Source organism: Kitasatospora sp. NBC_01246 (genome assembly GCF_036226505.1).
Classification (GTDB): domain Bacteria; phylum Actinomycetota; class Actinomycetes; order Streptomycetales; family Streptomycetaceae; genus Kitasatospora.
Window position 1 is genome coordinate 7,287,501 of sequence record NZ_CP108484.1, and the last position, 57,671, is coordinate 7,345,171.

Annotated in this window: 47 protein-coding genes, 2 rRNA genes and 2 riboswitches (2 of these 51 cut by a window edge); of the genes, 31 read left to right on the plus strand and 18 right to left on the minus strand. The window is 72.8% G+C overall.

The genetic code is table 11. From position 1 onward, the window contains the following. The 13 genes from OG618_RS30920 to OG618_RS30980 all read left to right on the plus strand — a co-directional run. Positions 1-1,986 (plus strand): 23S ribosomal RNA (locus OG618_RS30920); it begins 1,135 nt to the left of the window's first position. A gap of 85 nt (positions 1,987-2,071) precedes the next feature. Beyond that, a 5S ribosomal RNA gene (gene rrf, locus OG618_RS30925) occupies positions 2,072-2,188 on the plus strand. A gap of 98 nt (positions 2,189-2,286) precedes the next feature. After that, positions 2,287-2,907, plus strand: a complete 621-nt coding sequence (locus OG618_RS30930; protein ID WP_329490870.1) for a CDP-alcohol phosphatidyltransferase family protein — start codon at positions 2,287-2,289, stop codon at positions 2,905-2,907. A gap of 124 nt (positions 2,908-3,031) precedes the next feature. Next, entirely contained in the window at positions 3,032-5,527 is a 2,496-nt protein-coding gene (locus OG618_RS30935; RefSeq protein WP_329490871.1) for a mannose-1-phosphate guanyltransferase, read from the plus strand. A gap of 162 nt (positions 5,528-5,689) precedes the next feature. Further along, entirely contained in the window at positions 5,690-6,799 is a 1,110-nt protein-coding gene (locus tag OG618_RS30940; protein WP_329490872.1) for a DUF881 domain-containing protein, read from the plus strand. Further along, positions 6,796-7,128: a small basic family protein gene (locus tag OG618_RS30945; RefSeq protein WP_030062488.1), complete on the plus strand. Its 333-nt coding sequence runs from the start codon at positions 6,796-6,798 to the stop codon at positions 7,126-7,128. The genes OG618_RS30940 and OG618_RS30945 overlap by 4 nt, the downstream gene beginning before the upstream one ends. Before the next feature lie 271 nt (positions 7,129-7,399). Continuing rightward, positions 7,400-8,323 carry a DUF881 domain-containing protein gene (locus tag OG618_RS30950; protein WP_442906964.1) on the plus strand — a complete coding sequence of 308 codons (924 nt, stop codon included), beginning with the start codon at positions 7,400-7,402 and terminating at the stop codon, positions 8,321-8,323. Positions 8,324-8,537: 214 nt separating this feature from the next. Next, complete coding sequence (locus OG618_RS30955) at positions 8,538-9,419, plus strand: FHA domain-containing protein (protein ID WP_380392504.1); 882 nt, start codon at positions 8,538-8,540, stop codon at positions 9,417-9,419. Between the two features lie 104 nt (positions 9,420-9,523). Next, positions 9,524-10,294 (plus strand): transcriptional regulator FtsR, encoded by a 771-nt coding sequence (ftsR, locus tag OG618_RS30960; protein WP_396490418.1) that lies wholly within the window; start codon positions 9,524-9,526, stop codon positions 10,292-10,294. Between the two features lie 74 nt (positions 10,295-10,368). Continuing rightward, entirely contained in the window at positions 10,369-10,845 is a 477-nt protein-coding gene (locus OG618_RS30965; protein ID WP_329490873.1) for a bifunctional nuclease family protein, read from the plus strand. A gap of 265 nt (positions 10,846-11,110) precedes the next feature. Further along, complete coding sequence (locus OG618_RS30970; protein ID WP_329490874.1) at positions 11,111-11,791, plus strand: MerR family transcriptional regulator; 681 nt, start codon at positions 11,111-11,113, stop codon at positions 11,789-11,791. A gap of 125 nt (positions 11,792-11,916) precedes the next feature. After that, a complete protein-coding gene (locus OG618_RS30975) occupies positions 11,917-12,645 on the plus strand; it encodes a SanA/YdcF family protein (protein ID WP_329490875.1) in 729 nt (242 codons plus the stop codon). 52 nt (positions 12,646-12,697) lie between these two features. Further along, on the plus strand, positions 12,698-14,113 hold the full coding sequence (locus OG618_RS30980; RefSeq protein ID WP_329490876.1) for a DNA polymerase IV: 1,416 nt from the start codon (positions 12,698-12,700) through the stop codon (positions 14,111-14,113). 153 nt (positions 14,114-14,266) lie between these two features. On the opposite strand, the gene OG618_RS30985 is transcribed toward OG618_RS30980, so the two are convergent. Continuing rightward, on the minus strand, positions 14,267-15,757 hold the full coding sequence (locus tag OG618_RS30985) for an MFS transporter (RefSeq protein ID WP_329490877.1): 1,491 nt from the start codon (positions 15,755-15,757) through the stop codon (positions 14,267-14,269). Between the two features lie 142 nt (positions 15,758-15,899). After that, the gene (locus OG618_RS30990; RefSeq protein WP_329490878.1) at positions 15,900-17,204 is read right to left on the minus strand and encodes a PRC and DUF2382 domain-containing protein; all 1,305 of its coding nucleotides are present in this window, start codon (positions 17,202-17,204) and stop codon (positions 15,900-15,902) included. 223 nt (positions 17,205-17,427) lie between these two features. Then, positions 17,428-17,531, plus strand: a riboswitch (glycine riboswitch). Between the two features lie 239 nt (positions 17,532-17,770). Here OG618_RS30990 and gcvP point away from each other — a divergent pair. After that, positions 17,771-20,671 carry an aminomethyl-transferring glycine dehydrogenase gene (gcvP, locus tag OG618_RS30995; protein WP_329490879.1) on the plus strand — a complete coding sequence of 967 codons (2,901 nt, stop codon included), beginning with the start codon at positions 17,771-17,773 and terminating at the stop codon, positions 20,669-20,671. A gap of 109 nt (positions 20,672-20,780) precedes the next feature. On the opposite strand, the gene OG618_RS31000 is transcribed toward gcvP, so the two are convergent. Together OG618_RS31000 and OG618_RS31005 are read right to left on the minus strand one after the other, a co-directional pair. After that, positions 20,781-20,972, minus strand: coding sequence for a DUF5999 family protein (locus tag OG618_RS31000; RefSeq protein WP_329490880.1), 192 nt, complete (start codon positions 20,970-20,972; stop codon positions 20,781-20,783). Between the two features lie 351 nt (positions 20,973-21,323). Then, on the minus strand, positions 21,324-21,896 hold the full coding sequence (locus tag OG618_RS31005; protein WP_329490881.1) for a hypothetical protein: 573 nt from the start codon (positions 21,894-21,896) through the stop codon (positions 21,324-21,326). A 368-nt stretch (positions 21,897-22,264) separates the two neighbouring features. Here OG618_RS31005 and OG618_RS31010 point away from each other — a divergent pair, with 368 nt between their 5' ends. Further along, positions 22,265-23,770, plus strand: coding sequence for a glutamate--cysteine ligase (locus OG618_RS31010; protein WP_329490882.1), 1,506 nt, complete (start codon positions 22,265-22,267; stop codon positions 23,768-23,770). Positions 23,771-23,889: 119 nt separating this feature from the next. Next, positions 23,890-24,678, plus strand: a complete 789-nt coding sequence (locus OG618_RS31015; protein WP_329490883.1) for a CPBP family intramembrane glutamic endopeptidase — start codon at positions 23,890-23,892, stop codon at positions 24,676-24,678. Here OG618_RS31015 and OG618_RS31020 read toward each other — a convergent pair. The 6 genes from OG618_RS31020 to OG618_RS31045 all read right to left on the minus strand — a co-directional run bounded on the left by OG618_RS31020 (position 24,656) and on the right by OG618_RS31045 (position 30,344). Beyond that, positions 24,656-25,189: an HAD domain-containing protein gene (locus OG618_RS31020; protein WP_329490884.1), complete on the minus strand. Its 534-nt coding sequence runs from the start codon at positions 25,187-25,189 to the stop codon at positions 24,656-24,658. The genes OG618_RS31015 and OG618_RS31020 overlap by 23 nt on opposite strands. A 102-nt stretch (positions 25,190-25,291) precedes the next feature. Next, entirely contained in the window at positions 25,292-26,566 is a 1,275-nt protein-coding gene (locus OG618_RS31025; protein WP_329490885.1) for an MFS transporter, read from the minus strand. A gap of 127 nt (positions 26,567-26,693) precedes the next feature. Next, positions 26,694-27,395: a dienelactone hydrolase family protein gene (locus tag OG618_RS31030; RefSeq protein ID WP_329490886.1), complete on the minus strand. Its 702-nt coding sequence runs from the start codon at positions 27,393-27,395 to the stop codon at positions 26,694-26,696. A gap of 114 nt (positions 27,396-27,509) precedes the next feature. Then, positions 27,510-28,922 (minus strand): sugar porter family MFS transporter, encoded by a 1,413-nt coding sequence (locus OG618_RS31035; RefSeq protein WP_329490887.1) that lies wholly within the window; start codon positions 28,920-28,922, stop codon positions 27,510-27,512. Positions 28,923-29,047: 125 nt separating this feature from the next. After that, positions 29,048-29,671 carry an FMN-binding negative transcriptional regulator gene (locus OG618_RS31040; protein WP_329490888.1) on the minus strand — a complete coding sequence of 208 codons (624 nt, stop codon included), beginning with the start codon at positions 29,669-29,671 and terminating at the stop codon, positions 29,048-29,050. A gap of 10 nt (positions 29,672-29,681) precedes the next feature. After that, positions 29,682-30,344 (minus strand): pyridoxamine 5'-phosphate oxidase family protein, encoded by a 663-nt coding sequence (locus tag OG618_RS31045; RefSeq protein ID WP_329490889.1) that lies wholly within the window; start codon positions 30,342-30,344, stop codon positions 29,682-29,684. A 34-nt stretch (positions 30,345-30,378) separates the two neighbouring features. Here OG618_RS31045 and OG618_RS31050 point away from each other — a divergent pair, with 34 nt between their 5' ends. Further along, a complete protein-coding gene (locus OG618_RS31050) occupies positions 30,379-31,716 on the plus strand; it encodes an aminotransferase class I/II-fold pyridoxal phosphate-dependent enzyme (protein ID WP_329490890.1) in 1,338 nt (445 codons plus the stop codon). Positions 31,717-31,916: 200 nt separating this feature from the next. After that, positions 31,917-33,113, plus strand: a complete 1,197-nt coding sequence (locus OG618_RS31055; protein ID WP_329490891.1) for a GDSL-type esterase/lipase family protein — start codon at positions 31,917-31,919, stop codon at positions 33,111-33,113. A 66-nt stretch (positions 33,114-33,179) separates the two neighbouring features. Here OG618_RS31055 and OG618_RS31060 read toward each other — a convergent pair whose 3' ends face one another. Then, positions 33,180-34,538, minus strand: coding sequence for an NAD(P)/FAD-dependent oxidoreductase (locus OG618_RS31060; RefSeq protein WP_329490892.1), 1,359 nt, complete (start codon positions 34,536-34,538; stop codon positions 33,180-33,182). A 171-nt stretch (positions 34,539-34,709) separates the two neighbouring features. Here OG618_RS31060 and OG618_RS31065 point away from each other — a divergent pair, with 171 nt between their 5' ends. The 4 genes from OG618_RS31065 (at position 34,710) to purB (ending at position 38,015) form a co-directional block, all read left to right on the plus strand. Then, a complete protein-coding gene (locus OG618_RS31065) occupies positions 34,710-35,465 on the plus strand; it encodes a HipA family kinase (protein WP_329490893.1) in 756 nt (251 codons plus the stop codon). Continuing rightward, positions 35,462-35,875 carry a DUF3037 domain-containing protein gene (locus OG618_RS31070; RefSeq protein WP_329490894.1) on the plus strand — a complete coding sequence of 138 codons (414 nt, stop codon included), beginning with the start codon at positions 35,462-35,464 and terminating at the stop codon, positions 35,873-35,875. The genes OG618_RS31065 and OG618_RS31070 overlap by 4 nt, the downstream gene beginning before the upstream one ends. 122 nt (positions 35,876-35,997) lie before the next feature. Beyond that, positions 35,998-36,453 carry a MarR family winged helix-turn-helix transcriptional regulator gene (locus tag OG618_RS31075; RefSeq protein WP_329490895.1) on the plus strand — a complete coding sequence of 152 codons (456 nt, stop codon included), beginning with the start codon at positions 35,998-36,000 and terminating at the stop codon, positions 36,451-36,453. A 131-nt stretch (positions 36,454-36,584) separates the two neighbouring features. Then, positions 36,585-38,015 (plus strand): adenylosuccinate lyase, encoded by a 1,431-nt coding sequence (gene purB / locus OG618_RS31080; RefSeq protein WP_329490896.1) that lies wholly within the window; start codon positions 36,585-36,587, stop codon positions 38,013-38,015. Positions 38,016-38,022: 7 nt separating this feature from the next. Here the strand turns inward: purB and OG618_RS31085 are convergent, their stop codons facing one another. Continuing rightward, positions 38,023-39,561: an MFS transporter gene (locus tag OG618_RS31085; protein ID WP_329490897.1), complete on the minus strand. Its 1,539-nt coding sequence runs from the start codon at positions 39,559-39,561 to the stop codon at positions 38,023-38,025. Between the two features lie 310 nt (positions 39,562-39,871). Next, positions 39,872-40,032, plus strand: a riboswitch (cyclic di-AMP (ydaO/yuaA leader). 4 nt (positions 40,033-40,036) lie between these two features. On the opposite strand from OG618_RS31085, the gene OG618_RS31090 reads away from it, so the two are divergent. Beyond that, a complete protein-coding gene (locus OG618_RS31090; protein ID WP_329490898.1) occupies positions 40,037-41,071 on the plus strand; it encodes a M23 family metallopeptidase in 1,035 nt (344 codons plus the stop codon). A 375-nt stretch (positions 41,072-41,446) separates the two neighbouring features. On the opposite strand, the gene OG618_RS31095 is transcribed toward OG618_RS31090, so the two are convergent. Beyond that, entirely contained in the window at positions 41,447-42,166 is a 720-nt protein-coding gene (locus OG618_RS31095) for a DUF2470 domain-containing protein (protein WP_329490899.1), read from the minus strand. Between the two features lie 228 nt (positions 42,167-42,394). Here OG618_RS31095 and OG618_RS31100 point away from each other — a divergent pair, with 228 nt between their 5' ends. Further along, complete coding sequence (locus OG618_RS31100) at positions 42,395-43,609, plus strand: MFS transporter (RefSeq protein WP_329490900.1); 1,215 nt, start codon at positions 42,395-42,397, stop codon at positions 43,607-43,609. A 59-nt stretch (positions 43,610-43,668) separates the two neighbouring features. On the opposite strand, the gene OG618_RS31105 is transcribed toward OG618_RS31100, so the two are convergent. The 3 genes from OG618_RS31105 to OG618_RS31115 form a co-directional block, all read right to left on the minus strand. After that, positions 43,669-44,085 carry a RidA family protein gene (locus tag OG618_RS31105; protein ID WP_329490901.1) on the minus strand — a complete coding sequence of 139 codons (417 nt, stop codon included), beginning with the start codon at positions 44,083-44,085 and terminating at the stop codon, positions 43,669-43,671. Between the two features lie 67 nt (positions 44,086-44,152). Next, positions 44,153-44,914 carry an IclR family transcriptional regulator gene (locus tag OG618_RS31110; RefSeq protein WP_329490902.1) on the minus strand — a complete coding sequence of 254 codons (762 nt, stop codon included), beginning with the start codon at positions 44,912-44,914 and terminating at the stop codon, positions 44,153-44,155. Then, positions 44,911-46,008: a sugar kinase gene (locus OG618_RS31115; protein WP_442906891.1), complete on the minus strand. Its 1,098-nt coding sequence runs from the start codon at positions 46,006-46,008 to the stop codon at positions 44,911-44,913. The genes OG618_RS31110 and OG618_RS31115 overlap by 4 nt, the downstream gene beginning before the upstream one ends. A gap of 318 nt (positions 46,009-46,326) precedes the next feature. On the opposite strand from OG618_RS31115, the gene OG618_RS31120 reads away from it, so the two are divergent. From OG618_RS31120 to OG618_RS31140, 5 genes are all read left to right on the plus strand, one after another. After that, positions 46,327-47,628 carry an alanine racemase gene (locus tag OG618_RS31120; protein ID WP_329490904.1) on the plus strand — a complete coding sequence of 434 codons (1,302 nt, stop codon included), beginning with the start codon at positions 46,327-46,329 and terminating at the stop codon, positions 47,626-47,628. Then, positions 47,628-49,250: an N-acyl-D-amino-acid deacylase family protein gene (locus OG618_RS31125; RefSeq protein WP_329490905.1), complete on the plus strand. Its 1,623-nt coding sequence runs from the start codon at positions 47,628-47,630 to the stop codon at positions 49,248-49,250. The genes OG618_RS31120 and OG618_RS31125 overlap by 1 nt, the downstream gene beginning before the upstream one ends. Then, positions 49,247-49,939, plus strand: coding sequence for a bifunctional 4-hydroxy-2-oxoglutarate aldolase/2-dehydro-3-deoxy-phosphogluconate aldolase (locus tag OG618_RS31130; RefSeq protein WP_329490906.1), 693 nt, complete (start codon positions 49,247-49,249; stop codon positions 49,937-49,939). Before OG618_RS31125 ends, OG618_RS31130 begins: the two co-directional genes overlap by 4 nt. Before the next feature lie 134 nt (positions 49,940-50,073). Then, entirely contained in the window at positions 50,074-51,708 is a 1,635-nt protein-coding gene (locus OG618_RS31135; RefSeq protein WP_329490907.1) for an alpha-amylase family glycosyl hydrolase, read from the plus strand. Between the two features lie 123 nt (positions 51,709-51,831). Continuing rightward, positions 51,832-52,884, plus strand: a complete 1,053-nt coding sequence (locus tag OG618_RS31140) for a hypothetical protein (RefSeq protein WP_329490908.1) — start codon at positions 51,832-51,834, stop codon at positions 52,882-52,884. A gap of 127 nt (positions 52,885-53,011) precedes the next feature. Here the strand turns inward: OG618_RS31140 and OG618_RS31145 are convergent, their stop codons facing one another. Together OG618_RS31145 and polX are read right to left on the minus strand one after the other, a co-directional pair. Further along, entirely contained in the window at positions 53,012-53,863 is an 852-nt protein-coding gene (locus tag OG618_RS31145; RefSeq protein ID WP_329490909.1) for a (2Fe-2S)-binding protein, read from the minus strand. A gap of 531 nt (positions 53,864-54,394) precedes the next feature. Continuing rightward, positions 54,395-56,122, minus strand: a complete 1,728-nt coding sequence (polX, locus tag OG618_RS31150) for a DNA polymerase/3'-5' exonuclease PolX (RefSeq protein WP_329490910.1) — start codon at positions 56,120-56,122, stop codon at positions 54,395-54,397. 319 nt (positions 56,123-56,441) lie between these two features. Here polX and OG618_RS31155 point away from each other — a divergent pair, with 319 nt between their 5' ends. Together OG618_RS31155 and OG618_RS31160 are read left to right on the plus strand one after the other, a co-directional pair. After that, positions 56,442-57,212 carry a hypothetical protein gene (locus OG618_RS31155; RefSeq protein WP_329490911.1) on the plus strand — a complete coding sequence of 257 codons (771 nt, stop codon included), beginning with the start codon at positions 56,442-56,444 and terminating at the stop codon, positions 57,210-57,212. Positions 57,213-57,337: 125 nt separating this feature from the next. After that, positions 57,338-57,671 carry the 5' end (the start) of an ArsR/SmtB family transcription factor gene (locus tag OG618_RS31160; protein WP_442906892.1) on the plus strand. It continues 440 nt past the right edge of the window, so 334 of the gene's 774 nt are visible here — the first part of the coding sequence; the start codon lies at positions 57,338-57,340; its stop codon lies off the right edge, out of view.

Below are 57,671 nucleotides of genomic sequence, written 5' to 3' on the forward strand. Positions count from 1 at the left end.
GTGGAGTCGCAGAGACAACCAGGAGGTTGGCTTAGAAGCAGCCACCCTTGAAAGAGTGCGTAATAGCTCACTGGTCAAGTGATTCCGCGCCGACAATGTAGCGGGGCTCAAGCACATCACCGAAGTCGTGTCATTGCAGCATATAGGGCCAACGCCTGCTGTGATGGGTAGGGGAGCGTCGTGTGCCGGGTGAAGCGGCGGTGGAAACCAGTCGTGGACGGTACACGAGTGAGAATGCAGGCATGAGTAGCGATACAAGAGTGAGAAACTCTTGCGCCGATTGACCAAGGGTTCCTGGGTCAAGCTGATCTGCCCAGGGTAAGTCGGGACCTAAGGCGAGGCCGACAGGCGTAGTCGATGGACAACGGGTTGATATTCCCGTACCCGCTTTGAAGCGCCAACGTCGAACCAGGTGATGCTAAAGCCGTGAAGCCGGCCCGGAGTCTTCGGACGAAGGGACGTGGTGGAGCCGCTGATCCAAGTCTGTAGTAGGTGAGCGATGGGGTGACGCAGGAAGGTAGTCCAGCCCGGGCGGTGGTTGTCCCGGGGTAAGGGTGTAGGCCGAGTGATAGGCAAATCCGTCACTCATTAAGGCTGAGACCTGATGCCGAGCCGATTGTGGTGAAGTGGATGATCCTATGCTGTCGAGAAAAGCCTCTAGCGAGTTTCATGGCGGCCCGTACCCCAAACCGACTCAGGTGGTCAGGTAGAGAATACCGAGGCGTTCGGGTGAACTATGGTTAAGGAACTCGGCAAAATGCCCCCGTAACTTCGGGAGAAGGGGGGCCATTCCTGGTGATGAGTCTTGCACTCTGAGCTGGGGGTGGCCGCAGAGACCAGCGAGAAGCGACTGTTTACTAAAAACACAGGTCCGTGCGAAGCCGTAAGGCGATGTATACGGACTGACGCCTGCCCGGTGCTGGAACGTTAAGGGGACCGGTTAGCTTGGATTCGTCCAGGCGAAGCTGAGAACTTAAGCGCCAGTAAACGGCGGTGGTAACTATAACCATCCTAAGGTAGCGAAATTCCTTGTCGGGTAAGTTCCGACCTGCACGAATGGCGTAACGACTTCTCGACTGTCTCAACCATAGGCCCGGTGAAATTGCATTACGAGTAAAGATGCTCGTTTCGCGCAGCAGGACGGAAAGACCCCGGGACCTTTACTATAGCTTGATATTGGTGTTCGGTTCGGCTTGTGTAGGATAGGTGGGAGACTTTGAAGCAGCAACGCCAGTTGTTGTGGAGTCGTCGTTGAAATACCACTCTGGTCGTGCTGGATGTCTAACCTGGGTCCGTGATCCGGATCAGGGACAGTGTCTGGTGGGTAGTTTAACTGGGGCGGTTGCCTCCTAAAGAGTAACGGAGGCGCCCAAAGGTTCCCTCAGCCTGGTTGGCAATCAGGTGTTGAGTGTAAGTGCACAAGGGAGCTTGACTGTGAGACTGACGGGTCGAGCAGGGACGAAAGTCGGGACTAGTGATCCGGCGGTGGCTTGTGGAAGCGCCGTCGCTCAACGGATAAAAGGTACCCCGGGGATAACAGGCTGATCTTCCCCAAGAGTCCATATCGACGGGATGGTTTGGCACCTCGATGTCGGCTCGTCGCATCCTGGGGCTGGAGTAGGTCCCAAGGGTTGGGCTGTTCGCCCATTAAAGCGGTACGCGAGCTGGGTTTAGAACGTCGTGAGACAGTTCGGTCCCTATCCGCTGTGCGCGTAGGAGTGTTGAGAAGGGCTGTCCCTAGTACGAGAGGACCGGGACGGACGAACCTCTGGTGTGCCAGTTGTCCTGCCAAGGGCATGGCTGGTTGGCTACGTTCGGGAGGGATAACCGCTGAAAGCATCTAAGCGGGAAGCCTGCTTCGAGATGAGCACTCCCACCTCCTTGAGAGGGTAAGGCTCCCAGTAGACGACTGGGTTGATAGGCCGGATATGGAAGCCTCGTAAGGGGTGGAGTTGACCGGTACTAATAGGCCGAGGGCTTGTCCTCAGTTGCTCGCGTCCACTGTGTTGTTCTGAAACAACGACCCCCATGACATGGCCTGTCGTGGGTGCGGTTGACAGTTTCATAGTGTTTCGGTGGTCATAGCGTGAGGGAAACGCCCGGTTACATTCCGAACCCGGAAGCTAAGCCTCACAGCGCCGATGGTACTGCAGGGGGGACCCTGTGGGAGAGTAGGACGCCGCCGAACAAATCTTCTAGAGAAGCCCCCGCCGGGGAACCGGACGGGGGCTTCTCTGTTGTAGGGTCAGCATGCAAAAGTCGTCACACGGTACAGGAGGCCCCCGGGTGGAGGTCCAGGAGACGCGGGTCCAGACCGATCGCGTCCTCACCATCCCCAACCTGCTGAGCATGGGCCGGCTGGTCGGTGTTCCGCTCTTCCTCTGGTTGATCCTCTGGCCGGTGTTCGACGGGCCGAACAACGACGGCTGGGCGCTGCTGATCCTGATGCTGAGCGGCATCAGTGACTACCTCGACGGAAAGCTCGCCCGCAGGTGGGGGCAGATCAGCCGGGTCGGCCAGCTGCTCGATCCGCTGGCGGACCGGCTCTACGTCCTCTCCACCCTGCTGGGTCTGACCTGGCGTGAGATCCTGCCGTGGTGGCTCACGGCGATCCTGATCGCGCGTGAGCTCTTTATCGCGAGTCTCCTTCCGATTCTGAACCGGCACGGCTACGGCCCGTTGCAGGTGAGTTTCCTGGGCAAGGCCGCGACATTCAATCTGATGTACGCGTTCCCGCTTCTGTTGCTCGGCACCGGCGACACCTGGATCGCGCGGCCGGCCGAGGCCGTCAGCTGGGCCTTCATCTGGTGGGGGACCACGCTGTACTGGTGGGCCGGCATTCTCTACGCCGTCCAGGCGCGACAGATCATCCGGGCGGGCTCCGCCTCCTCCGCGTCCGCAGTCTGAGACGTGATCTGAGAGAAGTCCCACGCCACCACGGTGCGTCGGACGAAATCTTCCGGGTAGACACCCTCTGGAACGGTTTGATGGACCTGCAGGGTCCACCACCGCGAAGGAGGACGCACCCGTAATGAAAGCCGTTGTAATGGCAGGGGGCGAAGGCACCCGACTCCGCCCGATGACCTCCAGCATGCCCAAGCCGCTGCTACCGGTCGCCAACAGGCCGATCATGGAGCACGTGCTTCGGCTGCTGAAGCGGCATGGCCTCTCCGACACCGTCGTGACCGTACAGTTCCTCGCCTCACTGGTGAAGAACTACTTCGGTGACGGCGAAGAGTTGGGTATGCATCTCACGTATGCGAACGAGGAGACGCCACTCGGCACTGCGGGGAGTGTCAAGAACGCCGAGGACGCCCTGAAGGACGATTCCTTTCTGGTGATCTCCGGTGACGCACTGACCGACTTCAATCTCACCGAATTGATCGAGTACCACCGGAGCAAGGACGCTCTGGTCACCGTCTGTCTCACCCGGGTACCGAACCCTCTGGAGTTCGGCATCACGATCACCGATGACGAGGGCCGGGTCGAGCGCTTCCTGGAGAAGCCGACCTGGGGGCAGGTCTTCTCGGACACGGTCAACACCGGTATCTACGTCATGGAGCCCGAGGTCTTCGACTACGTGGCGGCGGGTGAGTCCGTCGACTGGTCGAGCGATGTGTTCCCGCAGTTGCTGAAGGAGGGCAAGCGGGTTTACGGCTACGTGGCCGAGGGCTACTGGGAGGACGTCGGCACCCACGAGAGCTACGGCAAGGCCCAGGCGGACGTCCTGGAGGGCAAGGTCGACGTCGAGCTCGACGGGTTCGAGATCTCGCCGGGCGTCTGGGTGGCGGAAGGCGCCGAGGTCGACCCCGAGGCGGTGCTCCGCGGTCCGCTCTACATCGGGGACTACGCCAAGGTCGAGGCCGGCGTGGAGATCCGCGAGCACACCGTGCTCGGCAGCAACGTGGTCGTCAAGCGGGGCGCGTTCCTGCACAAGGCGGTGATCCACGACAACGTCTACGTCGGGCCGCAGAGCAACCTGCGGGGCTGCGTGGTCGGCAAGAACACCGATGTGATGCGGGCCGCGCGGATCGAGGACGGGGCGGTGATCGGCGACGAGTGCCTGGTCGGCGAGGAGTCGATCATCGGCGCCAACGTCCGGGTCTACCCGTTCAAGACCATCGAGGCCGGCGCCGTCGTCAACACCTCGGTGATCTGGGAGTCCCGCGGTCAGGAGCACCTCTTCGGGCTGCGCGGCGTGTCGGGCATCCTCAACGTCGAGATCACACCGGAGCTGGCCGTCCGGCTGGCCGGTGCGTACGCGACGACTCTGAAGAAGGGGGCGACCGTCACCATCGCGCGTGACCACTCGCGTGGTGCGCGTGCCCTCAAGCGGGCGATGATCTCGGGGCTGCAGACCAGCGCGATCGACGTCCGCGACCTGGAGAACGTGCCGATGCCGGTGGCCCGGCAGCACACGGCCCGCGGGAGTGCCGGCGGGATCTTCCTGCGGACCACGCCCGGGGTGCCGGACTCGCTGGACATCCTGTTCTTCGACGAGCGCGGAGCCGACCTCTCCCAGGCCGGGCAGCGCAAGCTCGACCGGGTCTACGCCCGCCAGGAGTACCGGCGCGCGTTCCCGGGCGAGATCGGCGACCTGACCTTCCCGTCCAGCGTCTTCGACTCCTACGCCGGCAATCTGCTGCGGGCGGTGGACACCACCGGCGTTCGCGAGGCGGGGCTGAAGGTGGTGGTGGACACGGCGCACGGCAGTGCCGGGCTCGTGCTGCCGAGCATCCTGGGCCGGCTCGGCGTGGAGGCGCTCACCGTCTCCAGCGGGCTGGACGAGGCACGGCCGACCGAGGACGCCGAAGAACGGCGGGCGGGGCTGGCCAGGCTCGGCGAGCTGGTGGCCTCCTCGCGGGCGGCGTTCGGCGTCCGGTTCGACCCGGTCGGCGAGCGGGTGGCCTTCGTGGACGAGCTGGGCCGGGTGATCGACGACGACCGGGCGCTCCTGGTGCTGCTCGACCTGGTCGCGGCCGAGCGCCGGAGCGGGCAGGTGGCGCTGCCCGTGACGACCACCAGGATCGCCGAGCAGGTCGCCGCCTACCACGGCACCCAGGTCGTCTGGACCACGACCACGCCGGACGACCTGGCCAAGGCGGCCTCGGCCGAGGGCACGGTCTTCGGTGGCGACGGGCGCGGCGGTTTCGTCGTTCCCGAGTTCAGCGGTGTGCTGGACGGCGCGGCCGCGTTCGTCCGCCTGGTCGGGCTGGTGGCCCGTACCCAGCTCACGCTCAGCCAGATCGACGCGCGGATCCCGCAGGCGCACATCCGCCGACGGGACATCGCGACGCCGTGGGCGGCCAAGGGCATGGTCATGCGTTCGGTGGTGGAGGCGGCCGGCAACCGGCAGCTCGACACCACGGACGGTGTCCGGGTGGTCGAGGCGGACGGCCGCTGGACACTCGTGCTGCCCGATCCCGCCGAGGCGGTCACCCACCTCTGGGCGGAGGGTCCGGACGACGAGGCGACCGAGGCGCTGCTGGACGAGTGGGCGACGGTGGTCGACGGCGCCGGGCGCTGACGACCGGGCCGCCATGACATGGCCGGGCAGCGGGAGGTGCGGCGAGTGCCGCGCCCCCCACTGCCCGGTTTGTCATGCTCTGTAACGATCCGTCGCTTCTGGTGACTTCGCAGGTCAGGGGGTGTGCACGGACCCCTCCGCGGACATGGGACGATGGTCCGCATGCCAGCGACGCCGACGCCGAGTGCCAGTGACGGACGGTACAACCGTCCGGACGCCTCGATGTCCCTGCTGACCGGCGTGATGGACCACAGCCTGGACGAGGGTTACGCCGAGGCGGCCGCGGCGCGGGGCGGTGACCGCGACAGCCGGATACCCGGTACGGCCCGCGGCCTGCTCACGCTGGGTCTCGGGCTGGCCCTGGTCGGGGCGGTGGTGACGGTGGGCGCCGTGAACGCGCACAAGGCCGAGCCGACGCTCGCCAAGGAGCGCGATGCGCTGATCCACCGGATCAACGACAGCAACGGCTCGGCGGAGCGGCTCCAGCAGCAGGTCCAGGAACTGCGGCGGAAGGTCGACACCACCCAGCAGCAGGCACTGTCGCCGGGCGACAGCGACCCGGCCGCGCTGGCCGGTGCGGTGGGTCTGGCCGAGGTGACCGGGCCGGGCGTCAAGCTGGTCCTGGAGGACGCCTCCGGCACGGGCGGCGGAGGGAACGTCGACCCGCGCGCGGGCCAGGGCTTCTCGAACAGCGGACGGCTGCGCGACCGCGATCTGCAACTGGTGGTGAACGGGCTCTGGGAGTCCGGCGCCGAGGCCGTGTCGATCAACGGGCAGCGGCTCACCGCGCTCTCCGCGATCCGCGCCGCCGGTGAGGCCGTCCTGGTCGACAACCGGCCGCTGGTGCCGCCCTACAACGTCCAGGCGTTGGGGGACGGGTCGAAGCTGGTCGCCACCTTCGAGAACAACATGGCGGGTCAGTACCTGCGGCTGCTGCAGGAGAAGTACGGCATCAAGTCGACGATCTCCGCCCAGAAGAAGCTCACGCTGCCCGCCGCCGTGGGCATCACGCTGCGGACCGCCCAGCCGGCCACGCCGGAGCCGTCGCCGTCGGCGAGCCCCTCCGCCCCCGCTGCGGCCTCCCCGAGCCCCACGGCCTCCGACACGGGGTCGCAGAGCCCGTCCGCGGGGCCCTCGCGGCCGGCCACCCCGAGCACCTCGCCCCCGGGGAAGCGCTCGCCGAGCGGCTCCGCCAAGACCACGACAGCCCACTCGCCCACCGCGCCCACGACCGGGGCGCCCCCCGCAGGGACAGGAGCAGCCAGACCGTGATTGCCGTACTGGGTCTTGTGATCGGGGTGGTCGTCGGGCTCTTCGTCCAACCCGAGGTGCCCGATGCCGTCGTGCCGTACCTGCCCATCGCGGTGGTGGCGGCACTGGACGCGGTGTTCGGCGGCGTCCGGGCGATGCTGGACGGCATCTTCAACGACAAGGTGTTCATCGTGTCGTTCCTGTCCAACGTGGTGGTGGCGGCCCTGATCGTCTTCCTCGGGGACCAGCTCGGTGTCGGCTCCCAGCTGTCCACCGGTGTGGTCGTCGTCCTCGGCATCCGCATCTTCTCCAACGCCGCTGCGATCAGGCGCCATGTCTTCCGCGCCTGAGCCCGGCCGGGAGCCGGCGGACGAGAATCGGACCGAGAAGACGACCGAGAAGGCTGTCGACAAGGTGGTCGAGAAGGCGGACGCGCGGGCGGGCGACGGCGCGCGCGAGGGCGGGAGCGGGGAGCGGGGGGCGGCTCCGGCGGCGGAGAACGCGCCGCCCGAGCCCGCCGAACAGGTGAAGCCTGCGCCCGAGGTGCGGCCGGGGGCCCCGGCCCAGGGCGGCGAGGACGCCGTCGCACCGGCGCCCCGGGCGGCGGATGCGCGGCGGCCGTTGGCAGCCGCGCCCGAAGCCGGCACGGAGGCGGACGCCGAGGCCGAGGAGCCGGCGCAGGCCCGCGAGGAGGCGGCGCCTGAGCCCGTCAGCGCCCCGCTGCCCGAGCCGGAGCCGGTCCTGGAGCCCGAGCCCGCTCCCACGCCGGAGCCCGCTCCCGAGGCGGCGACCGAGCCCGGGAAGGCCCCCGACGAGCGCAACGCGGGCCGGCGGCGGATGAAGGCGGCGCTCTGGCCCCCGCGGCTCTCCCGCGGGCAGCTGGTGGTCGCGGTGCTGCTGTTCTCGCTCGGCCTCGCCCTGGCGATCCAGGTCCGCTCCACCAACGACCACCACAGCCAGCTGCGCGGTGCCCGCCAGGAGGACCTCGTCCGGATCCTCGACGAACTGGACGGCCGCCAGCAGCGTCTCCAGCAGGAGAAGGCGGAGTTGGAGCAGTCCCTGGCCACGTTGGAGAACAGCTCCAACCAGGCCAAGGAGGCCCAGGAGCAGACCAGGAAGAAGGTGACGGAGCTCGGCGTGCTCGCCGGGACCGTCAAAGCCACTGGTCCGGGCATCGTACTGACAGTCGATGATCCCCAAGGGCAGGTGAAGGCGGATATGCTGCTGGACACCCTGCAGGAACTCCGAGCGGCGGGGGCGGAGGCGATTCAGATCAACGATGTGCGCGTGGTGGTCAACACCTACTTCACGGACGTGTCCGGCGGCGGTGTGCAGATCGACGGGAAGAAGGTCTCGCAGCCCTACCGGTTCACCGTGGTGGGGAACCCGCAGGACCTCACACCCGCACTGAACATTCCGGGAGGTGTGGTCCGTACTCTTGAGAGTCATCAGGCCCGCGCGACCATCTCCCCGCAGCAGAAGGTGCTCGTCGACGCCCTCCTCGATCTGAAGACGCCGCAGTACGCCAAGCCGGCTCCGAAGTGACGAGGTACCTGCCGAACGGTCCGTCATCTGCCGGTACCCCCCGGTGCGGGGTACCGCCGTCAGGTGGGCGAGACTGGTCCGCACCAGCACAAGCCGGAACATCACACGTCGGAGTACCACTCCAGCAGGCCCGATCCGCGACCGGGCCCGCAGCCTGTCCGAGGTTCTCACCCTGCCCCGCGGGCGGGTCTGTCACACGCAAGGGGATTCGCCCGTGAGTTTCTTCTCGAAGTTGTTCGGTCGTAACAAGGGCCGTGACGCGGCTGCCGTGGAGGCACCCACCGCGCGTCACCGCCGGGCCGACGAAGAGCCCGCCGTGCCGGGCATGCGTCCCGCTCCCGAGGGCGGCCAGTACGCCGAGCGTCCGATGTTCCGGGACGGTGGCGACGCGCAGTACGCGGGCAATCAGGCGGGCTACGGCGCGTCGGTTGACCCCTCCGGCGCCCCGCGCATAGGTTTCCCGTCAGGACCCTCAACCTCTGGTGGAGGGTTTGCCCCGGACCCGTACGCCGGGCACAACCCGTCGGGTGTGCCGCGCCAGGAGGCTGTGAACATGGCTGGCCCCACTCCGTGCCCCAGGTGCGGCAACCAGAACCCGGCCGCGGCCCGCTTCTGTTCCAACTGCGGTACGGCGCTGCGCGGGGGCGCGCTGCCCGAGGGGCCGGCGGAGACCACGTCGACCATCTCGATCTCGGGCCTGGAGTCCTACGACCCCAACACCACCACCGGCACCGGTACGCCGGCCCTGTCGGCGGAGGTGCTGTCGGCGATCGACGCGCTGCCGCCGGGCTCGGCGCTGCTGATCGTCCAGCGCGGTCCGAACTCGGGCAGCCGGTTCCTGCTGGACTCGGACAAGACCACGGCCGGGCGTCACCCGCAGGGCGACATCTTCCTGGACGACGTGACCGTCTCGCGCAAGCACGTGGAGTTCCGCCGGACGCCGGGAGGCGGCTTCACCGTCGCCGACGTCGGCAGCCTGAACGGGACGTACGTCAACCGTGAGCGGATCGACGAGGTGCCGCTGAACAACGGCGACGAGGTGCAGATCGGGAAGTACCGGCTGGTGTTCTTCGCCAGTCACCACCGGGGGTACTGAAACCAACGTCGGCAGGAGCCCGAGTGAGCGCGAACCCTCCTTCATCTCTCGGGGCGGCCAACCCCGCGTCGTCCGGTCCGCTGCCGGACCAGGGCGCGCGGGGGGTGGTCGCGGCCCCCAGGCAGCCGGTCCGTCCGGACCGGCCCGCCGGGGGCGGCCGACGGCGCGGCGGCGACGAACTGCTGAGCATCGGCGCGGTGCTGACCTTCCTGCGGGACGACTTCCCCGAGGTCACCATCTCGAAGATCAGGTTCCTGGAGGCCGAGGGCCTGGTCGAGCCCCAGCGCACGCCGTCGGGCTACCGCAAGTTCAGCCCGGCCGACGTCGAGCGGCTGGCCTACGTGCTGCGGATGCAGCGTGACCACTACCTGCCGCTGCGGGTGATCCGCGAACACCTGGACGCTATCGAGCGCGGCGAGGCCCCACCGGCGTTGCCCGCTGCGGAGGCCCGCCCCGGGCCGATGGAGGAGGCGGACCGCGAGCTGGTGGCGGCCGCCGAGGCCGCGGTCGGGGTCCGGCTGGGCCGGGCCGAGCTGCTGGCCGCCGCCGAGGCCGGTGAGGGCGAGCTGGTGGAGTGGGAGTCCTACGGGCTGGTCGCGGCCGGATCGGACGGCGGCTACGACGGCGAGGCGCTGCAGGTGGCCCGGCTGGTCGCGGAACTGGGCCGGTACGGACTGGAGCCGCGCCACCTGCGGGCCATGAAGGCCGCCGCCGACCGTGAGATCGCCCTGGTGGAGCAGGTGGTGGCGCCTCTGCGCCGGCACCGCAACCCGCAGACCCGGGCGCACGCCGAGGCCACGGCGCGGGAGCTGGCGACCCTCTCCGTCCGGCTGCACGCCGCCATGGTGCAGGCCGGTCTGCGGGCCCGCTCGTGACGCGCCGACCCCGCTGACCAGCGCTGTCGGCTCTGCGCTTTCATATCCGGGGCGAGGGCCATAGGGTTGCGTGTGTGAATGAGCTCGACGTCGTGGGTGTCCGGGTGGAGATGCCTTCCAACCAGCCGATCGTGCTGCTTCGGGAGGTCGGGGGCGATCGGTACCTGCCGATCTGGATCGGTCCCGGCGAGGCGACCGCGATCGCCTTCGCCCAGCAGGGCATGACGCCGGTGCGTCCGCTGACGCACGACCTCTTCAAGGACGTCCTGGAGGCGCTCGGCCAGCAGCTCACCGAGGTGCGGATCACCGACCTGCGCGAGGGCGTGTTCTACGCCGAGCTGGTCTTCACGGGCGGGGTCGAGGTCAGTGCCCGGCCGTCCGACGCGATAGCCCTCGCCCTGCGGACCGGTACGCCGATCTACGGGAGCGAGGAGGTGCTCGCCGAGGCGGGCATCGCGATCCCGGACGAGCAGGAGGACGAGGTCGAGAAGTTCCGCGAGTTCCTCGACCAGGTCTCTCCCGAGGACTTCGGCGGCGGCACGCCGCAGTAGTCCGCCGTGGTACGGACCCGGCGCGGAGCGTCGGTAGGGCAGGCCGTGGCCGTCCTGCCGAATTCGTTCGTCCGTTTTGCCAAATAGTGTCCACCTACCCACACTAGGGGCACGAAAAACCACTCTCCTGAGTGACGCTGTTTGTCCTGCCCGGCGTGGCGATCGTTGACGGGTCATAGGGGACTGCCTACCGTCAGGAGTGGCTGCCCGGGTGCCTGTCGCCCGCAGTCTGGGTTGCCCGCAGGACGAGTGGACGGAGGTAGGCATGACCGGCACCGGCGATGAAGCGGCCGTGGGAGGCCTGTGCACCGTGCACATGCCGCGCGCCGCCCGCAGCGTGGCTGAACTGCCCCGGACGGACCTGCCCCGGGTGGGCCGGTTCCCGGCCGTCCAGCCGGGCCAGCCGGCCATCGAGCGGCTCGCGCCCGCCTCCGAGCGGCCGGCCCCCACCTCCGAGCTGATCGGCTACCGCGGCCCGACGGCCTGTGCGGCGGCCGGGATCACCTACCGCCAGCTGGACTACTGGGCCAGGACGGGGCTGCTGGAACCCAGCGTCCGCTCGGTCTATCCGGCGAGCAGCCAGCGGCTCTACAGCTTCCGCGACATCCTGCTGCTGAAGATCGTCAAGCGGCTGCTGGACGCGGGTGTGTCCCTGCAGAACATCCGGGTGGCGGTCGCCCATCTGCAGTCCGCCGAGGCCGGCGACCTGACCGGGCTGACGCTGATGAGTGACGGCGCGACCGTGTACGAATGCACCACACCGCAGCAGGTGGTCGATCTGCTGAAGGGTGGTCAGGGGGTCTTCGGCATCGCCGTCGGCGCCGTCTGGCAGGAGCTGGAGCTGGCCCTCGGCCGCCTGCACGCGGAGCGGACCGACACCGGCGAGACCGTGGTCGGCCACGACCCGGGGGACGAGCTGGCGCAGCGCCGCAACCGGGCGGTCTGAGCCGCGGGAGCAGGGGGCCGCGTGGTCACGGCGCCGCAGAATCACGAGGCCGTGGGCCCGGACGGGGAACCGTCCGGGCCCACGGCCTCGTCGTGCCCGGTGGATCATCGACCCAGGGAGGGCACGTGCGGTTCGGCTCCGGCATACCCGGCCTGCTGCGGCGACGGGCGCGGCGGCTCGGCGTCCGGCTGCGGCAGCGGCGCACCCAGCGCAGGATCTTCCAACTCGTCACCGTGCTCTGCTCGCTGGCCCTGGCACCGAGCGCCTGGCTGTGGGTCTCGGCGGGCGACCGGGTCGGCACCGTGCGGGCCGCGCCGAACGCGCCGGTGGCGGTGGTGTTCGGCGCCGGGCTCTTCGAGGGCAGGCCGTCGCCGTACCTGGCGCACCGGCTGGACGCGGCGGTCGACCTGTACCGGGAGCGGAAGGTCCAGGCGATCCTGGTCACCGGTGACAACGGGCGGGCCGGTTACGACGAGACGGACGCGATGCGGCAGTACCTGATCGAGCACGGGGTGCCGCAGGTGCGGGTGGTGGGCGACTACGCGGGCTTCGACACCTGGGACTCCTGCACCCGGGCACACCGGGTGTTCGGGGTGGACCGGGCGGTCCTGGTCAGCCAGGACTTCCACGTCCGGCGGGCGCTGGCGCTCTGTGAGGCGGCGGGCATCGACGCGTACGCGGTCGGGGTGCCGGAGCTGCACGACGCCACCTGGCTGTACGGCGGGCTGCGGGAGATCCCGGGGGCGGGCAAGGCGCTGCTGAACGCCTGGCTGCGGCCGGACCCGTTCTTCCTCGGGCCCCGGGAGGAGGGCATCCCGAAGGCGCTGGCCGACGCGGGGAGCGCGCGGGGCTGAGGCGGCGGCGGGGTTCGGCCGCGCTGTCGGACCCGTGCGGCATGATCGGCGGGTGCGGTCACTGCCGAGCATCATCCACCTCGACATGGACGCCTTCTTCGCGGCGGTGGAGCAGGCGGCCAAGCCGAGCCTGCGCGGGAAGCCGGTGATCGTCGGCGGCCTGGGCGGCCGGGGGGTCGTCTCCACGGCCTCGTACGAGGCGCGGAAGTTCGGGGTGCACTCGGCGATGCCGATGGCGCAGGCGCGCCGGCTCTGCCCGAACGCGGCCTTCCTGTCCGGGCGGTTCGAGGCCTACCGGGCGGTGAGCGAGCTGGTCATGGGTCTGCTGCGGGAGCTGTCGCCCCTGGTGCAGCCGCTCAGCCTGGACGAGGCCTTCGTCGACCTGGAGGCGGGCCCGTACGGCCCGGCGCTGCTGGCGGCGGACCACGGGACGGGGGAGCACCTGGTGACGGCCCTCGCGGAGGACCTCCGGGCGGACATCCACCGGCGCACCGGGCTGACCGCCTCGGTCGGGGCGGCCGGGTCCAAGCTGATGGCCAAGATCGCTTCGGAGCAGGCCAAGCCGGACGGCCTGGTGCTGGTCGAGCCGGGCCAGGAGCGGGTGGTGCTGGGCCCGATGCCGGTGCGGGCGCTGCCGGGCGTCGGCCCGGCCACCGAGCAGGTCCTGCGCCGGGCGGGGCTGAACACGGTGGCCGACCTCGCCGAGGCGGGGGAGTCCGAGCTGGTGCAGCTGCTGGGCAGGGCGCACGGCGCCGGTGTCCACCAGATGTCGCTGGGGCTGGACGACCGGCCGGTGGTGGCCGACCAGGACGCCAAATCGGTGTCGGTGGAGGACACCTTCGAGGTGGACCTCGCCGAACGGGACCGGGTGCTGCGCGAGGTCGACGTCCTGGCCGCGCGGTGCGTGCGGCGGCTGCGCGCCGCCGGACGGTCGGGGCGCACGGTGGTGCTGAAGGTGCGGCGGTTCGACTTCTCCACGCTGACCCGCTCGGAGACCCTGCGCGGTCCGACGGACGACGAGACGGTGATCGTCGAGACGGCCCGCCGGCTGGCCTCCCAGGTGGACATCACCGGCGGCGTCCGGCTGCTCGGGGTCGGGGTCTCGCAGCTGGCGGACTACACCCAGGAGGACCTCTTCGCGCAGGCCGTCCGGGAGGAGGCGGGGGAGCCGGGGGCGGTCGAGGCCGACGCCCGGGAGGACGAGGCCCCGGAGCCCGCGGTGGTCGTGGCGCGGCACTGGATGCCGGGCCAGGACGTGCGGCACGCCGAACTCGGCCCGGGGTGGGTGCAGGGCAGCGGGGTCGGCCGGGTGACGGTGCGGTTCGAGACGCCGTGGAGCGGACCGGGCCGGGTGCGGACCTTCGCGGTGGAGGACCCGGCGTTGGAGCCGGCCCGTCCGCTGCCGCTGCGCGGCGACGAGGACGGGCCGTCGGCCGGGGCGGGCGGCGGTGAACCGGCGGTGGGCTGACCACCCTGGAACGCACGGAGCGGCCCCACCCGGCAGGGGGGCCGGGTGGGGCCGCGTGCACGGCCGGCCCTCGGGCGGTCGCGATGCCCTCGTCGACCGTTCGGGGACCGGTCCCCCGCGCCCTGTCCCTGGGCGCGGGGGGTGGACGCCTCGTCAGGCGTCGGTCTTGACCAGCTCGGGGCTGGGGCTGAGGTCCGCCGCACCCTTGCCACCGGCGACGGTGACGGAGGGCTTGACGCTGCGGATCAGGAAGGGGACGGCGCCGGCGATCGCGCAGACCGCGGCGGCGACCCAGAACGCGTGCTTGTAGGCGTCCAGGGTGGGCAGCGAGACCGGGATCGGCAGCTTCATGGTGTCGCCGGTGAGGATCGCGGCCATCACGGCGGTGCCGATCGCGCCACCGACGGTGCGCAGCACGGCGTTCATGCCGTTGGCGATGCCGCTCTGCTCGACCGGGACGGCGCCGTTGATGTAGGCCGGCATCGCCGAGAAGGCGAGGCCGATGCCGAGACCGAAGATCGCCGAGGCGGTGTAGATGTCGGCCTCGTGGCTGTGGCGGACGGCCAGGTAGGCCATCGCGACGGCGCCGAGGACGCCACCGAGGACCAGCGGCAGGCGCGGGCCGCGACGGGCGATCAGCAGGGCGCCGACCGGGGCGGCGACCATCGAGCCGAGCGCGGACGGCAGCAGCATGACACCGGCGTGCAGTACGGTCGCGGTGAACCCGTAGTGGGTGAGCTTCTCCGGGGTCTGGGCGAAGTTGCTGATCACCATGAACGAGCCGTACATGCCGAAGCCGATCAGCAGGCCGGCCAGGTTGGTGAAGGCGACGGCCGGGCGGGACATCATCTTCATGTCGACCAGCGGGTGCTTGACCTTGACCTCGATGACGCCCCAGATCAGGGCGATCACGGCGGCGACGGCGAACAGGCCGAGCGTCTTGGTGGAGGTCCAGCCCCAGGTGTTGCCCTGGCTGACCGCGACCAGCAGGGCGGAGAGCCAGCCGGCCAGGGTGATCGCGCCGAGCGGGTCGGCGCCGCCCTCCTTGTCGGTCACCGGGTCGCTGGGGACCCGGAAGGCGACCAGGGCGACCGCGAGCAGGCCGAAGAACAGGCCCATCCAGAAGATCGACTTGTAGCTCCAGTGCTCCAGCAGCAGGCCGGTGGCGACCAGGCCGAGGCCGCTGCCGACGCCCATCGAGGCGCTGATGGCGGCGACGCCACCGGTGACCTTCTGCTTCGGCAGCTCGTCGCGGACGATGCTGATGGCCAGCGGCAGCACGCCACCGCCGGCGCCCTGGAGGACGCGGGCGACGACCAGCCAGGTGAAGGAGTGGGTGCTGACGGCGAGCGCCGAGCCCGCGACGAGACCGGCCAGCGAGATCAGCAGCATCGGCTTGCGACCGCGCAGGTCGCCGAAGCGGCCCAGCAGGGGGGTCAGCACGGCGGCCGAGAGCAGGTTGGCCGTCATCAGCCAGGTGATGCTGGAGCCCGAGACGTCGAGCTCCTTGGCCAGCGAGGGCAGGATCGGAACGACCGCGGTCTGCACCACGCTGAACGACAGCATCGCCAGGATGAGGGCCGGCAGGACCCGGGCGCTGCTCTGCTTCTCGGCCGCGGTGGTGGGCTGTGGTGCCTCACTCACGGTTGCTTCCTCCCGTACATAGTGAATGAACTGAAGCAACCATGCCGGGAGATACTTCAGTGTGTCAAATATCGATCGGTGAAGCTTTGGCAAAGTCGAAGGACCCCGGACCGTGGAGGTCCGGGGGCCCTGGGTCGGACCGTCAGGCGAGCGGCCTCAGCGGGGCCGGCCGGGACGGCTCGCCGGCGCCCAAGTGCCCGCCGGAGCCCGCGTGTTCGCCGCCGCCCGGGCGCCCGGCGGCGCCGTCGGGAGTGGCGGACGGGGTGTGGTTGGACGAGGGGCCCGGGGCCGGGGCGGCCGCGGTGTTGTCGTGGACCTCGACGTGCTCGCGCCGCAGCTCGTCCCGGATCACCTCCTCGTCGGTGTAGCGCTCGACGACCAGGCGGACCCGCTCGATCGGCGCCAGGTACTTGCGGACCACCGGCCGCTCCTCGCGCAGCGTGACCTCCTCCACCGCCTCGGCGATGTCCTTGTCGCTCAACGAGGCCCGCTCCGCCTCGCCGACCGGCGTCCGCTCCACCCGGACCCGCTCGCGGACCACCGGCACCCGGCGCTCCACCGCCTCGCTGGTCACGTACTTGCGCAGCTTCGCGGTGCCCACGACATGCCACTCGGTGGTGATGTCCAGCCGTTCCTCACGGCAGGTGATCTCCACCGGAGCGTTCGGCGCGGACGAGGCCGCGCCCGCGCGGTCGGGCGCCGGGGTACCGGAGGTGGCGGCCCGGGGGGCCGCCACCTCGGCGCCGTCGGGGCCGCCCGTGACGAGCGGGGCCGCCGGCGGGCGCTGCTCCGGTGCGACGGGCGCCGACGGGGTGGCGGGCGCGGTGGTGTCGAGGGTCCGCACGTTGGGCTCCGTAGCAGGTTCGGACGGCTTGCCGAGGTCGGCGGCCGGGGGGACGGTGAGGGGCGGGGCCATGCTGTCGGCCGAGTGGAAGGCGAGCGGCTTCGCCGGGGCCGCCGAGGCCGACTGGTCGGCGGGCTTCGCCGCGGCGACGCCCGCCACCGCGGCGGTGCCCGCCGCTGCCGCCGGGGCGGTGCCCGCCGCTGCCGCCGGGGCGGCGGCCGGCACGCTGCCGAAGTCGAGGTCGGCCGGCTCGGAGCCGGAGCCGTCGCCGGCCGACGGCCGGCCGTCCACCTGGGTGTCCAGCCCGTAGTAGCGGTAGAGCTGGAGCTCCTGGGCGGGTGACAGGTGCTGGCCCACGCCGAAGTCCGGTGACTCCTTCACCAGGGACTTGTCGTAGGGCACCCGCAGTTCGTCGCCGGAGAACTCGCTCGTGGTCAGGGGGACGAAGGCGTCCCGGCCGAAGATGCCGGTCCGGACGGCCGCCCATTCGGGCTGCCCGGTGGCGTCGTCCAGGTACACCTCGTCGACCGTGCCGATCTTGTCTCCGTTGCGGTCGACCGCCTTGTGGCCGATGAGGTCCCGGGGGTCGATATCGGTCTGCACTCTTTCCTCCAGTGCGTCGAGCCTGCGGAACGCCCGCAGGCCGGCGGCCGGCCCGCCCGTCCCATCCGCCACTTCACACCAAAAGCCATGAACCGGACCGGCGCGACCGGGGTGCGGCCGGACGGGCCCGGTGCTGCGCCGTCCGGGTCACGGACCGGCTGTTCACCTGCCAGGACGCACCCGTGATCGAGGCGCCTGCCGCTGGTACCCTGGGCGCGACCGCCGAGCCCGCTCGGGAGAGTCCCCGAGAGCGGAAGTCGCTGGTCGGGGCGCCGAAGGAGCAACTCCTCCCCGGAATCTCTCAGGCATCCGTACCGTGTGGGATAGGTCACTCTGGAAAGCAGGGCAGGACTGCCGGCGAGGGAGCCGGCGGCACCACCCTCACCGACGGTGCAAGCCGGCGGGGCGCCACAGCGCCTCGCGCGGGTGAAGCTCTCAGGTCCCGATGACAGAGGGGGAGGCCTGTCGGGTCCGTCCGCCCCAGGCCTGTCCGCTGTCGTCCGCAGCGGCGGTGCCGCCCGGCGTGCGTACCCCCGCCGGTCCGTGACCAGGAGGCCTCGACCACCATGAACGCCCAGCCGAACGCGGGACGCACCACCACCCCCGTGACCCTCACCGAGCTCGAGCAGGCCAGCCCCTTCGAGAACCGCCACATCGGCCCCGACGTCGCCGCGCAGGAGAAGATGCTGGCCCAGGTGGGCTACGGCTCGCTGGACGAGCTCGCCGCCACCGCCGTGCCCGAGGCGATCCGCTCCATCACCGGGCTGGACCTGCCCGCCGGCCGCAGCGAGGCCCAGGTCCTCGCCGAGCTGCGCGAGCTGGCCGGTCGCAACACCGTCCTCCAGCCGATGATCGGCCTGGGCTACTACGGCACCTTCACCCCGCCGGTGATCCTGCGCAACGTCCTGGAGAACCCGGCCTGGTACACCGCGTACACGCCGTACCAGCCGGAGATCTCGCAGGGCCGTCTGGAGGCGCTGCTCAACTTCCAGACCGTGGTCTCCGACCTCACCGGTCTGCCCACCTCCGGCTCCTCGCTGCTGGACGAGGGCACCGCGGCCGCCGAGGCGATGTCCCTGGCCCGCCGTGTCACCAAGGTCAAGGGCGGCGTCTTCCTGGTCGACGTCGAGACCCTGCCGCAGACCGTCGCGGTGATCCGGACCCGCGCCGAGCCGACCGGCGTCGAGGTCGTCGTCGCCGACCTCTCCGCCGGCATCCCGGCCGAGATCGCCGAGCGCGGCGTCTTCGGCGTGCTGCTCCAGTACCCCGGCGCGACCGGTGTGGTCCGCGACCTCGCCCCGGTGATCGAGCAGGCCCACGGCCTCGGTGCGATCGTCGCCGTCGCCGCCGACCTGCTGGCGCTGACCCTGCTGAAGTCCCCGGGCTCGCTCGGCGCCGACATCGCCTGCGGCACCTCGCAGCGCTTCGGCGTGCCGATGGGCTTCGGCGGCCCGCACGCCGGCTACCTCTCGGTGCGCGCCGAGTACGCCCGCTCGCTGCCCGGCCGCCTGGTCGGCGTCTCCGTCGACGCCGACGGCAACCGCGCCTACCGGCTGGCCCTGCAGACCCGCGAGCAGCACATCCGCCGCGAGAAGGCCACCAGCAACATCTGCACCGCCCAGGTGCTGCTGGCCGTGATGGCCTCGATGTACGCCGTGTACCACGGCCCGGACGGCCTGGCCGACATCGCCCGCCGCACCCACCGCTACGCCGCCGCCCTCGCCGAGGGCCTGCGGGCCGGCGGCGTCGAGCTGCTGCACGGCGAGTTCTTCGACACCGTCACCGCGGTCGTCCCCGGCCGCGCCGCCGCGATCGCCGAGGCCGCCCGCGCCCACGGCATCAACGTGTACCAGGACGGCGAGGACCGGATCTCGGTCTCCACCGACGAGACCACCACCCGCGAGCACCTGGCGGGCGTCTGGGCCGCGTTCGGCGTCGAGGGCGTCGAGACCCCGGAGAGCGCCGAGGCGCTGCCGGCCGCTCTGCTGCGCGAGGACGAGTACCTGACCCACCCGGTCTTCCACAGCCACCGCTCGGAGACCGCCATGCTGCGCTACCTGCGCCGCCTGTCGGACCGCGACTACGCGCTGGACCGCGGCATGATCCCGCTGGGCTCCTGCACCATGAAGCTCAACGCGACCACCGAGATGGAGCCGGTGACCTGGCCGGAGTTCGGCCAGCTGCACCCGTTCGCGCCGATCGACCAGGCCCAGGGCTACCTCACCCTGATCCGCCAGCTGGAGCAGCAGCTGGTCGAGGTCACCGGCTACGACGCCGTCTCGATCCAGCCGAACGCCGGCTCGCAGGGCGAGCTGGCCGGTCTGCTGGCCGTCCGCGCCTACCACCACGCCAACGGTGACGTGCAGCGCGACGTCTGCCTGATCCCGTCCTCCGCGCACGGCACCAACGCGGCCTCCGCCGTGATGGCCGGTATGCGCGTGGTCGTGGTCAAGACCCTGGTCGACGGCGACGTGGACGTCGAGGACCTCCGGGCGAAGATCGAGCAGCACCGCGACAACCTCGCGGTGCTGATGGTCACCTACCCGTCCACCCACGGCGTGTACGAGACCCAGATCACCGACATCTGCGCCCTGGTGCACGAGGCCGGCGGCCAGGTCTACGTGGACGGCGCCAACCTGAACGCCCTGGTCGGCCTCGCCAAGCCGGGCAAGTTCGGCGCGGACGTCTCGCACCTGAACCTGCACAAGACCTTCTGCATCCCGCACGGCGGCGGCGGCCCGGGCGTCGGCCCGGTGGCGGTGCGCGCGCACCTGGCGCCGTACCTGCCGAACCACCCGCTGCAGTCCGAGGCGGGCCCGGCCACCGGCGTCGGCCCGATCTCGGCCGCCCCGTGGGGCTCGGCGGCCATCCTGCCGATCTCCTGGGCGTACGTCCGGCTGATGGGCGGGGAGGGCCTCAAGCGGGCCACCCAGGTGGCGGTGCTGAACGCCAACTACATCGCCAAGCGCCTGGCCCCGCACTTCCCGGTGCTCTACACCGGTCCCGGCGGCCTGGTCGCGCACGAGTGCATCATCGACCTGCGCCCGCTCACCAAGGAGACCGGCGTGACGGTGGACGACATCGCCAAGCGCCTGATCGACTACGGGTTCCACGCGCCGACGATGTCCTTCCCGGTGGCCGGCACCCTGATGATCGAGCCGACCGAGTCCGAGGACCTGCACGAGATCGACCGCTTCTGCGACGCGATGATCGAGATCCGGGCCGAGATCGACAAGGTCGGCTCGGGCGCGTGGCCGGCCGAGGACAACCCGCTGCGCAACGCCCCGCACACCGCGGGCGCGCTGGCCGGTGACTGGGCGCACGGCTACTCGCGCCAGGAGGCCGTCTTCCCGGCGGGCGTGAACCCGGCGGACAAGTACTGGCCGCCGGTCAGCCGGATCGACGGCGCGTACGGCGACCGCAACCTGGTCTGCTCCTGCCCGCCGCTGGACGAGTACGGCTCCTGAGCCGACTGACGCGGTACGGCAGGGCCCCGGCGGAGTCTTCTCCGCCGGGGCCCTGCCCGTTGTCCTGCGTCGTCGGTGTCGCTCGGCGGCCGACCCCGCCGTCGGCCGGTCAGGCGGCGTGTGCGACGGGGCGGCGCGGGGCGATCACCCGGCCGTCGGGCAGCAGTTCGCCGGTGTCCTCGAAGACCAGGACGCCGTTGCAGAGCAGGCTCCAGCCCTGCTCCGGGTGGCAGGCCACCGGTACGGCCGCCTCGCGGTCCTCGGACTCCGCCGACGGGCACTCAGGACGGTGCTGGCACATACGCGTACCCTCGCTTCGCTTGGCGATCCTCCCCGTGGTGCGGCGCCGCCGGGTGACCGGCGGGAGCCGCCGCGGTAGTCGGATCCTGTCCGGCGCCGGGCCAGGTGTGGACCGGCGCTCAAGTGGGTAGGACAGGGGGTCCTTCCACGCTGGTTCCCAGTGTCGGCATCCCGGGGCGATCGCGCAGCAATTTCGTGACATGCGCCACAACTACCGGGCAGAGATCACCCGTTCAGGTGGCAGCAGACGTGAATGAGCGCCGGACGGGTCAAGGGGCGGCTGACTCGATTCGGCCATGCCCTATGACCCGTCCGGGTGGGTACGGGTGGCGCGGGGGTGACGGGGGAGCGTTCAGGAGGAGCCGAGCAGCAGTGGCCTGGTGAGCGGGGCGCGGGTGAGGGCGGGCAGCAGGTCCGCCGCCGGGTAGGCGCGGTGCGCGGTGACGCCGAGCGGGGCCGGGGCCAGTGGGATCAGCTGGTCCGCGTCGGGCCCGGAGTCCGGGCTGTGCAGCCAGAGCGCGGTGGCGTACTGGCCCGGAAAGGTGAGCAGCCGGGGCTGCCGTCGGGTCCGCGAGGTCTGGGCGAGCTGCCAGGCCTGGCGCAGTGCCCGGACGGTGGAGTCCAGGTACGGCCCGGCGGTGAAGTGGGAGAAGACGTGGCCCTCGACGCCCTGGACCACCTCGGCCGCGGCCGCCACCTCGGCGCCGTCCTTGATCAGGAACCGCCAGCCCGTCCGCCGGGCGGCGGCGAGCTCGGGACGGGGCCCGTCCAGGACGTGGACCGCGAGCGGATGCGCGGGCAGCAGCGGGCCGGTCGGATGACGCAGCGCGGCGGCGGCGGGCTGGCGCAGCGCGGTCTCCGAGTCGAGCGCGGCGAGGACCGCGCGCAGGGCGCTGGGCGGGGGCTGGGGGGTCTGCAGAGTCATGGCGGGGTCGCCTCTCCGTGCGAGATCGGCGTGCGAGTGCGGCATACCGGCATGGCGCGGTGTGTCGTCGGTGACGGAACCTGGCCGTGTCCGGTTGTGCATGATCGCGGTGCGGGCGCCGCCGCTGCCGTCGACGAGGGTGTTCGGATCGACAGCGGGCCGGCCTTGGGCGCAGTGCGAATTCTATCGAACAGGTGCACAGGGTGACCTGTTTATCACAGGCGGTGGCGCCGGGCAAGTCGACGGATGTGCTGAAAGACCATCAGTTCCCTTGCATTGCAAGCCGGTCGAAGCGATCGGGTATCGATCTTCGGGGTGGGCATGATGCTTGCACGGTCGGTCGGCCGGCCGCTCAGGAGGAGGGGACCATGGGCGAGAAGGTCGTGGCGACGCGCGCGGACCTGTCGGACCGGCAGCTGTACCGGCGCAAGCTCCAGTCCTGCCAGGACGCGCTGGAGCGGATGCTGCGAGAGGACCGCTTCGACCGGCCCCGCGCCGTGATGGGGCTGGAGATCGAGCTCAATCTGGCCGACGAGCAGGGCCTGCCGGTGATGCGCAACGCGCAGGTGCTCAGCGCGATCGGCTCCAGTGACTTCCAGACCGAGCTGGGCCAGTTCAACATCGAGGTCAACATCGCCCCGCACCGGCTCGCCGGCCACGTCTTCGAGGAGCTGCGCGAGGAGATCGACACCGGGCTGCGCTACGCCGACCGGCGGGCCGCCGAGGCCGGCGCGCGGATCGTGATGGTCGGCATCCTGCCGACCCTGGAGCACGATCACACCGGGCTGGACGCGATGTCCCACAACCAGCGGTACAGCCTGCTCAGCGACCAGATCCTGGCCGCCCGGGGGGAGGACATCACGCTGGACATCGAGGGCGTCGAGCACCTCCAGCTGGAGTCGATCACCATGGTCGCCGAGGCCGCCGCGACCTCGTTGCAACTGCACCTCCAGGTCACCCCCGAGCGGTTCTCCTCGGTCTGGAACGCGGCCCAGGCGATCTGCGGCCCGCAACTGGCGCTCGGCGCCAACTCGCCGTTCCTGTTCGGACGGGAGCTGTGGCGGGAGACCAGGCCGGTGCTCTTCCAGCAGGCCTGCGACACCCGTTCGGCCGAACTCAAGGCGCAGGGCGTACGGCCGATCACCTGGTTCGGCGAGCGCTGGGTGGACTCGGCGTCCGACCTGTTCGAGGAGAACCTGCGGTACTTCCCGGCGCTGCTGCCGATCTGCGACGACGAGGACCCGGTGAAGGTGCTGGCCTCCGGCGGCGTGCCGCGGCTGGCCGAGATGCGGCTGCACAACGGCACCATCTACCGGTGGAACCGCCCGGTGTACGACGTCAGTGGCGGCGTGCCGCACCTGCGGGTGGAGAACCGCGCGCTGCCGGCCGGTCCGACCGTCGCCGACACGCTGGCCAACGCGGCCTTCTACTACGGGCTCGTCCGGGTGCTCGCGGAGCAGTCGCGGCCGATCTGGACCAGGCTGCCGTTCGAGCGGGCCGACGAGAACTTCCGGCAGGCCGCCCGGTACGGCGTCGACGCCGTGTTCCAGTGGCCGCGGCAGGGCCGGGCCGGGCGCGGCGGGGGCCTGGCCACCGTCCCCGCGGTCGACCTGGTGCTGAACGAGCTGCTGCCGATGGCCTACCAGGGGCTGGACGAGTGGGGCGTGGAGCCGGCCGACCGGGACCGCTACCTCGGCATCATCGAGCAGCGCTGCCTGCGCCGGGTCAACGGCGCCTCCTGGCAGAGCGCCACCTTCCACCGGCTGCGCGAGCAGTTCGGGATGGACCGCCCGGCCGCGCTCGCCGCGATGACCCGGCGCTACATCGAGTACATGCGGGCCGGCGAGCCCGTGCACACCTGGCCGGTGGGGTAGGGCCCGGCGGCCCCGTGGCGGGGGCACTCCCCGGCCCTGACGGGGAGTGCCCTGTGGAAGGATGACCGCTCCGGCGGTCGGCCGACGGCCGGAGCGACGCCGGACCGCTGGAGCACCCCGTGACCACCGCCCCGACCCAACCGGAGACCGCGCGGCCCACGCGCCGGCTGCTCGGCGTGGAACTGCTGATCGTCCTCGGCCTCTCCCTCGGGGCCAGCGGCGTCGGCGCGCTGATCAGCTTCACGGGCTCGCTGACCGAGACGCTCCAGCTCGGCCAGCAGGTCGCCACCCTGAACTCCTCACGGGCGCCCGGCCGCCCCTGGCTGGACCTCGCCTGGCAGGTCTACTACATCGCGCGCGGGCTGATGCCGGTGGTGCTGGTCGGCTACCTGCTGGTGCGCGAGGGCACCTCGCTGCGGGTGCTCGGGTTCGACCTCGGGCAGAAGCTGCGCGACCTCGGCCGGGGCGCCGCCGTCGCGGCCGCGATCGGCGGCACCGGGCTGGTGCTCTACCTGGGCTCGCAGGCGGCCGGCTACAACCTGACGGTGGCGCCGTCCGGGCTGCCCGACGTCTGGTGGCGGATCCCGGTGCTGGTCGCCTCCGCCTGGCAGAACGCCATCCTGGAGGAGGTCGTCGTTCTCGGCTACCTGCTGCGCCGGCTCGGGCAACTGGGCTGGTCGTGGCCGGCCGCGCTGGTGGCCAGCTCGGTGCTGCGGGGTTCGTACCACCTGTACCAGGGGGTGGGCGGGCTGGTCGGGAACATGGTGATGGGCGCGGTGTTCTGCCTGCTGTACCGGCGCTGGGGGCGGGTGATGCCCCTGGTGGCGGCGCACGCGCTGATCGACACGGTGGCCTTCGTCGGGTACGCGCTGCTGGCCGGCCACGTCAGCTGGCTGCCCACCGGCTGACCGCCGGGCGGACGGCCAGGGGGCGCGGCGGGCGGGCCAGCAGCCGGTCCACGTGCCGGCGCTCCAGGCCCTGGCCCGGGTCGATGGGCAGCAGGAGGCGGTCACGGCGCCAGATGGCGTTGCGGACCAGGCGGGGCGGGATGACGTCGTCCGTCCAGGCGAACGGCCGGCCGGCGGCGTACCGCAGCAGGGGGGCCCACTTGTGTGCGGAGAACAGCTCCATCAGCGGTACCCGCGGGTCGCCGGGCTGCGGGACGTAGCCGGCGAATCGGACCACCGGCAGCCGGGGCAGCCCGATCGCCGGGGCGATGTGGGTGTTGGCCTCCTCCTCCCAGGTGGTGGCCCAGACCAGTTCGTAGGTGTCGGCCAGTTCACGCAGCCACTCGCCGTGCCGGGCGGAGAGCAGGACGCTGTAGCCGAGCAGGGTGTGCGCGTCGAACCCGGCCTCGGGTCTCGGGCAGACGGGGTTGAGCACCCCGTCGACATCCAGGAACAGCAGTGGCTTCGGCACCGGGCGCCCCCCAGGTCAAGACGTCTCTGTCATCCAGGTCGGACGAGTGGCGTACGCCGGTGGTTGCCCGGCGGAGGGCGCGCGCGGGGGGCGCGGGGGCGCTCAGCCGACGGTGGCGGGCTCGACGGGCCGCGCGACGGAGGCCGGAGCGGAGCGCCGGGAGAGCCGGCGGACCTGCGGCTCCAGCAGGACGAGGGCGCTGAGCAGCAGGCAGAGCGCCGCACAGGCCCAGAGCGCGCCGGTCAGGCCCAGCCCGACCGCGGCCGGCCCGGCCAGCGCGGTGCCGACCGGGGCCAGCGAGAGCGAGCCCAGCTGGTCGTAGGCGGAGACCCGGGAGAACATCTCGGCGGGAATCTCCTGCTGCAGGGCGACCATCCAGTTGACGCCGAACACGGTGACCCCGGCGCCGGACAGGAACATCGCCGCGACGAGTACCGGCAGCGGCGCGGCCAGCGCGAGGGCCAGCGCCGGCAGGCCGAAGAGGAAGACGCCCCAGTTGCCGATCAGCAGGATCCGGCGGGGCTGCCAGCGGACCATCAGCAGGCCGGTCACCACCAGGCCGATCCCGTGCGCGGCGAGCGCCAGCCCCCAGTCGCCGGCGCCGCCCAGTCGTTGCTCGGCGACGATCGGCCCGTACACCGCGTCCACGGCGGTGATGCAGGCCATCAGCACGGCGAACTGGAGCACGATCACCCAGAGCCAGCGGCGGGAGGCGAACTCCTGCCAGCCCTCGCGCAGGTCGCGCAGCATGCCGCCGCCGGCCGCGGCGGGGGCGGCCTCGGCCTCCAGGAAGAACCGCAGGGCGGCGGCGACCAGGAAGCAGCCGGCGTCCACCGCGAGCACCCAGCCGGGGCCGACGGCGGCGGTGAGGGCGCCGCCGAGCGCCATGCCGCCGATCTGCGCGGAGTTCAGCGCGAGCCGGAAGACCGAGAACGCCCGGCCGGCGTGCTCCGCGGCCACGCTCTGCATGATCATGCCCTCGGAGGCGGGGGCGTAGAAGGCGTGCCCGGCGCCGCCCGCCGCGGAGAGCAGCATCAGCTGCCAGAGCTGCGCCTGACCGGCCAGGACCAGCGCGGCCAGGACCGCCTGGGAGACGGCGCTGCACAGGTTGGCGACGACCATGACGTGGTGGCGCGGCAGACGGTCGGCGAGGGCGCCGCCGATCATCAGCAGCAGGACGACCGGGACCAGCCGGGCGGCGGTGACGTAGCCGACCTCGGCGGTGGAGCCGCCGCTCGCCATCACCGCGAAGGCGGTGGCGATCGGGGCTCCGGCATTGCCGAGGCCGCTGACCACGGTGGCGGCGGTCTGGATGCGGAAGTTGCGGCCGGCCCAGGGGAAGCGCCGTCGGTGCGGGGGTGGGGGTTGGCTCTGCACCTGGTGACTATGCCGGGGGACGTGACAGCTGTCCACCGTGTTTCGGGCCTTGCGGCGGGGCCCGAGGGGGGCGTGCGGGCCTCACGGCGGGCGGCCGGGGCGCCGCGTGCCTCACCGGCGGGCGCGCTCAGCCGAGGTGGCCCCGGAGGAAGCTGAGGGTGCGCCGCCAGGCCGTCCGGGCCTGGAGCGGGTCGTAGGAGCCGGGGCGGTTCTCGTCGTTCATGAAGGCGTGCCCGGCCGGATAGAAGTGGATCTCGGGCCGGACGTCGGTCGCCTCGCCGATCCGGATCGCCGCCTCGTCGACGGCGGCCATCGGGATCGACCGGTCGTGCTCGGCGTAGTGCCCCAGCACGTGGGCGGTGAGGCCCCGGTAGTCGAAGTCCGGATCGGGTGGCAGCCCGTAGAACGGCACCACGGCGGCCACCCGGTCGCCCTCGGCGGCGGCCAGCAGCAGCGCGAAGCCGCCGCCCATGCAGAACCCGACCACGCCGACCGCGTCGCCGACCACGCCGTCCAGGCCGAGCAGGTACCCGACCGCGCCGCGCAGGTCCACCACCGCCCGCTCGACCGGGAGTTCGCGCTTCAGCCTGGCCGCCTCGGCACTGTCGTGGGCGGTCGCGCCGCCGAACAGGTCGGGGGCGAGGACGGTGAACCCCTCGGCGGCGAAGCGGTCCGCCATCGCGGCCACGTGGGAGGTGAGCCCCCACCACTCCTGCACCACCACCAGGCCGGGGCCGACGCCCCGCTCGGGCCGGGCCAGATAGCCGTGGGCCTGGCGGCCGTTGCTCGGGAAGGTGACGTTCTGCCGGGAGCCGCCCTGCTCAGGCATGGCTTCCTCTCGGGACGGGCCGCGCGGCGCGGCGAGGGCTGCTGGGGGCCGGCGCCGAGGGGGCGGCCGGGAGCGTGGTCGGCGCCGGCCCCCGCGCCGGCGCGGCGCGGCGGATCAGCCCATCTCCTCCAGCGCCCGGCCCTTGGTCTCCTTGATGCAGAAGGCCACGAAGGGGATCGAGAGCAGGGCGAAGGCCGCGTAGATGACGTAGGTCGCCGACAGGTTCCAGTCCGCGAGGTCGGGGAAGCTGACGGTGATCGCCCAGTTGGCGATCCACTGGGCCGAGGCGGCGACCGAGAGGGCGAGTGCCCGGATCCGGTTGGGGAACATCTCGCCGAGCAGGACCCAGACCACCACGCCCCAGGAGAAGGCGAAGCAGAACACGAAGACGTGCGCGGCGACCAGCGCGACGGTGGCGTAGGTGTCGTCCAGGGTGGCGGCGTCGCCGGTGCCGTGCCGGAAGGAGAAGGCCCAGGCGGCGGTGCCCAGCGCCAGCGCCATGCCGGCCGACCCGGCCAGCGCGAGCGGCTTGCGGCCGATCCGGTCGACCAGGGCCATGGCGACCACCGTCCCGACCACGTTGACGATCGAGGTGGAGAGGCTGATCAGCAGCGAGTTCGACTCGTTGATGCCGACGGACTGCCAGAGGAAGGACGAGTAGTAGAAGATCACGTTGATGCCGACGAACTGCTGGAACACCGAGGCGCCGATGCCGATCCAGACGATCGGCAGCAGCCCGAAGCGGCCGCCCAGCAGGTCCCTGGCCCGGGGCTTGTGGGCGGATTCCAGCACCGCGCGGATCTCGGTGACCCGGGCGTCGAGGTCGACCCCCTCGCCCTCCACCTCCAGCAGCACCTTGCGGGCCTGCGCCTCGCGGCGGTCGGCGATCAGGTAGCGCGGCGACTCCGGGATGGCCAGCGCCATCAGCCCGTAGACGAGGGCCGGGACGGTCTCGACGCCGAGCATCCACTGCCAGGCCTGGATGCCGCCCAGGTGACCGGTGGAGTCGCCGCCGGCGGCCTGGTTGAGGGCCCAGTTGGCGAGCTGGGAGACGGTGATGCCGAGCACGATCGCCATCTGCTGGAAGGACGCCAGCCGGCCGCGGTAGGCGGTGGGCGCGACCTCCGCGATGTAGGTCGGGGCGATCACCGAGGCGATGCCGATCGCGACGCCGCCGACCACCCGCCAGGTGGCCAGCACCTGGATGCTCGGCGGGAACATCGAGCCGATGCCGCTGATCGCGAACAGCGTGGCGGCCAGCAGCATGGTGCGGACCCGGCCGAACTGGTCGGCGAGCCGGCCGGCGGTCACCGCCCCGCCGGCCGAGCCGAGCAGGGCGATGGCCACCACGAAGGCGGTCTCGCCGTTGCCCACCGCGAAGTGCTTCTGGATGCCGGTCACCGCACCGTTGATCACCGCGCTGTCGTAGCCGAACAGGAAGCCGCCCATCGCGGCCGCCGCCGAGATGAAGACGACGTGTCCGAGATGCGCCTCGCCGGAGGCCGGACGGGATGTGGCTGTGGACACGCGCGCTCCCCGGGTGGACGGGCCCGCCGGCACAGCCGAGGGGGCAGGATTCGTCACACATTCGATCAGCGGCGTCCCGGCTTCGCCCGAAATCGAGCCGATCGGGTGACTTGGCGTCAGCGCTGCTACCCCGTGCGCCGCGCGTTACGCCTGAGGAGCTGGGTGCGGGCGGCGGCGTCCAGGCCCCGGTCGCGTTCGGCCAGCCGGTCGGCGACGGCCCGCTGCTCGGCCGCGCCCTTCTTGTTGTCGTACTTGAACTTGGCGCGCACCGTGCGGACCGTCAGCCGCAGCCCGCGCAGGCCTGACAGCAGCGGGCCGAAGGGCGCCTCGCCGGGGGCCACCCGGGTGTCCGGGGTCTCCGGCTGGAAGTGCGCCAGCTGCCGGTTGAGGATCGCCGCCTTGCCGGCCGCGTCCTCGACGATCTCGGCCGTGCAGACGAACTGGACGGAGGCGTAGTAGCTGGTCGGCGTACCCGGCTCGCCGCGCCAGTGGCCGGGGGCGAAGGCGTAGTCGTCGGTGACCGCGAGGGTGACCTCGGGGTCGGCCCGGACGGCGGCGAACAGCGGGTTGGGCGCGGCGAGGTGCAGCAGGATCTCGCCCCGCTCGACGTCCAGCAGGAAGTGGGTGGGGACCAGGACGGGCCCCTGGCCGGGCAGGCCGTTGGCGGCGAGCAGGCCGAAGTCGCGGCCCTCGGCGAGCCAGGCCCGCCACTCGGCCTCGTCACCCCGGTCCCAGGACCTGATCAGCATGGGGAGCCCCTCAGCGGGTGAAGTCGCGCAGGTGGGCGGGGAGCGGCACGGCGGTGGAGGCGTCCGGCACGGGGGCGCCGTACACCGTGGTCACCGGCACGACGCCGGCCCAGTACGGGAGGTCGAGGTCCGCCTCGTCGTCGTCGGCGTCGTCGGCGCGGGTCTTGGCCGAGACCTCGTCGAGGTCGAGCCGGACGACGGCGGTGGCGGCCAGCTCCTTGGCGTTGGCCGGGCGGACCTCGGCGGAGCGGCCGGGGACGGTCTGGTCGACCAGCGCGTCCAGCGCGACCGACAGCTCCACCGGGTCGGTGACCTGGTGGGCCGTGCCGTGGGCGACCACCGAGCGGAAGTTGATCGAGTGGTTGAACGCGGACTTGGTCAGCACCAGGGCGTCGACCAGGGTGACGGTGACGCAGACCGGCATGCCCTGGTCGCCCTTGGCGCCGCGCAGCGGCCGGCTGCCGGTGGAGCCGTGGACGTAGAGGCGGTCGCCGACCCGGGCGAAGATGGTCGGCAGCACGACGGGGGCGCCGTCGACGACGAAGCCGAGGTGGCAGAGGTAGGTGCTGTCGAGGATCGCGTGGATCGCGTCCCGCTCCCAGGTGGCGCGGTCCTTGTAGCGGGTGGGGGTGGTGCGCGGGGTACGGGCGTAGGACGCGGTGCCGTCTGACATGACAACCTCTATGTACTAGTGCATAATCTCTTTTGTGCTAGGAGACTATCCGATCAAGGGACGGCGCGCCAGCGAGATCGCGGCCGACGTCGAGCAGGGCGTCAGCAGCGGGCGGCTCGCGCCCGGCACCGCACTGCCCCCGCTGCGCGACCTGGCCGCCGAACTCGGCGTCAACCCCAACACCGTCGCCGCCGCCTACCGGCTGCTCCGCGACCGGGGGGTGATCGAGACCGCCGGCCGCAAGGGCAGCCGGATCCGCCCGCGGCCGGCGCTCACTCCGCGCGACCAGATCCGGGTGCCCGTCCCACCGGACGCCCGGGACCTCTCCAACGGCAACCCCGACCCGGCGCTGCTCCCCGACCTCACCCCGGCCCTCGCCGCCGCGGCCGAGGCCGCCCGCCGCGACCCGGTGCTCTACGGGCGCCCCTCCGCCGATCCGGGGCTCCTGGCCCTCGCCGGTGCGGGCTTCCGCGCCGACGGCCTGCCCGACGCGCCGATCGCCATCAACTCCGGCTCGCTCGACACCATCGAGCGGATCCTGGCCACCCGGCTGCGCCCCGGGGACGCCGTCGCCGTCGAGGACCCGGGGTGGGGGAGCCTGATGGACCTGCTGCCCGCCCTCGGACTGCGGCCCGCTCCCGTCCGGCTGGACGACGAGGGGCCGCTGCCGGAGGCGCTCGCCGAGGCGCTGGCGGCCGGGGCCCGCGCGGTGGTCGTCACCAGCCGCGCGCAGAACCCGACCGGCGCGGTGGTCACCGCCGCCCGGGCGGCCGCGCTGCGGGCGGTGCTGGCGGGCCATCCCGGGGTGCTGCTGATCGAGGACGACCACGGCCACGGCATGGTCGACCAGCCCTTCCACTCGCTGGTCGGGGCCGGCTCCGAGCACTGGGTGGTGGTGCGCTCGGCGGCCAAGGCCTACGGGCCGGACCTGCGGCTCTCCTTCGCGGTCGGGGACGCCGACACCATCGGCCGGGTGCAGGGCCGTCAGCGGCTCGGGGCCGGCTGGGTCAGCCATCTGCTGCAGGGCACGGTCGCCGAGCTGTGGCGCACCGACGCGGCACCGGCCGCGCGGGTGGCCGCCGCCTACCGGGCGCGCCGGGACGCCCTGCTGGGGGAGCTGGCCGCCCGTGGCATCGAGGCGCACGGCGCGAGCGGGCTGAACGTCTGGGTGCCCGTCCCGGACGAGACCGGCGCGCTCGCCGCGCTGGTGCAGCGCGGCTGGGTCGTGGCGCCGGGCGCGCGGTTCCGCCTGCAGTCCGCGCCGGGGCTGCGGATCACCGTCGCCCGGCTCGATCCGGCCGAGGCACGGCGGCTGGCCGACGACCTGGCGGCCGTGCTCGGAGCGGACGGTGCCGGTTCGCGACTGATCTGAACCGGTCGGTAACAGGCCGGGAATCCTGTGCACGACCGATCTGAACCGGTCGGTAACAGAGTGAGAAACCTGGTGCAGATACCTAGCGGTAACAAGCGCGAGCATGTCATCTTCATCGCGCCACCGGCCGGCGGCCCACCCTCACCTCCGCGTCTCCCCGCCCCCACCGTGCGGACGAGACCGACCGCAGGAGTTCCGCCGTGCCCGAAAACCGTTCGAGCATCACTCGCAGAACCACCCGCCTCACCCGGCGGCTGCTCGCCGCCGCCCTCGCCCTGCCGCTCGGCGCGGCCGGCCTGGTCGCCGGCGCCGCCGCACCGGCCGCGGCCGCCGGCGCGGTGCCGGCCGGGCCCACCGCCAGCGTCACCCTGGGGGACAGCTACATCTCCGGCGAGGCCGGCCGCTGGAAGGGCAACTCGGTCGTCACCGGCGGAAGCCGGTCCGGTACCGACCGGGCCTGGACCGGCAGCGCCTACGACCCGAGCGGGGTCTACGGCGCGACGTATGCCAGCGGGTGCGACCGCTCGGACGTCGCCGAGGTGCGCAGCGCCCCGACCGTGACCCAGACCCAGCTGAACCTGGCCTGCTCGGGGGCCGTCGCCGCCAATGTCTTCCGGGCCGCCAACGGCGGCCAGTCGTTCAAGGGCGAGGCGCCGCAGGCCGACCAGCTCGCCTCCGTGGCGCGGCAGTACAACGTCAAGCTGATCACGCTCTCGATCGGCGGGAACGACCTCGGCTTCGCCGACGTGATCCAGAGCTGCGTCACGGACTACCTCGTCTGGTACTCCTACTGCCACGACGACCAGCAGGGCGAGATCGACTCCCGGATGCCCGGCGCGATGGCGGGGGTCGGCAAGGCGCTGGACGAGATCCGGACCGTGATGGCCGGTGCGGGCTACGCGACCGGGGACTACCGGGTCGTGCTGCAGTCCTACCCCTCGCCGATCCCGCGCGGCGCCGAGATGCGCTACCCGGAGAGCGGCTGGAGCCGGTCCGACACCGGCGGCTGTCCGTTCTGGAACGGCGACGCGGACTGGGCCCGGGACTCGCTGGTGCCGCAGATCTCGCGGGCGCTGGCCGGGGTCGCCGCCGCGAAGGGGGCGCAGTTCCTGGACCTGGCGGACATGCTGCAGGGGCGCGAGGTCTGCTCCAAGGCCACCAAGCAGGCGAGTTCGAGCAGCGCGCCGTCCGCCACCACGAGTGAGTGGGCGCGGTTCGTCGACGGCGGGCTCAGCGCCTCGCAGGGCACGATCCAGGAGTCGATGCACCCGAACTACTACGGCCAGCAGGCCCTCGGGCAGTGCCTGACCCTGCTGTACGCGCGGCCGACCGGCAACTACGGCTGCCGCAACACGGCCGGCAAGGACGCGAGCGGGATGTACCTCACCGCGCGGTAGCGCGCGGCGCGGCCGGTCCCCGTCCCCGGGCCCGAGTGGGCGGGAACGGGGACCGGCCGCGGCGGGTCAGCCCTTGGCGAGCAGCGCCTCGGCGTGCGCGCGCACCTGGTCCTTCGTCAGATAGGCGTCGGTGTACTCGAAGTCCCGCAGCCGGGCGGGCTGGCGGGCCAGGAAGCCGGTCCGGACGAAGTCGTCGCCGGCGGTGGCGTTGAGCAGCCAGTTGGCGCCGACCCGGAACTTCGCCACGTTGGTGCGCATCGCCATCAGGTGGTAGCCGCGGGCGACCACCTGGGCGGGGACGCCGCGCAGTTCGACGCCGACCGGCTTGGAGACCGCGTCCTTGCCGCCGAGGTCCACCACCAGGCCCAGGTCCTTGTGGTAGTAGGGCTCCAGCGGCTGGTTGCGCAGCGCGGCGATCACGTTGTTGGCCACCGCCCGGCCCTGGCGGGCGGAGTGCTGGGCGGTGGGCGGGCAGACCGCGCCGTCGCCCTTCGCGAGGTCCGGGACGGCGGCGGCGTCGCCGAGTGCGAAGACGCCCTCGAACTGCGGAACCCGCATCTCCGCGGTGACCGCGATCCGGCCGCGGACCGTCTCGGCGTCCAGGGTGCCGATCAGCGGGCTGGCCGCGACGCCGGCCGTCCAGATCAGCGTCCGGCAGGGGAGCACCCGGCCGTCGGTGAACTTGACCGACTCGGCGCCGACTTCGGCCACCGAGACGCCCAGCGAGACCTCGATGCCGCGCTCGCGCAGCACCTCCAGGGCGGCGACGCCGAGGGCGTCGCCGAGCTCCGGCATCAGCTTCGGGGCGATGTCGATCAGGTGCCACTTGATCTGCCGGGCGTCCAGCCGCGGGTAGCGCCGGGCGGCCGCGGTGGTCAGCCGCTGGAGGCAGGCGGCGGTCTCGGTGCCCGCGTAGCCGCCGCCGACCACCACGAACTGGAGCCGGGACTCGCGCTCCCGCTGGTCCAGGGTGGCGGAGGCGAGGTCGAGTTGGGCGATGACGTGGTCGCGGACGTAGGTCGCCTCGGCGAGCGTCTTCATGCCGCGCGCGTAGTCGGTCAGGCCCGGGATGTCGAAGGTGCGGGTCACGCTGCCGGGCGCGAGCACCAGGTAGTCGTACTTCTGCGCGACCACCTCGTCGGTGATCTTGCGGACCACGCAGACCTTGGAACGCGGGTCGACGCCGATCGCGCCGCCGGGGACGATGTGGGTGCGGCGCAGCGTCCGGCGGAGCGAGACCGCGACCGACTGCGGGGTCAGCACCCCGGCCGCCACGTGCGGGAGCAGCGGCAGATAGAGCTGATAGCTGAACGGCGTGACCAGCGAGATCTCCGCCTCCGAGGGCGTGAGCTTGCGTTCGAGCCGGCGAGCGCACTCCAGTCCGGCGAAGCCACCGCCCACGATCAGGATCCGAGCTCGTTCCATCGTTCATCCCTTACAGTGCAGTTCGTACCGTGCAAGGTCCCCACTACTCTGAGCCACACTCGCACGGCGGAGCGGGCGCTGCCACCGGACGGCGCGGATGGCGCAGGCCCGCGCCGGGCGGGGACGGCACGCGGCGCCCGGTCCGCGCATATGCCCGATAGGCTGTCCGGCGTGCTCCCCGAGGTGACGGCGGTCCGTTATGTGACGCCACTGCGAGAAGGCGGCTCGATGCCGGGCCTGGTCGAGGCCGACGACCGGCGGCTGTACGCCCTGAAATGGGTCGGCGCCGCGCAGGGCCGCAAAGCGCTGGTGGCGGAGGTGCTGGCCGGTGAGCTGGGCCGCCGGCTCGGGCTGCCGGTACCGGAGTTGGTCACGGTGGACCTCGACCCGGTGCTGGCCCGCAGCGAGCCGGACCCGCAGATCCAGGACCAGATGCGGGCCAGTGGCGGCCGCAACCTCGGGATGGCCTTCGTCAGCGGGGCGCTCAACTTCGACCCGCTCTGCTTCGAGGTGGACGCCGGGCTGGCCGGGCAGGTGCTCTGGTTCGACGCCCTGATCGGCAACGTCGACCGCTCGTGGCGCAACCCCAACCTGCTGGTGGCCACCGGCGGGCTGCGGCTGATCGACCACGGCGCCAGCCTGATCTTCCATCACCACTGGGCGGGCGCGGCCGGCTGGATCCGCCGCCCGTACGACGCCTCCGACCACGCGCTGTTGCGCGCGGAGCCCGATCTGGTGGCCGCGGACAAGGCGCTCGCGCCGCTCGCCGAGGCGGCGGTGGAGGCGGCGGTGGCGCAGATCCCGGACGTCTGGCTGGTGGACGAGCCGGGCTTCGACTCGCCCGAGGCGGTGCGCGCCGCGTACCGCTCCCAGCTGACCGGGCGACTGGCCGGTCCGCGTGACTGGCTGCCGGGGGTCTCCGCATGAGCGAGTCCGTGACGCCGGCCCCGCCGGCCGTCGAGCTGCACGACTACGAGTACGCGGTGATCCGGGCGGTGCCCCGGGTCGAGCGCGGCGAGTGCGTCAACGTCGGGGTGCTGCTGTACTGCCGGCAGAGCGCGCACCTGGGCGCCCGGACCCATCTGGACCAGGCCCGGCTGCTGGCGCTCGACCCGGTGGCGGACGTCGCCGGGGTGCGGCGGGCGTTGCACGGGATCGAGGCGGTCTGCGCGGGCGGGCCCGCGGCCGGTCCGGCGGCGGGCGACAGTCCGGGGCAGCGGTTCCGCTGGCTGACGGCGCCGCGCAGTGCCATCGTCCAGCCGGGACCGGTGCACACCGGGCTGACCGGTGACCCGGAGGCCGAGCTGCGGCGGCTCTTCGACCAGCTGGTGCTCTGAGGGCGACCGGTCGGGTGCCCGGGGGCCGTCCGGGGGCCCTTCCGGGGCCGAGCGGTTGACCTGCGGACTTTTGCCCCGGTCAAAGCTTGAGTTGGTGAAGCACTCGGTCGTACGCTGGCCCCATGGGTTCGACAGCGACGACGACCGTACCGACCAACGCCGAGTTGATGGAGGCGTTGGCCGCCGTCGGCGCCGCCTACTTCCAGGACTTCGCGGGAGCCGCGGCCCGGCACGGTCTCTCCTCCTCCCAGGCGAAGGCGCTCGGTGCGGTGCAGGAGCCGGTACCGATGCGCGCGCTGGCCGGCCGGCTGGGCTGCGACGCCTCCAACGTGACGGGGATCGTCGACCGGCTGGAGTCGCTCGGCCTGGCCAACCGCGAGGCGGCGGCCGGGGACCGGCGGGTCAAGATCGTGGTGATCACCGAGCAGGGCCGCGAGATCCTCGGGCTGATCCGCGGCGAGATGAGCCGTACCCACCAGGCCTTCGAGGCGATGACGGACGAGCAGCGGATCTCGCTGCACTCGATCTGCGCGCAGGTGCTGCCGGTCCTCGCCGGGCGCTCGCCCGGCACGGTGTAGCGGTTCGGCGGCACAGCGGCACAGCGGCACGGCGGCACAGCGGTACGGCGATCGGCCGGGGCGGGCGCGGGAGGCGGCAGCGCCCGGTCCGCCGCCGCTCGCGCTGACCTCGGCTGTTAGGCTTGCGAAGCGTGAGCGCGAAGCCCCAGATCCCCAATGTCCTGGCCTCCCGGTACGCCTCGGCGACCCTGGCCCAGCTGTGGTCCCCCGAGCACAAGGTGGTCCTTGAGCGCCACCTGTGGCTCGCCGTCCTGAAGGCCCAGCAGGACCTCGGCGTGGAGGTGCCCGCGGGCGCCGTCGCCGACTACGAGCGGGTGATCGACCAGGTCGACCTCGGTTCGATCGCCGCCCGCGAGCGGGTCACCCGGCACGACGTGAAGGCGCGGATCGAGGAGTTCAGCGACCTCGCCGGCCACGAGCAGATCCACAAGGGCATGACCTCCCGGGACCTGACCGAGAACGTCGAGCAGCTGCAGATCCGCCAGTCGCTGGAGCACGTCCGCGACCGCACGGTCGCCGTGCTGGTCCGCCTGGGCCGGCTCGCCGCCCAGCACTCCGAGCTGGTCATGGCCGGCCGGTCGCACAACGTCGCCGCGCAGGCCACCACCCTGGGCAAGCGCTTCGCGACCGTCGCCGACGAGGTGCTGGTCGCCTTCCGCCGGCTGGAGGAGCTGATCGCCCGCTACCCGCTGCGCGGGATCAAGGGCCCGGTCGGCACCGCCCAGGACATGCTGGACCTGCTCGGCGGCGACACCGACAAGCTCGCCGAGCTGGAGCGCCGGGTGGCCGGTCACCTCGGCTTCGACCACGTGCTGACCAGCGTCGGCCAGGTCTACCCGCGCTCGCTGGACTTCGAGGTGCTCACCGCCCTCGTCCAGCTCTCGGCCGGGCCGTCCAGCCTGGCCAAGACGATCCGCCTGATGGCCGGCCACGAGCTGGTCACCGAGGGGTTCAAGGAGGGCCAGGTCGGTTCCTCCGCGATGCCGCACAAGATGAACACCCGCTCCTGCGAGCGCGTCAACGGCCTGGCCGTCATCCTGCGCGGGTACGCCTCGATGACCGCCGAGCTGGGCGGCGACCAGTGGAACGAGGGCGACGTCTCCTGCTCGGTGGTCCGCCGAGTCGCGCTGCCGGACGCCTTCTTCGCCTTCGACGGCCTGCTGGAGACCTTCCTGACCGTCCTCGACGAGTTCGGCGCCTTCCCCGCCGTGATCGAGGCCGAGCTGGACCGCTACCTGCCGTTCCTGGCCACCACCAAGGTGCTGATGGGCGCGGTGCGGGCGGGCGTCGGCCGGGAGACCGGGCACGAGGTCATCAAGGAGCACGCCGTCGCCTCGGCGCTGGCGATGCGGGCCGGCGCGCGGGAGAACGAGCTGCTGGACCGGCTGGCGGCGGACGCGCGGATCCCGCTGGACCGGGCCGGGCTGGACGCGCTGCTGGCCGACCGGCTCTCCTTCACCGGCGCGGCCGGTGCCCAGGTCGCCGAGGTGGTCCGCCAGGTCGAGGCCGTCGCGGCCGCCTACCCCGACGCCGCCAAGTACGCCCCGGGCGACATCCTCTGACGTTGCCTCAGGTCTTCGTGGGCCCCGCCGCCGATCCGGTGGCGGGGCCTTCGCCGTGTCCGGCGGCGGCATGGCCCGGATCCAGCGGAGGGGCGGTGCCGCAGGCGTAGGTGCAGTCCGGCTCGGCGACCGGGTGGTCCTCGGGGGCCAGCACATTGCCCCGGACGGTGGTGAACGCCGTCACCGCGCCGGTGACCAGCAGCCCGGCGCAGATCAGCATCGCGGTCCGGAAGGCGGAGTCCACCGCGGCCGGTACCCGGTAGGCCTCGCCGCTGAGCCCGGCCAGCGCCGGCAGGGCGGCCACCGCGAGCAGCCCGGCCGCGCGGGCGGCGGCGTTGTTGACGCCGCTGGCGATCCCGGCATGCCGGACCTCCACCGCCGCGAGCACCGTCGCGGTCAGCGGCGCGACCAGCAGGACCATCCCGCAGCCCATCACGGTGGCGGCCGGCAGCACGTCCGTCCAGTACGAGGCGTCGGAGCCGATCCGCAGCATCAGCAGGACCCCCGTCGCGCAGAGCAGCGGGCCCACGGTGAGCGGGAGGCGCGGGCCGATCCGCTTGCCGAGCCGGCCGGCCCGGGCGGACAGCGCGAGCATCAGCACGGTGATCGGCAGCAGGGCGAGCCCGGAGACCAGTGGGGAGAAGCCGGAGACGATCTGCAGCTGGACGACCAGGAGGAAGAAGACGCCGCTGAACGCCGCGTAGACGCAGAGGGTGACCAGGTTCACCGCGGTGAACAGGCGGGAGGAGAAGAGGCCGAGCGGCAGCATCGGCTCCGGGACGCGGCGTTCGACCACCACGAAGGCCGTGCCCAGCAGCAGGCCGGCCGCGCCGGACACCCACACCACGGCCGAGAGCCCGTCGCCCGCCGCGGTCAGCGCGTAGGTGACCGAGCCCAGCGCGAGCGCGGCCAGCGCCGCGCCGAGGACGTCGAACCGGCCGGTCGCGCTCTCGTCCCGGCTCTCCGGGACGTGCCGGGAGGCCACCGCGACCACCAGGGCGGCGAGCGGGACGTTCAACAGGAAGATCCACCGCCAGCCGGGGCCGTCCACCAGCCAGCCGCCGAGGAACGGGCCGATCGCGGCGGACACCCCGCCGAGGCCGGACCAGAGGCCGACCGCCGCCGAGCGGTCGTCAGGGTGGAACACCGCCTGGAGCATCGCCAGCGAGCCGGGGGTGAGCAGCGCCCCGCCGACGCCCTGCACCGCGCGGGCGGCGACCAGTACCTCGATGGTGGGGGCCGCGGCGCAGGCTGCCGAGGCGGCGGCGAACCAGAGCACGCCGATCAGGAAGACGCGGCGCCGGCCGTAGCGGTCACCGAGCGCGCCGCCGAGCAGGATCAGGCCGGCCAGGGTGAGCAGATAGGCGTTGAGCGTCCATTGCAGGGCGGCGAGCGGAGCGCCGAGATCGGTGCCGATCCGGGGCAGTGCGACGTTGACGACGGTGCCGTCGAGCATCGCCATGCTGGAGCCGAGCACCGTCGCCAGTAGTACCCAGCGGCCCTGCGCGGTGCCCAGGCGCAGGGTGCCGGCCTCGGAGGTGGCCACCGCCTGATCCTGCGCTCCGGGACGCGACGTGACAAGGGTCACCGGGGGTGTGTCGGCGGATGGCTTTCCGTAGGTGATCGCATGCGTACGGACACCGAAATCGGCGGAGCGTCGTGGATCAGTGGCACGCGGTGAATCGATTGTGCACATACTGTGCAGCCGATCATTCGGAGTGTCACGGCCTTCCCGGGAGTGGTTGTCGATTCAAGAGATCGACATTGCTTCGCCCGGGCGGATGAGTTTTAGTTCAGCGACCGCCCGGCATTGGACCGGGTGGCCACCGGGTGGAACGCCTAGTCCTGCCGCTGCCCGGTGGTACGAACCGAACTCTGTACGGCAGGAGCGGGGGACCCAAAGGTAAGTCGCCGGACCGGAATTCACGGTCCGGCTTGGGGTGAAGCCGCGCTATGCGGCCGGGCAACTCCAGCCCGAACCCGACAGCTCACCTCGCAGGCGTCGGAGAGGACAGTTCGCCATGCCCGCACAGGCTCGTCGTATCACCCTGCCCCGCGCCGCCCGCATCGGCATCGCCACCGCCGTGACCGGCGCCGCTTTCGCCCTCCCGCTGGTGACCACCATCAGCGCCCAGGCCCACACCGCCCCGGCCGCCAAGCCCGCGCAGACCTCCACCTGGACCGGCGCCACCAGCGTCGACGCCGCGCCGGCCGCTGCCGCCAAGCCGGCCGCCGAGGCCGCCAAGCCGGCCGCCGCGCCGGCCGAGGAGAGCTACAAGGTCGTCGGCGGGGACACCCTGTCGAAGATCGCCGACGCCAAGCAGGTCGAGGGTGGCTGGAAGGCCCTCTACGACCACAACCGCTCGGTCGTCGGTGCCAACCCGAACCTCATCTTCCCGGGTCAGCAGCTCGCGCTGGATGCCAAGGCCGCCGCCGCTCCGGCCGCCGCCGAGGCCGCCAAGCCCGCCGCCCCGGCCGCCAAGCCGCAGGTCTCGCAGGACGCGCAGAAGCCGGCCGCCCAGCACGCCGCCCCGAAGCCGGTCCAGGCCGCCAAGCCCGCCGAGGCCCCGGCCGCCAAGCCGGCCGCCCCCGCCGCGAAGCCGGCCGCTCCGGCCGCTCCCGCGGCGCCGGCCGCCGCGGCCAGCACCTCGGGCTTCGTCGCCCCCCTCGCCAACCCGAAGCTCGGCACCGCCTACGGCGTGGCCGGCTCGATGTGGGCCTCCGGTCACCACACCGGTGCCGACTTCGTCGCCTCCACCGGCACCCCGCTGCGCGCCGTCGGCGCCGGCACCGTGGTGAAGGCCGGCAACGGCGGCGCCTACGGCAACGAGGTCGAGATCAAGCTCGCCGACGGCCACTACGCCGAGTACGCGCACCTGTCCTCGATCGGTGTGAAGATCGGTCAGACCGTCACCGCCGGCCAGCAGATCGGCCTCTCGGGTGCCACCGGCAACGTGACCGGCCCGCACCTGCACTTCGAGATCCGCACCGGCTCGGAGTACGGCTCGGACATCGACCCGATCGCCTACCTGCGGGCGCACGGCGTCTCCCTCTGACCTGAGGTCGGACTTCCGCTGGGTGCGGGGCGTACGGCCGCCCGGGATGGTCATGTCGGGTGACCGCTCGACCGGGTGATCGCCGCACCGTCAGCGGATCATGGGCGCGGGACACGCCCTGGCCGGTCCGGCTCGCGAATTTCCTTCGCGAGCCGGACCGGCCTTTTTCGTGCCCTTCTGACAGGCAGGTGCCCCCCCGCGAGCAGGGTTTCCGTCCGGCGTTTCCGAGTGGTCGGTTCCGTCGTGCAGAAGGCCTTTCCGGAAGGCCTTCCTGGGGGGCCTCCCGGGATATTCCGACGGCCCGTCGGCGGTCGGACGGGCCGTCAATTCTCGGTCGGCGGTCGCGGTGAAAGGAATGGGCCGCCCCGGCGGGGGTCAGGACCGGTGGGCGGGCAGGTCGCTGTTGGCGGCGGTCAGCAGCTGGTGCACGCGGTGGCCGAACTCGTCCGCGTCGCGGGCCGGCTCGGGGAAGACCAGGCGGACGTCGCGGTGGCCGTAGGGGTGGTCCAGACGGAGCACGAGGCCGTGCCGGTCGAGGGCCAGCGGGCGGACGTCGGGGTGTCCGACGAGCAACTCGCGGTCCAGCAGCCGGGTGAGCAGGGCGAGGGCGTCCGGGTGGTCGTCGGCGAGGTGGGTGAGCATCGCCGCCTCGAAGCGCGCCAGCGGGTCGGGCGCGGCCAGGGCGAGGTCGGCGCCGGTGAGGGCGGTGGTGCCGTACGGGGTGGAGAGGACGGCGTGTGCGACGTCCAGCCGCAGGTGGACGCTGAGGCCGTCGTCGGCGAGGTGGGCGAGGTGCAGCCGGCCGGCCAGGGTGAGACGGCCGCGGACGCGGTCGCGGACGGCGACCGGGGCGATGTCGGTGAGGTCCAGGACGACGGCCAGGCCGTCCTGCTCGCGGGTCACGGCGAGGGTGAGCGGCGAGTCGAGCGGTGCGCCCAGGCGCAGCCGGGAGCCGTGCACCGAGACCGGGGTGTCCAGGTCGTGGTACTCGCCGCAGGCCCGGATCACCACGGAGGAGGTGGCGCTGAGCAGGCTGCAGACCCGTTCGGCGGCGGTGGGTTCGGGCGCCTCGACGTCGACGGGGCTGGGGCTCATGACGACCTCCGTTGGTTAGGTTAGGCTAACCTAATCACTTCGCCGAGGGAGGGCAAGGCGTGCGCGGGTGGTGCGCGGGTCGCGATGGAGGGGTGCGTGGGTCCAAGGGATTGCAGATGGAGATAGCGAGCGCTTGCAAGTATCTGGCGTTCGGTCGTATTGTCGACGCTGGTAGTTGCACACGCAATCTTCTGTACGCTTCTGTACGCTCTGGAAAGCGGTCCCCTCATGCCCCTCGCGCTCCTGGCGCTGGCGATCAGCGCCTTCGGCATCGGCACCACCGAGTTCGTGATCATGGGCCTGCTGCCCGAGGTCGCCGGCGACTTCTCGGTGTCCATCCCCACCGCCGGCCTGCTCATCTCCGGCTACGCACTCGGTGTCGTGATCGGCGGCCCGCTGCTCACCGTCCTCGGCACCCGGATCCCCCGCAAGGGGATGCTGCTGATGCTGATGGGCCTGTTCATCGCCGGCAACCTGGTCTCCGCCGTCGCGCCCGCCTTCGGTCCGCTGCTGGTCGGCCGGGTGCTCGCGGCCTTCGCGCACGGCGCCTTCTTCGGCATCGGCTCGGTGGTCGCCGCCGACCTCGTCGCCCCGCACAAGCGGGCCGGCGCCATCGCCCTGATGTTCACCGGGCTCACCGCCGCCAACGTGCTCGGCGTGCCGATGGGCACCCTGCTCGGCCAGCACTTCGGCTGGCGCTCCACCTTCTTCGTGGTCGCGGCGCTCGGCGCGATCGGCTTCGCCGGCATCGCGGCCCTGGTGCCCGTCCAGCCGCGCGCCGAGGACACCCGGCTCGGCCCGGAGCTGGCCGTCTTCCGCAAGCCGCAGATCTGGCTCGCGCTGAGCATGACGGTGCTCGGCTGGGGCGGCATCTTCGCGATGTTCACCTACATCACGCCGATGATGACCGAGATGGCGGGCTTCGCACCCTCCAGCGTGACCTGGCTGCTCTTCCTGTTCGGCGTCGGCCTGTTCGTCGGCAACCTGCTCGGCGGCTGGTTCGCCGACCGCGCGCTGATGCGGAGCCTGTACGTGATCCTGGCGGTGCTGGCGGTGCTGCTCTTCGCCTTCACCCTCGCCTCGCACAGCAGGGCCGGTGCGATCGTCGCCATTCCGCTGATCGGCGTGTTCGGCTTCGCGACCGTCGCACCGCTGCAGAAGCGGGTGATGGACCAGGCCGCCGGCGCGCCCACGCTGGCCTCGGCCGCCAACATCGCGGCCTTCAACCTGGGCAACGCGCTCGCCGCCTGGCTCGGCGGGCTGGTCATCTCGTCCGGGCTCGGCTACGACGCGCCGAACTGGGTGGGCGGGCTGATGGCCGCCGCCGCCCTGGGGGTCGCGCTGCTCTCCGGCGCGCTGGAGCGGCGGGGGGCCGGCGCCGGTGGCAGGGTCGTGGCGCGCGGTGGAGCGGCCGCCGAGGAGGCGGTAGCCGCCGGGCGGTGAGCGCGGAACGCGCGGGGCCCGGACGCTCGTCCGGGCCCCGCGCGTCGTGTCGAGGCGGGTCAGCCGATCACGGCCTGTGCGTCGATCTCGACCAGCATCGGCTCCTGCGGCAGCTCGACGAAGATCGTGGTGCGGCAGGGCTTCACGCCGCCCGGCGCGATGTTCTCCTCGATGAACGCGGCGTAGACCTCGTTCATCAGCGGGAAGTCGGCCCGCTTGGTCAGGTAGACGCGGAACATCACCACGTCCTCGATGGTGGCGCCGCCGGCCTCCACGATCGCCTTGACGTTCTCCAGCGTGCGGCGGGTCTGCGCCTTCACGTCGCCGTGGTGCAGGTACTCGCCGGTGGCCGGGTCCTGCGGGCCCTGGCCGGAGACCTGGAGGATGGGGCCCTTGCGGACGCCCTGGGAGAACATCCAGGCCGGGGCGGGGGCGCCGTCGGTGCGGATCTCGGTCTTGTCGCTCTGGTCGCTCATGGGCTTCCTCGGTTGGTGGTGGCGGGTCGGCTGGTCCGGGGCCGGCGGGGCCGGCCGGTTCGGCGGGTCAGCCGGTCTGGGGAGCCTGGGGGTTCTGCCCGCAGTCGGCGGAGACGGCGCGGGCGGTGGCGAGCAGCTGGGGCAGCAGCTCCAGCACCTGTTCGTAGGGGAGGACGACGTCGGGGACGGAGATCGAGGCGGCGGCGACGACGCGCCCGCTGGCGTCCCGGATCGGCGCCGCCACGCAGTTGATGAAGGCCTCGTGCTCGGCGTGGTCCTGCGCCCAGCCCTGGGCCGCGACCTTCTCCAGCTCGGCGAGCAGCGCCTCGGGAGTGGTCAGGGTGCGGGCGGTGTGCGGGGTGAAGTCGATGCCGGCCACCACCCGGCGCCGCTCGGGCACCGGCAGGTCGGCGAGCAGCACCTTGGAGACGGCGGCGCTGTGCAGGGCCGCCCGCAGGCCGATCCGCGAGTACATCCTGACCGGGTGGCGCGAGTCGTACTTGTCGATGTAGACGACCTCCCCGCCCTCGTACGCGGCCAGGTGCACGGTCTGGCCGGTGGCGGCGTTCAGCTCGGCCAGGTGCGGCGCGGCGATCCGGCGGACGCCGCGCTGCTCCAGGGCGAGGCCGGAGAGGGCGAAGAGGCCGGCACCGAGGTGGTAGCGGTAGGCCGGGTCGCGGTAGACGAATCGTTCCTCTTCGAGGCTCTGGAGCAGCCGCAGCACCGTGGTCTTGTGCACGCCGAGCACCTCGGCGAGCTGGTCCAGCGAGCGCTCGCCCTCGCCGAGCTCGGCGAGGATGCGCAGGGCGCGGGTGACGGTCTGGCTCATCGTGCTCCAAGGGCCGGGGAGGCGGCCGGTCGAGGGTCGGTGACACCGCCCCCGGTCACCGGCGCCGCCGTCGCGGACGGGACCGGCCGGGGCGGCGCCGCCGCGGGCAGTACGGGGGACACGATGCCATCCGCGGAGACCCGGGTGGCGGCCCACTCCCGGGGGGAGGCGTTCAGCAGTGCGGCGACCACCGGCTCGGGCGGCAGTTCGGCCTGGTCCCCGTGGGCGGTCAGCGCGCAGGCGGCGCTGAGGTGGCCGAGCCGCAGCCGGCGGCGCTGGTCCAGGCCGCGGACGGTGGCCGCGAGGTAGCCGGCCGCGAAGGCGTCGCCCGCGCCGGTGGCCTCGACCACCTCGACGGCGAGGGCCGGTTCGGTGACGGCCGCGCCGTCCCGCTCCAGCGCGGTGACCGTCCGGGCGGCGTCCTTGACCACCACGGTGGCGGGGGAGGGGAACCGGCGGCGCAGCGCCAGCGGGTCGCCGGTGCCGAAGGCGGCCTCGCCCTCGTCGGCGCCGAGCAGCAGCAGATCGGCGGCGTCCAGCAGCGGGGGGAGGACGGCCGGGTCGCGGTCCAGCCAGAGCGCGGGGCGCCAGTTCAGGTCGAAGCTGGTCAGCCGGCCGGGGCGGCGGTCGGCGAGCAGGGCGCGCAGCAGGGCCAGGCAGTCGTCGGACAGGGCAGCGGTGATGCCGGACAGGTGCAGCAACCGGGCACCGGCGAGCAGGCGGACGGCGGCCGGGTCGTCCAACAGGGCGGGCGAGAGCGCGGCGGCGGCCGAGCCGCGCCGGTGGTAGTGCAGCCGGCTGCGCCCGGGACCGAGGTCGTGCCGGGCACCGGTGGAGCCGCCGACCTCCTTGAGGTAGAGGCCGGTCGGGCGGTGCGGGTCGACGGCGACCGCCGAGACGTCCACCCCGCGGGCGGCGACCTCGCCGACCAGGCGGCGGCCGAAGCCGTCGTCGCCCACCCGGCTGATCCAGGCGCTCGACACGCCGAGCGCCGCCAGGGCGCCCGCCACGTTGGACTCGGCGCCGCCGACCGAGAGGTGGAAGTTCTCCACCGCCTCCAGCGGGCCCGGCCGGTCCGGCAGCAGGACAGCCATCGACTCGCCCACGCAGACCGCCGTCGGGGTCCCGGGCGTCGGGCGCGCCGCCGCTTGGCCGTGGGCCACCGGGCCGTCGTGCGCCGAAGGTCCGCCCGGTGCCGCCGTCGGGCCCGGCTCCGCCCGGCCGGCCGCCGTCGGGCTGTCGAGCGGAGGGGTGCCCGAGCTCACGGCGGCGTCCTGTCGGGGCATCTGGTGGGCTCCTCGTGTGCTGCGGCTGACCGTTTCCGTTGACCTTCGTCCGGCGCCGATGCTAGAACCGTGATGCCAGCATGTGCAACCCTCGTTGCACATGTTGCAACACGTAAGGAGAACTCGGTGGACCAGACCTTCGTAAGCAGCGGCACCGGACCGGGCATCGACACCGGCGCGGTCGCGGCCCTCGCCGACGAGGTGCTCGACTGGCGCTTCAAGGCGCTGCCGCCCGCCGCGTGGGGGTCGACCGTGCGGGACTACCTCGCCACCGGGCCCACGCTCGCCGGTTTCGGCACCCCGCTGCTCACCCTGGACGCCGCCGCGCTCGACCACAATGTGCGGACGATGGCCGACTGGTGCGCCAAGGCGGGCGTCGCCCTCGCCCCGCACGGCAAGACCACGATGGCGCCGGCGCTCTGGCAGGCCCAACTGGACGCCGGCAGCCACGGCATCACCCTGGCCAACCTGCCGCAGGTCCGGGTGGCGCGGGCGTTCGGCGTCCGGCGGATCCTGCTCGCCAACACCCTGCTCGACCCGGCCGGGCTCGGCTGGCTCGCCGGTGAGCTGGCCGCCGACCCGTCGTTCGCCTTCGTCTCCTGGGTGGACTCCACCGAGAGCGTCCGGCTGATGGACGAGGCGCTGCGCGCGGTCGACGCCGAACGACCGGTCGAGGTCCTGGTCGAGCTCGGCGGCCCCGGCGGGCGGACCGGCGCCCGCGGGGTCGACGCGGCCGTCGAGGTCGCCGCCGCGGTGCTGCGCGCGCCGACGCTGCGACTGGCGGGGATCGGCGGCTACGAGGGCGCACTGGCCCACGACGCCGGCGCCGACGGCCTGGCCACCGTCCGCGGCTACCTGCGCGCCCTCGCCGACCTGCACGGACGGCTGGCCGGCGGCTACGCCGACGGTGCCCCGCCGATCGTCACGGCCGGTGGCAGCGCCTACTTCGACCTGGTGGTCGAGGAGCTGGCCGCATTGCCGGAGGCCTCGGTGGTCCTGCGCTCGGGCGCCTACGTCGCCCACGACGACGGCTTCTACCGGGGGATCTCCCCGCTGGCCCGGGGGGCCGGTCCGACGCCCTTCCGGGGCGCCCTGCACGGCTGGGCCCGGGTGGTCTCCCGGCCGGAGCCGCAGCTGGCCCTGCTCGACGCGGGCAAGCGCGACCTGCCCTTCGACGAGGGCCTGCCGGAGCCCCAACTCGTCCGGGGCGGACCGGTGCTGACCGGCACGGCGGCCCGGGTCACCGCGCTCAACGACCAGCACGCCTTCCTGCGGGACGCCGGCGACCTCGCGCCGGTCGGCGCGGTACTGCGGCTCGGGGTGTCCCACCCGTGCACCGCGTTCGACAAGTGGACGATGATCCCGGTGCTGGACGACGCCTCCGCGGCCGATCCGAAGGTCACCGGACTGATCAGGACGTACTTCTGATGGAGGCTCAGTCTCCGGTCGACGACCTCGTCTTCAAGGGGGCCACCGTCGTCGACGGCACCGGCGCCGACCGGTACCGGGCCGACGTCCGGATCGGGCGGGGGCGGATCGCCGAACTCGGGCACGGGCTCGGCGGCGCCCGCGAAGTGGACGCCGACGGCTTGGTACTGGCCCCCGGCTTCATCGACATGCACGCCCACTCCGACCTGGCCCTGCTGCTCGAACCCGACCACCCGGCCAAGGTCACCCAGGGCGTCACCTGTGAAGTCCTCGGCCAGGACGGCCTCTCCTACGCCCCGGTCGACGACGGCACGCTGTCCGCGCTGCGCCGCCAGATCGCCGGGTGGAACGGCGATCCGGAGGGCTTCGACTGGGACTGGCGCACCGTCGGCGAGTACCTGGACCGGCTGGACCGGACCGGGCCGGCCGTCAACGCCTGCTACCTCGTCCCGCACGGCTCGCTGCGGATGCTGGCCATGGGGTGGGAGAACCGGGCTCCGAGCGCCCGGGAGCTCGACCGGATGCGCGAACTGCTGGCCCAGGGCCTGGCCGAAGGCGCCGTCGGCCTCTCCAGCGGCCTGACCTACACGCCCGGGATGTACGCCGACACCGCCGAACTGGTCGCCCTCTGCCGGGTCGTCGCCGAGTACGGCGGATTCCACGCACCGCACCAACGGTCCTACGGCGCAGGGGCGTTGGAGGGCTACGCCGAGATGGTGGAGATCGCCCGCCGGTCCGGCTGCCCGCTGCACCTGACCCACGCCACGATGAACTTCGGCGTCAACCAGGGGCGGGCGGGCGAACTGCTCGACCTCGTCGACCGGGCGCTCGCCGACGGCATCGACCTCACCCTGGACAGCTACCCCTACCTGCCCGGCTCCACCACACTGGCCGCCCTGCTGCCCGGCTGGGCCACCGAGGGCGGCCCGCAGGCCACCCTGGCCCGGCTCGGTGAGGCGGACGCGTGCGAGCGGATCCGGTACGAGGTGGAGGTGAAGGGCAGCGACGGCTGCCACGGGGTGGTCACCGACTGGGCGACCATCCAGCTCTCCGGCGTCCGGAACCAGGAGCTGGCGGGGGCCGTCGGCCGGACCGTCGCCGAGCTGGCCGCCGAGCAGGGCCGCAGCGGGACGGAGGTCTTCCTCGACCTGCTGCGCCGGGACGAGCTGGCCACCACCATCCTCCAGCACGTCGGCCACGAGGAGAACGTCCGGGCGATCATGCGGCATCGCGCGCACACCGCCGGCAGCGACGGCCTGTTGGTCGGGGCCCGGCCGCACCCGCGGGCCTGGGGCACCTTCCCCCGCTATCTCGCGCACTACAGCAGGGAGTTGGGCGTTCTGACCCTGGAGCAGGCGGTTGCCCGGATGACCGGCCGGCCCGCCGCTCGGCTGCGGCTGGACCGGCGCGGCCGGATCGCCCCCGGATTCCACGCCGACCTGGTGCTCTTCGACCCCGAACGCGTCCAGGACACCGCCACCTTCGAACAGCCCCGGCGGCCCGCCGCCGGTATCGAGCACGTCTACGTCAACGGCACCGCCGTCGTCCAGCAGGGCCGCACCACGGGCGCCCGGCCCGGGAGCGCCCTGCGCCGAACCGATCGAGGAACCCGAGCCGCATGAGCCCTTCGCCCTTCGTCTCCGATGCCGTTTCCGTGACGGCCGCCGCGGCCGCTTCCGTCCTCGCGGACGCGCGTGCCGCGCTGGCCGCCGATCCGGTGATCGCCGTCGTCCGTGCCCCCCGGATACCCGACGCCGCCGCGCTCTGCGCCGCGCTCGCCGAGGGCGGCATCACCTGGACCGAATTCACCTACACCACACCCGGTGTGACGGACCATCTGCTCAGGGCGGCGCAGGCCGGCCACCGGGTCGGGGTCGGTACGGTGCTGACCGCCGAGCAGGCCGAGCGCGGCATCGCCGCCGGCGCGTCCTTCCTGGTCACGCCCGGCTGCCGGCCCGAGGTGGCCCGGGTCGGGCACGCCGCCGGGGTACCGGTCGTGCTGGGCGCGCTCACCCCCACCGAGGTCGCGCAGGCCGTCGACCTCGGCGCCGCGGCGGTCAAGATCTTCCCGGCCCGGACCTTCGGGCCCGGCTACTTCAAGGACCTCCGCGGCCCCTACCCGGACGTCCCGCTGGTCGCCTCCGGCGGCGTCAACGCGGGCAACGCGGCGGAGTTTCTGGCACAGGGCGCGCTCGCGGTCTGCGCGGGGACGGACGTGGTGGCGCCGGAGGCCGTCGCGGCCGGGGACTGGGCCGAGATCGCCCGGCGGGCGCGGGTGTTCACCCGGGCCTGCGCCGTGGGCGGCCGGTAGGCGCGGCGGGGCCGGTTCGCCGGGGAGGGCCCGGGCCCCGGGGGAGCGACGGCGGAGGGGGGCTGTCGGGACGGCCGGGATTGGACGAGAATCGGTGGTTCCGGACCCCGGCACCCGGTAGGAGGATCCACCCCATGACCTCGACCCGCCCCGGCCCCGACTGGCTGGCCGACGCCGTCCTGTACCAGATCTACCCGCAGACCTTCGCCGACTCCGACGGCGACGGCATCGGGGACTTCGCGGGCATCGCCGCCCGACTGGACCACCTGGCCTGGCTCGGGGTCGACACGGTCTGGCTGAACCCGTGTTTCGCCTCGCCGTTCCGGGACGCCGGGTACGACGTGAGCGACTACCTCACGCCCGCGTCCCGGTACGGCTCCACCGAGGACCTGGCCGCGTTGGTCGAGGCGGCGCGCGGCCGGGGCATCCGGATCCTGCTCGACCTGGTCGCCGGTCACACCTCCGACCGGCACCCCTGGTTCCTGGCCGCCGCCGAGGACCGGGACGACGACCGCTACATCTGGTCGGACCGGCCGGTCGACGGCTTCGTCGCCTCGCCCGGCAGCCGCCCCGGCTGGTACCGGCCGAACTTCTTCGACTGCCAGCCGGCGCTCAACTTCGGCTACGCGCAGAGCCGTTCCGACCAGCCCTGGCGGCAGCCGGTGGACGCCGACGGTCCGCGCGCGAACCGCGCCGCGCTGCGCGGGATCATGGCGCACTGGCTGGACCTCGGCCTGGCCGGGTTCCGCGTCGACATGGCCTCCTCGCTGGTCAAGGACGACCCCGGGTTCGTCGAGACCTCGAAGCTCTGGGCCGAGCTGCGCGACTGGCTCGACCACGCCCACCCGCAGGCCGCGCTGCTCGCCGAGTGGGGCGACCCGGCCGCCGCCGTCGCGGCCGGTTTCCACGCCGACTTCTTCCTCCAGTTCGGCGGCGCCGACCACGGCCTGCCGCTCCGCTCGCTGTGGAACAACGGCACCGGCACGGTCGAGGAGTACTGGAAGCAGGGCCCCTGCTACTTCGAGGCCGAGGGCCGCGGCACCCCGCGGGTCTTCCTCGACGCCTGGCGCAGCGCCGCCCAACTCACCGAGGGCGCCGGGTACATCGCGCTGCCCACCGCGAACCACGACTTCTCCCGGCTCGCCACCGGCCCGCGGACCGCCGAACAGCTCGCCCCCGCCTTCGCCTTCCAGCTCACCTGGCCCACCCTGCCGGCGGTCTACTACGGCGACGAGATCGGCATGCGCTATCTTCCCGGCCTGCCCGACGTGGAGGGCAGCACGCTCGGTCCGCGGTACAACCGGGCCGGCTCGCGCACGCCGATGCAGTGGGAGCCCGGGGCGAACGCCGGCTTCTCCACCGCTCCCGCCGAGCGGCTCTACCTGCCGGTCGACCCCGACCCGCACCGCCCGGACGTGGCCACGCAGCGGGCCGACCCGACCTCGCTGCTGCACACCGTCCGGCGCCTGATCGCGCTTCGGCGGGCCCATCCGGGCCTGGGGGCGGGCGGTGCGGTCGAGGTCCGCAGCGTCGGCTACCCGCTGGTGTACACCCGGGCGGGGCGGTACCTGGTGGTGGTCAATCCGCGGCGGGAGCCGGGCGTGGTGCCGCTCGGGTCGGCGCTGCCGGGCGGTCGGGGCGGTGCGGTCCGGTCGGGTGGCGCGGCTGGTCCGGTCGCGGTGCGGCCGCTGGACGTGCAGGGGGCGCGGGTGGTCGACGGAGAGCTCCGGGCGGACGGGTTCTCGTACGGGGTGTTCGAGCTGGTCTGAGCCGGGCGGGCCGCGCGGGGGTGGGCCCGGGCTTTCGCTCGTCCTCGAAATGGTTGTACACTGCATCCAGATGGTTGCATTTACCATCTTCTATGCCCGGCAACGGAGGATGAGACGAACGCCATGAGTGCACCCCAGACCACCGCCGCGGCGCCCACCCCGGGGCACGCGCTCAAGCACCTCGCCGTCCACCTGCTCACCCCGCTGCTGATGTGCCTGGGCATGGCGCTCGCCTACCAGGGGGCGTTCCACCAGCCCGAGCCGCACCACCTGAAGGTCGCCGTCGTCGGCACCTCCCCGCAGGCGCAGGGCCTGGCGGACGCCGTCCGGGCCAAGGCCGGCCCGGCGCTCGACGTCAGCACCCTGGCGACCAAGGACGCCGCCGAGCAGCAGCTGCGCGACCGCGACCTGGTCGGCGCGTTCCTCCCGGACGCCCGGAGCCCCGAACTGATCGTCGCCAAGGGCGGGTCCGACACCTCCGCGATGGCGGCGGAGGCGGTGTTCCGGAACGTCACCGACCAGCAGGGCGTGCCGCTGGCCGTCACCGACCTCACCACGCCCGGCAAGGGCGACCCGACCGGCCAGGGCCTGTTCTTCCTGCTGGTCGCGCTCAGCATCGGCTCCTACGCGAGCGTCGCGGTGATCGGCGCGGCCGGCGCCGCCCTCGGCATGCGGACCCGGGCCCTGGTCGGCCTCGCCGTCTCGCTGGCGGTGAGCGTGATCGGCATCGGCACCGCCGGGCCGGTCTTCCACGTCGTGGACCACGACCTGGCAGCCGTCTGGGCGCTCGGCTGGCTGTACTCGGCGGGTGTCCTCGCGATCGGCATCGGCCTGCACAGCTTCCTGAAGCGGTGGACCACGCTGACGATGACGGTGCTGTTCGTGATGCTGAACTTCACCACCTCGGGCGGCATCTACCGGCCCGAGCTGCAGAACGGCTTCTTCGGTGCCCTGCACGCCTTCTGGACCGGCGCCGGATTCCTGGAGGGCGCCCGCAGCGTCCTGTACTTCGACGGCGGCGCCGGGCTCGGCGGGCACGTGCTGACCCTGGCGCTCTGGCTGGCGCTGGGCGGTGCGGTGATGGTCGGCGCGGCGGCGTACGAGAAGCGCGGCCGGTCGGCGGTCGAGGCGGAGGCGGAGGCCGAGGAGGAGATGGCGGAGGCGGTCGCGGTCTGACCGTGACGCCGGAAGGCTTCACCCGCCGCCACGGGCATCGGCGCCGGGTGGGGATCGGCGGCCCGCGCCCGGCCCCGGACAGGCCGAACGCGGGCCGCAGTGCTGCGCCTCGGGCGGGGTGGCGTGGTCAGGGGCGGCGTGCTTCGGGGCGGCGTGGTCCGGGCGGGCTGGTGAAGCAGCAGTCGCCGCAGACGCCGGTGCCCGGGCAGACCCGGTAGTAGAGGCAGCAACTGGTGCGCCGGAAGCCGGTGCCGCGCAGCTCGCCGGTGTCGGCCAGCGGTGGCCGGCGGAGGATCGCCGCGACGAGGGCGCGGGCCCGGCCGGGGGCCGCGTGGGCGTCGAGCATGCGCAGGGCCCCCGCCAGGGCGGAGGCGGCATTGCCGTCGAGCAGTCTGCCGGAGAGCGGCACGGCGGCCCGGACGGCGGCCGCGAGCAGCGTCAACTGGCCCTGGACGAGCACGTGGTGGAGCCGGTCGGCCAGCTGCTCGTCGCTCGCGCGGGGGCCGGTCGGAGCCGGGGCGGGTGGCTGTGGGGGGTGGGGTGCGTCGTGGTGCGGCGCTCGGTGGTCCGGTGTCCCGCCGTGGGGCGTTCCGTCGTGGGGTGTCGCTTCGTGCGGTGTCGCCTCGTGCGGTGTCCAGAGGTCGATCGGGCCCTGCTCCGGGATGCGCACGTAGGCGCAGTCGGGGTCCAGCGCGGGGACGGTGCCCAGCAGGACGGCGGCGCCGAGGCCCACCGAGCAGAACCGGGCGGCGAGCCCGAGGTGCAGGACCGAGGCCGCCACCCGGGGTTCGGCGGTGCCGAGCCGGTGGGCCACCATCCGGACCCGCTCGGCCAGCGGCGAGCGGGGCCCGTGCGCGTACAGCTCGCGCAGCGGGCGGAATCCCGGAGGGGCGGCCTCGGCGGGCGAGGCGCCGGAGTCCAGGGCGAAGTACGGTCCGACGGCGGAGAGTCGGCGGTAGTCGGGCGTGCTGGTGGTCATCGGCCGACCGAGCGGGCGACCGGCGGGCACGGGGTCGGCCGGCGGAGCCCCGGGCTGCCTGCGGGCGGGCGGTCGTCGGTCATCGGGCGGTCCTCCGGGGCGGGCCGTGGGGGCGTCGGCCCCGGGATAGTCGAGTGGCCGGTGTCGGCGGTGATGAACGCTACCGCGCCACGGGCGCCCGAGTCCTGGCCCCGGAGCCCTGGCCCCCGCCGCCGGGCGTACCGAACCTGCGGTCGCCGGGCGTGCGGAACCTGCGAGGAGGGGGATGGCCTCCGGACGTCGCGTCCTCCGGCCTCATAGTTCGATCGTCGACCGAGGTACCAGCGGCAGACCCTGATCCGTCTCGATCTGTCGCCACTGCCTCCTGCGGTCGAACTCCCACAGCTCCTCGCAGGTCCACCTCCATGATGCGCCTCCCACGCCCCGGGCGCCAGGGCTTTTCCCCATGAATCGGGGCAATTTACCCGGCTCCGGAGCGGGTCGGGCGCACCCGCGGCGACCCGGCGGGCACCTGGGGGCGGCTGACGTGCGCTACCGCAGCGCGTCCTTGCGCAGGAACCGCTTCAGGCGTTGCCACGGCCAGGTGTTGATCACGTCCTCGGCGGTCAGCCAGGCCCGCTGCGCGGTGCCGACGCCGTACCTCGGGTACGCCAGCTGCGGGGTGGAGTGGGCGTCGCTGTCGATCGAGAAGCGGACCCCGTGGCGCTTCGCCCGCAGCACGTCCTCGTCGCGCAGGTCGAGGCGGTTCGGTGAGCTGTTGATCTCGATCGCGGTGCCGGTCCGGGCGGCGGCCCGGAACACGGCGTCGAGGTCGACGTCGATCGGCCCGCGCCGGCCGATCCGCCGGGTGGTGAGGTGGCCGATGACGTGCACGTGCGGGTTCTCGCAGGCGCGGATCAGCCGGCGGGTCTGGGCGGCGCGGTCGGCCCCGAAGTGCGAGTGGACGGAGGCGACGCAGACGTCGAAACCGGCCAGGAACTCGGCGGGCCAGTCCACGCCGCCGTCCGGGCCGATGTTCAGCTCGGTGCCGTGCAGCAGCCGCATCCGCCGGTGCCGGCCCGCCAGTTCGCGCAGTCGCTCGCGCTGGGCGAGCATCTTCTCGTCCGTCATCCGCTGCATCACCAGGTCCGGCGCGTGGTCGGTGACGGCGTAGTACGCGTAACCGCGGGCGGCCGCCGTGTCGATCATCTCCTCCAGGCTCGCCAGCCCGTCGGTGAGATCGGTGTGGGTGTGCAGGTCGCCGCGCAGGTCCGCCTCGGTGACCAGCACCGGGAGTTCGCCCTCCAGGGCTGCCTCGATCTCGCCGCGGTCCTCGCGCATCGGCGGCGCGATCCAGGGCAGCCCGAGCGCCGCGTAGACCTCCTCCTCGGTCGCCGAGACCACCTTGTCGCCGCTCTCCGCGTCGAACAGGCCGTACTCGGAGAGCTTGAGTCCGGCCCGGACGGCCATCGTGCGGAGCCTGATGTTGTGCGCCTTGGAGCCGGTGAAGTACACCAGCGCCGCTCCCCAGTCCTCCTCCGGCACCACCCGCAGGTCGACCTGGAGCCCCTTGGCGGTGCGGACCGAGGTCTTGGTCGGCCCGCGGGCGATCACCTCGGCCACCGAGGGGAGTCCGGCGAGCGCGGCCATCAGCGGCGTGGAGTCCTCGGCGGTGGCGAGCACGTCGATGTCGCCGACCGTCTCGCGCATCCTGCGCAGCGAACCCGCGTACGCGCAGCGGGTGCAGCCCGGGACGGCCGCGATCGCGGCGACGATCTGCTCGGCCTGTTCGGTGGCCGCGTCGAGCAGCGTCCGCCCGCCGGCCTGCCGCATCAGCTCGATGCCGCGCAGGATCTGCTCGCCGCTGCGCTCGCCGAACCCGGCCACGGCGCTCAGCCGGTCCGCGCGGATGGCCTCGGCGAGCTGGTCGACGGAGGCGATGTCGAGGTCGCGGTAGAGGGCGAGCGCGCGTTTGGGCCCGACACCGGGAACGGCCGTCATGGCGCGGACCCCGGCCGGGATGGCCGCGCGCAGCGTCTCCAGCGCGTCCATCCGGCCGGTGGCGAGGTACTGGGCGATCTTGTCGGCGGTGGACTTCCCGACGCCGGGGATCTTCTGGAGGCCCTTGGCGTCCAGCCCGGCGATGTCCTCCGGGTGGCCGCCCACCGCACGGGCGGCCTTCTCGTAGGCGCGGGCCCGGAAGGCGTCCCCGCCGGTGATCGAGATCAGGTCGGCGTACTCCTGGAGCAGCTCCTGGACCTGGTCGTTGAGCCGGGTCATGGGGTCAGTCTAGGTTCGGCGGCCCGATCGGGCAGGGGGTGCGGCTCGGTGGCCTCGGGGCGTGCGGGCGCGCGTCGGGGCGTGCGGGCCGGGCCGGTGCGCTCGGGCGGCGCCGTGCGGGCGGTGGCGACCGGGCCCCCGTCGGTCGACGGGTTCGTTCCCGGTCGGTCGGCGGGGTACTGTGCCCGGTTCGTGCCCGGGAGCCGGATTGTCACCCGTGCGGCCCGGGCGCAGGCTTGGCGGAGGACCCGGAGCGCGGCCGACTCCGGTCCGCCGTGCGGCCGGCGGCGACGATCGGTGAGGTACGAGGGGCAGGGCGATGGCACGCGGGAAGCTCTGGGGCTATGTCGCGTCGGGCGCCCGGGCGCTCGGCGGGTTCGGTGCGTTCGGCGCCGCCGCCGGGGGCGGCCGGGGCGGTGGTCCGGGCGCGGGCGAGGACGGTACCGGGGAGAAGGCGGGGTTCGGACCGGACGGCTTCGGGCGGCCGCCGGCCGGGGTGATGGCCGGGCCCCGCGAACTCAGCAGCCCGGAGCTGGAGCGGCTGCGGTGGACGGACCGGGCGGAGGGGTGCGGTCCGCGGGCGCCGCACGTCCAGGTGGCCGACGTGGTCCAGCGGGTCCTGCGCGGGGGTGGCCGCGCGGGGCAGGTGGCGGTCCGAATACCGGCCGGCCTGCCGGTGGTGGTCGCGGACGCCCGGCGGCTGGAGTCGGCGCTGGCGGGGTTGGTCGATCACGCGATCAGGCGCAGCCCGTGGGGGGCCAGGGTGCTGGTGCGCGCCGATGTGGTGGACGCCGGTGCGGTGGACCCCGGTGTGCGGGACTTCGGTGGGCGGGACGTCCCGCGGGCGGGGGCCGGGGGTGCGGCGGGTGCCGGCGCGGGCCGGGCCCGGGTGGAGCTCAGGGTGGTGGACCGCGGGCAGAGCGAGCTGCCGGAGGCCCGGCAGTGGCTGCTCGCCGGCCTGCGCTCCGCCGGTGCGGCCGGCCCGGCGGTGGACGGCCTGGTCCGTGCGGCGGGCGGGCGGCTGGCGGTGGAGCAGACTCCGGGTGGCGGCCTCACCGTGGTGCTGGCCCTGTCGGTCGCCCGGGAGTGAGACGGGGCTCTGCGGACGGGCCGTGACGGTCGGGCGGGGGCGCCGGAAGGCCAGCCGGGAGAACCGCAAAGACTTCTTCGCAAAAACCCTTTGCGAAGAAGTCTTTGCGGTTCTAGGCTGCTGCCATGACCGAAGAGAAGCGGTGGCCGCACAGTCCCGACCCGCAGCGGGACGTGGTGCTCGATGCCAAGGGCCTGCGGGCGCTGGCCCATCCTGTCCGCGTGCAGCTGATCGGGCTGCTGCGCCGTGGCGGGCCGTCCACCGCGACCCGGCTGGCCGAGCAGATGGGGTTGACGTCGGGCGCGACGAGCTACCACCTGCGGCAGCTGGCGGCCGCGGGGTTCGTCGAGGAGGACTCCGAGCGCGGCAACGCCCGCGAGCGGTGGTGGCGGGCGGTCCACCAGCTCACCGTGTGGTCGGACATGGAGCTGGCGGACGAGGAGCCTGAGGCGGCCCTCG

Excerpts from the sequence above, each read along its gene's own strand:
- OG618_RS31075 (WP_329490895.1), top strand. The coding sequence starts at position 35,998 with ATGGGTTCGACAGCGACGACGACCGTACCGACCAACGCCGAGTTGATG.
- OG618_RS31030 (WP_329490886.1), bottom strand. The coding sequence starts at position 27,395 with ATGCCTGAGCAGGGCGGCTCCCGGCAGAACGTCACCTTCCCGAGCAAC.
- OG618_RS30970 (WP_329490874.1), top strand. The coding sequence starts at position 11,111 with ATGACCGGCACCGGCGATGAAGCGGCCGTGGGAGGCCTGTGCACCGTG.
- OG618_RS31100 (WP_329490900.1), top strand. The coding sequence starts at position 42,395 with ATGCCCCTCGCGCTCCTGGCGCTGGCGATCAGCGCCTTCGGCATCGGC.
- OG618_RS31095 (WP_329490899.1), bottom strand. The coding sequence starts at position 42,166 with ATGAGCCCCAGCCCCGTCGACGTCGAGGCGCCCGAACCCACCGCCGCC.
- OG618_RS31145 (WP_329490909.1), bottom strand. The coding sequence starts at position 53,863 with ATGACCACCAGCACGCCCGACTACCGCCGACTCTCCGCCGTCGGACCG.
- OG618_RS31125 (WP_329490905.1), top strand. The coding sequence starts at position 47,628 with ATGGAGGCTCAGTCTCCGGTCGACGACCTCGTCTTCAAGGGGGCCACC.
- OG618_RS31010 (WP_329490882.1), top strand. The coding sequence starts at position 22,265 with ATGGGCGAGAAGGTCGTGGCGACGCGCGCGGACCTGTCGGACCGGCAG.
- OG618_RS31155 (WP_329490911.1), top strand. The coding sequence starts at position 56,442 with ATGGCACGCGGGAAGCTCTGGGGCTATGTCGCGTCGGGCGCCCGGGCG.
- OG618_RS31090 (WP_329490898.1), top strand. The coding sequence starts at position 40,037 with ATGCCCGCACAGGCTCGTCGTATCACCCTGCCCCGCGCCGCCCGCATC.
- OG618_RS31060 (WP_329490892.1), bottom strand. The coding sequence starts at position 34,538 with ATGGAACGAGCTCGGATCCTGATCGTGGGCGGTGGCTTCGCCGGACTG.
- OG618_RS31000 (WP_329490880.1), bottom strand. The coding sequence starts at position 20,972 with ATGTGCCAGCACCGTCCTGAGTGCCCGTCGGCGGAGTCCGAGGACCGC.
- OG618_RS31115 (WP_442906891.1), bottom strand. The coding sequence starts at position 46,008 with ATGGCTGTCCTGCTGCCGGACCGGCCGGGCCCGCTGGAGGCGGTGGAG.
- gcvP (WP_329490879.1), top strand. The coding sequence starts at position 17,771 with ATGAACGCCCAGCCGAACGCGGGACGCACCACCACCCCCGTGACCCTC.
- OG618_RS31005 (WP_329490881.1), bottom strand. The coding sequence starts at position 21,896 with ATGACTCTGCAGACCCCCCAGCCCCCGCCCAGCGCCCTGCGCGCGGTC.
- polX (WP_329490910.1), bottom strand. The coding sequence starts at position 56,122 with ATGACCCGGCTCAACGACCAGGTCCAGGAGCTGCTCCAGGAGTACGCC.
- OG618_RS31070 (WP_329490894.1), top strand. The coding sequence starts at position 35,462 with ATGAGCGAGTCCGTGACGCCGGCCCCGCCGGCCGTCGAGCTGCACGAC.
- OG618_RS31105 (WP_329490901.1), bottom strand. The coding sequence starts at position 44,085 with ATGAGCGACCAGAGCGACAAGACCGAGATCCGCACCGACGGCGCCCCC.
- OG618_RS31135 (WP_329490907.1), top strand. The coding sequence starts at position 50,074 with ATGACCTCGACCCGCCCCGGCCCCGACTGGCTGGCCGACGCCGTCCTG.
- OG618_RS31045 (WP_329490889.1), bottom strand. The coding sequence starts at position 30,344 with ATGTCAGACGGCACCGCGTCCTACGCCCGTACCCCGCGCACCACCCCC.
- OG618_RS31140 (WP_329490908.1), top strand. The coding sequence starts at position 51,832 with ATGAGTGCACCCCAGACCACCGCCGCGGCGCCCACCCCGGGGCACGCG.
- OG618_RS31130 (WP_329490906.1), top strand. The coding sequence starts at position 49,247 with ATGAGCCCTTCGCCCTTCGTCTCCGATGCCGTTTCCGTGACGGCCGCC.
- OG618_RS30940 (WP_329490872.1), top strand. The coding sequence starts at position 5,690 with ATGCCAGCGACGCCGACGCCGAGTGCCAGTGACGGACGGTACAACCGT.
- OG618_RS31040 (WP_329490888.1), bottom strand. The coding sequence starts at position 29,671 with ATGCTGATCAGGTCCTGGGACCGGGGTGACGAGGCCGAGTGGCGGGCC.
- OG618_RS31110 (WP_329490902.1), bottom strand. The coding sequence starts at position 44,914 with ATGAGCCAGACCGTCACCCGCGCCCTGCGCATCCTCGCCGAGCTCGGC.
- OG618_RS30935 (WP_329490871.1), top strand. The coding sequence starts at position 3,032 with ATGAAAGCCGTTGTAATGGCAGGGGGCGAAGGCACCCGACTCCGCCCG.